We start from the raw sequence: 57,671 nt of genomic DNA on the forward strand, positions 1-57,671 counted from the left end.
AATTCATTTCAGAAGGGATAGTCTACCCGGACAGGGCAGACTTGATTACCTGTTCTATCATACATTCCCCCCTGACAATTAATCCACCCTGCCTAACCCCCCTTAATAAGGGGGGGACAAGATTCTGCTCAAAGTCCCCCTTCTTAAGGACAAGATTCTGGTCAAAGTCCCCCGACCTAAGGGGGATTTAGGGGGATCGAGATATCTGCAACGACCCATTAAATTGATAACGGATGTGATATTAAGGAGATACAGGCACTGCGGTAATTGTTACATTATAGCGCGATGTGATTTGTTGTGGCAGAAAATCAGTATCTTTTGCACCGCTAATTTCATCGAGATAGCAATCTTTTACTGCTAGCATAAAGCCTTTGATTCCTTCTGGTGAATTTTGGGAGTCTGCTATATTCAAAAAATCTTGCCATTTACTCTCATCAGTGCCGTTAATATCTAGCAAATGCAACGCGGCTAAATACTCGGCTACCGGATCTAAAGCAAAGTGAATTTGGTCGTGGGCGACACCTTTTGTTTGGATGATTCTGAGTTTCTCTTCTAAATACTTGATTCGCGATTCTGGATTCTCTGCACCCAGAGCAATTATCGCATTTTTAGGGTTTGCTGCTGCGGGGCGATAGGTTGACTTCAGGCATTCCCAGGCGATGATTTTAGCATCTTTTTGGACGGTGGAATCGCTGATCTTATCCTCTGTTACGCTGTGGTTGACTTGGTTTAAATAGTGCAGCATTAACTCGGCAATGTTATCTGGTAAATTGCCGTCAGTTGTGCCTTCTTTCTTGGCAATCAGTTGGTCGGCATAGAGTTTGGCTAGCAAAACGGTGATGTTTCTGTCGCCTGCGATTGTTGATAGTTGGATACAGGCATCGAAAAATTCAGTATCGCTGCTGAATAAGTCGCGCTTTTGCCGTTGGCTGAGATAGCTTTCCATGAACGATGACAATCGATTTCCGGCAATGCGGAGGGGTTTGATTGTGGTCTTGGTAACTTTATCTAAATCTTCTTGCAGCCGCGAAGTTACCAGCAAAGCATTAACAGAAAAATCTGGCATTCCCGGTTTAATTGCTGTTCGTGTTTGTTCGCTCATTTCTGAGAAATGATCGACGATAACTAGAATGCGCCGCTGTTTGAGCAATTGTTGTAATAATTCTTCAGAAATCGGCTCGGCAGTGTCGGTTAAATCTTGCAATTGACCGCGAATTGCTTCGATGAATGGCTGTTTGCCTTCTGTTACTTTTATGTTGAGTTCTTCTTCGATCAGAACTGGCAGCATTCGATGACTGCAAATACGTTCTTCAGGATTATCCGACATCGCCCATTTGCCAATCTGACAAGCTAAACTGGTTTTTCCGGCTCCCCCTTCTTCCCAAATCAACAAACAGCCGCGCTTTTGAGCAAATGTGGGCTGCAAATCTTTGCCTTTCAAAGTTGCAATTGTGTTGTTGTCGAGGATGACGGGAATGGGGACGAAAATTTTGCGATCGCGCACTGTTTCCCGCTTCTGAAATTCGTTTCGCGTGGCTTGGATGTGTGCTGTCACCCAAGCATCGAGGACTCTGGGATGATATTTGAAAAATATCAAGTTGCCGAGGGATACGTCTGTGCCGAGAACTGGTATTTTGAAGCCGATCGGTTTTAAGGTTTCATAGATTTTTAGCAGCCACAGTGGACGGATGGCAAAGGTTCCGAAGAGTAAAAATAAGTATATTCCGGTTCCCCAGATGTAGGGATTTTGGATAATTGATTTTACGAATAGGCGATCGTTTTGTTCGGCTTTGAGAACATTGATGTATACACGGAGATTTGCGATCGTTGATTGTGAGAAATCAGCTTTAGGTTCTGCCAAAATTTTCAAGGCTGATTCTAAGTTTGATACAGCCTGATTTAAATCCGGTGAAGTTAGCGTCTTTGCCTTTTCTTGAAGGCTAAGAGCAATACTCACCAAGGCATCGGCGGCACTGATACGCACATTTGCATCGGAGTTTTTAAGCAGGGGAATTAGCTGCGGTACAGCAGTCTTAGCTTCAAAACCGATACTCCCCAAAGCAGAGGCTGCACTGATACGCACATTTGCATCGGAGTCTTTAAGCAGGGGAACTAGCTGCGGCACAGCATTTTTAGCTTCTGCACCGATACTTCCCAAAGCAGAGGCTGCACTGCTACGCACATTTGCATCGGAGTCTTTAAGCAGGGGAACTAGCTGTGGCACAGCAGTTTGAGCTTCTGCACCGATTCTCCCCAAAACATCGGCGGCACTGATACGCACATTTGCATCGGAGTCTTTAAGCAGGGGAACTAGCTGCGGTACAGCAGCTTTAGCTTCTGCACCTATTCTGTCTAAAGCAAAAGCTGCACTGTCACGCACATTTGCCTCGGAGTCTTTAATCAAGGAAACTAGGTGTGGCACAGCATTTTTAGCTTCTGCACCGATACTCCCCAAAGCAAAGGCTGCACTGATACGCACATTTCCATCGGAGTCTTTAAGCAGGGGAACTAGCTGTGGCACAGCAGTCTTAGCTTCAAAACCGATACTCCCCAAAGCAGAGGCTACACTGCCACGCACATTTGCATTTGAGTCTTTAAGCAGGGGAACTAGCTGTGGCAAGGCGGTTTTGGCTTTTGCACCGATACTCCCCAAAGCAGAGGCTGCACTTCTACGCACATTTGCATTTGAGTCTTTAAGTAGGGGAACTAGCTGTGGCAAGGCAGCTTTAGCTTCTGCACCAATGTTCCTCAAGGCATAGGCCGCACTGATACGCACGTCTACATCCGAGTTTTTGAGCAGCACAATGAGCTGCGGTACAGCAGTTTTAGTTTCTGCACCGATGTTCCCCAAGGTATAGGCAGCACGTACCCGCACATCAGAGTTTTTTAATGCTTTAACAAGGGCAGGAATAGCAGGAGAACCAATTCTTACTAGAATTTGAGCAGCACTCCGGCGGACTAGCAAATTTTTATCCCGCAAAGCTTCAATCAAAGCGGGGATAGCTGGTTTACCTATTTTTGCTAACTTCTCAATAGCTCCATCAAGTTCCCTTTCATCATTAGTTTTTAACTTCTCAATGAGGGAGGCAATCTCTTTGGGACTAACCTTCGATGCGCTTATTTTTTCAGCCGCAGCATTCCGAGTCAACAGCAAAGGCGATGTGAAAGATAGAAACGAGAGGGCAATTACGGCAACTAATCTTTGTCGGTAGTGCTTCGTCATGGGCCAGAATCCTTGTATTTGATGAGCCGTCTCAGCCATTTGAATCATTGTATCTACATTCTCATCAAATTGGTTTCCAGAGTTCGGGCGATCTAAATTTGTACTTGTCTGTGGTGAAATCGATCGCCCTAAATCCTGCTTAAAAAGGGAGACTTGAAGAACATTCCGGTTCCCTGCTTCAAAAACAATTATTTACGTGTAACTCTTGCTGGGGATTTGAATATATGAATCCGGCATTTCATTCTGCTGGTGAATAGCAAAGAAACGGTGCTCAATTTCTTTAAGAACCGCTGCATCATAATAAATCATGCCACAATCCAGACAAATCTCAACAGGCGTGTTAGGAACTAGCAAGTATTTACCTTGATGGCTGTAAAGGTAATTGACTCTACGTTCTTCATAGCGGTTGTTACCGCAGGTATTGCATTGAATTTCTCGCATTAGTCTATTATACTTAAGTCTAACAATACTCCGGACAGTTTTTGGAACGATACTACAAGCTTTACAGGCTAAGGATCGCGATAAAGTCGAATTAAATGCAAGTCAGGGGTGGACATGACTTTGATTTAATTATCCACAGTGGCTCAAAGTCGTAGAGGATAAGTCATTCAGTCATAGAAAAAATGTCCGAAGTATTGTAAGTCTAAGGCATAATTAGATAATCACTATTTTATCATATTTGATGAGTTCCGAACCCCTTACCCTCTCAAAAACCAATCCGGTTTTAGCAGCCCAAGGATTGACTCGTCGCTTTGGCGGTTTAATTGCCGTCAACGACGTATCTTTTACAGTTGAAAAACACGAGATATTTGGACTGATCGGCCCTAACGGCGCAGGCAAGACTACCCTATTTAATGTAATGACTGGATTGATACCTGCTTCTAGTGGCAATCTGATTTATCAAGATGAAAATATTTCCCAATTGAAACCTCATCAAATTGCGAATAAAGGTATTGCCAGAACATTTCAAAATATCCGGTTGTTTGGGGAACTTTCGGTTAGTGAAAATGTCGCGATCGCCCGACACATCCACAGTCGATCGCAAAATCCGGTATTATCGCTACTATCGGGGATTTTCGGCTTACCAGAATCTAACGCTATGGAGCGCGAAACCCAGCGAAAAGCGTTGGAATTGTTGGATTTGGTCGGTTTGGGCGATCGCGCGGGCGAACAAGCCAAAAACCTGCCCTACGGCGACCAGAGGCGTTTGGAAATTGCCCGCGCCTTAGCCCTGGAACCGCAAATCTTGCTGTTAGATGAACCAGCAGCGGGGATGAATCCCAATGAAAAGCATAAATTAAGCGAATTTATCCGAGAAGTGCGCCAAAAGTTCAATTTAACTGTAATATTGATCGAGCATCACGTACCGCTGGTTATGGGATTGTGCGATCGCATTGCTGTATTGCATTTTGGTCAGCTTATTGCCTTGGGTGAACCTGCAATTGTGAGGAATAATCCGGCGGTAATTGAGGCTTATTTGGGAGACGAAAAATAACTAATAAAACCTGGCGATTGGAACCCGGCGATTGGAAATCGCGGCGATTGGAAATCGCGGCTATACAAACAATGTCCGCCTCCGCGGACTAAGAGTAATATTAAAAACTCACATATTGCATCATTTTTACGCATTCTGTAGGGGCGGGTTCACAAACAATAATTGCCTAAAATCGATAATCCCATAAACCCGCCCCCGCCCAACAGAAAATCCCAATCTGTAGGGGCGGGTTCACCAATAATAATCGCCTAAAATCGACAATCTCGTAAACCCGCCCCCCCAACGACAAATCTCAAACTCAAAGTCACATAAAATGCACGATATCCCCCCAAAAACCACCCAAAATATTCTCTTAGAACTCAAGAATCTGTGTGTAAACTACGGCGGAATTCAAGCCCTGCAAAATATCAATCTCACGATTAATGCAGGCGAAGTTGTCAGCCTCATCGGTGCGAATGGTGCCGGCAAAAGTACGACACTTCGGGCTATTTCCAAAATAGTTAATTTGCGCCAAGGACAAATTATTTATAACGGGCGCGATATTACCCGTCGCCAAGCCCACGAAGTTGTCAAACTCGGAATTGCCCACAGCCCAGAAGGGAGGCGGGTTTTGGCGCAGCAAACGGTGTTGACAAACTTAGAATTAGGGGCCTATGTACGATCGAACTCTGCCGAAATCAAAGCAGATTTAGACTACCAATTTAAACTATTTCCCAGGCTAGCAGAACGCCGCAGCCAGCTAGCAGGAACCCTCAGCGGTGGGGAACAGCAAATGCTGGCGATCGCCCGCGCCCTGATGTCGCGCCCCAAACTGCTATTATTAGACGAACCCAGTTTGGGTTTAGCGCCCGCCATAGTCAAAGAAATCTTTGCAATTATCCAACATTTGCGCTCCACAGGCGTTACAATCCTGTTGGTCGAACAAAACGCCAGTTTAGCATTGCAAATTGCCGATCGAGGTTATGTACTAGAAGCTGGTAACATTACTCTGACAGGCATTGCATCAGATTTGCTAAAGGACGATCGAGTTAAGAGGGCATACCTAGGTTGATTTGGTTAATTTTAGGAATCTTGACCGCTTTTTTTGAAGCAGTTAAAGACGTTTTTAGCAAGCAAAATCTCAAAAAAAGCGACGAATATGTCGTTGCTTGGTCGCTGTCATTCTTTTCGGTGCTCTTTTTAACTCCCTGGGTAATTTATACCGGAATTCCGGCATTAAACACTCAATTTTGGATTGCCTTATTAATCGGAGGTAGCATCAACGCTGTCACGGCCGTTCTCTACATCAAAGCCATCAAAGTATCGGATTTATCTCTCACAGTACCGCTGGTAGCTTTGACACCGTTATTCATGTTGCTAACTTCACCGTTAATTGTCGGCGAATATCCCAACTTTTTTGATTGTATTGGAATTTTGCTAATCGTCGCAGGTTCTTATTTATTAAACATCAAAGAAAAATCGCAAGGATATCTAGCCCCATTCAAAGCACTGCTGAAAGAACCGGGGCCGAAATTCATGTTAATCGTCGCCTTTCTGTGGAGTATCACCTCAAATTTTGACAAAATAGGCGTGCAAAACTCATCCCCTATTTTTTGGTTGTTCTCTTTATTCGGTACAATGAGTGTATTGCTACTCCCAGTTTTGCTGCACAAAACCCCAAATCCCAGCCGCAAAATCCTGAAACAATTACCGATGTTAGCGGCTATGGGATTTTTCAACGCTATTGGAGTGCTTTGTCAAATGCAAGCTTTGACATTAACTTTGGTAGTGCAAGTAATAGCTATCAAACGTACTAGCGTGTTAATGGGTGTATTGTTCGGCCATTTCATTTTCAAGGAAAAAGATATTCAACAAAGATTGTTAGGATCTGCTATCATGATTCTGGGAGTTTTCTTTATCACCTTATGACTTTCCCTGGTGCATTTAAAAAATCTAGCTGTAGGGTGCGTCGCCGGCGATAAATACCTAACTAAGTATCGACCATCTGAAAGCGACGCACCTCGGTTATTTAAAAGCGAGTCTAATATAATTCATCAAAATTTTTGCTATAAAAGAAGTGTTGGGTTTGTTTGATAGACTATTTTGTCAGGTGCGTCGCGATGAGATTGTCTGTATTTTTTAAGGATTTTCTGCAAGCGACACACCCTACGTCTAATTGTACCCGTTATATAAGTTTGATTGTAGTTTTTATAGAGGAAAAACTAATGCACAAAATAGCAGCAACACCAGGAGGCTGGAACCCCCAAGCCGAAGGAGTAATATTCATCCAACAAACCCCCGCACCAATAGTATTTATTAGCGCCGCGGATACAGATATTCAAACCCTCGCAGCCGCCGCATCAAAACTACCAGCAGGATTTCCGAAACTCCGGGCGGTGAATCTGCTGCAATTGCAACAACAATTAACGATTGACACCTATGCAGAAGAAATTTTAGAACGCGCCGAAGTAATAATTATCAGGCTGTTGGGAGGGCGTTCCTATTGGTCTTACGGCTTGGAAATTCTGCGGGAAACTGTAGAAAAAACCCAAGCCAAACTGATTGTAATGCCCGGTGATGACAGTCCCGATCCAGATTTAATTAGTCATTCAAATGTATCGCTGTCAGCAGTCAATCAACTGTGGCGCTATTTCACAGAAGGCGGAGTCCAAAATTTTGTTAATGCACTAGAATTTGCCGCCGATACTTGTCTCAAAACTGCTTACAATCCACCCCTACCGCAAACAGTTTCCCGCGTCGGAATTTATGAATGGGGAGGACGCGGGGAGGGCGTAAAAGAGGGCGGGCACGGGGGCACCGCCCCTACAAGTGACTCGTTCCTAGGTTCTGCCTGGGAACGCACATCCAGAGGCTCTGCCTCGGTTGTAACTGACAATTTATTAACCGCTCGACTATCTCCAGAATTTCCAGATAATTTATTAAATGTACCAACCCACGCGAAAGTCGGAATCTTATTTTATCGCGCTCATTATTTGTCTGGAAATTTAGCACCGATAGATGCACTTTGTCAAGCCTTATCAGAGCGAAATTTAGTACCCGTTCCCGTGTTTGTATCTTCCTTGCGAGAACCAGATTTGCAACTAGAATTGCTGGAATACTTTCAACCGAAAGACGCAGAACCAATTCAATTATTGCTGAACACGACAAGTTTTGCAATCTCCGGTTTCAACAGTCCCGACTCAGAACAAAATACTTTAAAATTATTAGATGTTCCAGTATTGCAAGCCATCTTCAGCGGTGGCGGTTTGGAACAGTGGGAAAGCGAATTGCAAGGACTTTCGCCGCGCGATGTGGCGATGAATGTAGCTTTGCCAGAAGTAGATGGCAAAATCATTACTCGGGCTGTTTCTTTTAAGGCTGTACAAACTTGGAACAGCGAATTAGAAACAGATGTGGTAGGATATGTCGCTGCGGACGATCGCATTTCATTTGTAGCAGACTTAACGGCGAAGTGGGTGAAGATGAAGCAAACCCCCGCCGCCAACAGACGCATCGCCATAATTCTCGCCAATTATCCCACCCGCAACGCCCGTTTAGCTAACGGCGTCGGCTTGGATACGCCCGCTAGCTGTGTGGAAATCCTGAAAGCATTGCAGGAAGCCGGTTATCGAGTAGATAACATTCCCAGCAGTGGCGGTGAGTTAATTGAAATGCTCATTTCCGGTGTGACAAATGACCCGGAAGGACGGGAATTGCGGCCTGTTAATCAATATTTGGATTTGGCAGAATATGAAGAGTATTTTGCAACTTTGCCTCAGCAAGTACAGGATGGAATTTGTAATAGATGGGGATTGGCGACTGGGGAAAGAAGGACTGAAGTCCTTACTACGAACCTGGATGCGTATCTGTTTCCGATTCCGGGGATTCAGTTTGGCAATGTATTTGTGGGAATTCAACCGTCGCGGGGATACGAAATTGACCCTAGTTTAAATTATCACGCGCCGGATTTGGAACCAACTCACAATTATCTCGCTTACTATTATTGGCTGCGGGAAAAGTTGGGAATTGATGCGATAATTCATGCGGGAAAACACGGGAATTTAGAATGGCTTCCCGGTAAAAGTGTGGCACTATCTAATAAATGTTATCCCGAAGTCGCATTGGGCGCGCTGCCGAATTTCTATCCGTTTATTGTCAACGATCCGGGGGAGGGTTCCCAGGCAAAAAGACGATCGCAAGCCGCGATCATCGACCACCTCACCCCGCCGATGACTCGCGCCGAACTTTACGGGCCTTTGCAGCAATTGGAAGCCTTAATCGACGAATATTGCGAAGCCCAAAGCTTAGATCCGTCCAGATTACCGATGATTCGCGATCGCATTGTAGCCCTCACCAACCAGGAAAATCTAGATAAAGACTTAGGCATCCAACTCAATAAATCCGAATTTACCGAGTTTATCACCCGCACCGACGGTTATCTTTGCGAACTCAAAGAATCCCAAATCCGCGACGGATTGCATATTTTTGGTCAATGTCCCCAAGGCAGACAGTTGCGAGATTTGATAATTGCGATCGCCCGCCATCCTAGCACAAATCGCATCGGCTTAACTCGCGCCCTCGCCAAAGACTTAGATTACGATTTCGATCCCTTAACCACCGCAGGCGATTTAACCGCAGAATTAGAAGCAAAAGCCGCAGAATTAGTAGATGATTTAATCAAAAATATCCGCGTTCATCCGCATCCACCTGCGGTTAAAATTGGAGAATCAACCCAACAAGAATTAGATTGGATTGCCAATTATCTTTTACCATCACTCCTCCAAACAAACCAAGAAATCACCAACCTGTTGCGCGGACTAGATGGGAAACACATCCCCAGCGGTGCATCCGGCGCACCCACCCGCGGCAGGCCCGATGTATTGCCCACGGGCCGGAATTTTTACTCGGTAGATATCCGCGCCATTCCCACAGAAACTGCTTGGAGAGTTGGCAGAGTTGCAGCCGAAACTTTAATCGAAAGATACACTCAAGAAAATGGCGAATATCCCAAAACTTTGGGTTTGTCAGTGTGGGGAACATCGACAATGCGGACAGGCGGAGACGACATCGCTGAAGCCCTAGCATTAATCGGAGTTCAACCAATTTGGGATGGGCCTTCGCGCCGGGTTGTAGATTTTGAAATCTTGCCTGTTTCTGTTTTGGGGCGGCCGCGCGTTGATGTTACTTTGCGGATTTCTGGCTTTTTCCGCGATGCTTTTTTTAATTTAATTGATTTGTTTGACTCGGCTGTCAAAGCTGTCGCGGATTTAGATGAACCTACGGAAGACAATCCTTTAGCAGCACAAGTTAAACAAGAGATTTTGGATTGGGAATTGGCTGGTTTGAGTCGGGAAGATGCCCAAGCGCGATCGCAATTTCGAGTCTTTGGTTCAAAGCCGGGTGCTTATGGTGCGGGACTTCAGGGCATAATTGAAGCTCAAAACTGGACAGACGACGGGGATTTAGCAACAGCTTACATTAATTGGAGCAGTTACGCCTATACAAGTACCCCCTCCACTTCTTCTGGTAAAGATGTGGCTAATGCCAACTCTTCTCTTTCTTGTCCCCCCCCTTTACAAGGGGGGGCTAATTCCAATTCTTGTCCCCCCCCTTTACAAGGGGGGGCTAGGGGGGGTGAATTTAGCACTTCACCACCAGTCAATACCGCCCCAACCCCCCCTTACCAAGGGGGGGCTAATTCCAATTCTTGTCCCCCCCCTTTACAAGGGGGGGCTAGGGGGGGTGAATTTAGCACTTTACCACCAGTCAATACCGCCCCAACCCCCCCTTTACAAGGGGGGGCTAATTCCAATTCTTGTCCCCCCCCTTTACAAGGGGGGGCTAGGGGGGGTGAATTTAGCGCTTCACCACCAGTCAATACCGCCCCAACCCCCCCTTACCAAGGGGGGGCTAATTCCACCAATACCCCCCCAACCCCCCCTTATCAAGGGGGGGCTAATTCCACCAATACCCCCCCTTATCAAGGGGGGGCTAATTCCAATGCTTCTCTTTCTTGTCCTCCCCCTTTACAAGGGGAGGCTAGGAGAGTTGAATTTACCGGGAGTGAATGGGGATGTTCGGCGCCCGAAGCATTTACCAAACGCCTCGGCCAAATGCAAATTGTGCTGCAAAATCAAGACAACCGCGAACACGATATTCTCGACTCCGACGATTACTATCAATTCCAAGGCGGAATGACTGCGGCAATTCGCAATTTGCAAGGGAAAAATCCTGAAACCTATTTCGGCGATAACTCGATTCCCGAAAATCCAAAAGTGCGACAACTGCGAGAAGAAATTGCGCGGGTTTATCGCAGCAGGGCGGTAAATCCGAAATGGATTGAAGGGGCGATGCGCCACGGTTATAAAGGTGCTTTTGAAATTGCCGCCACTGTCGATTTTTTGTTTGCTTACGATGCGACGGCGAATTGCGTTGAAGATTTTATGTATGAAGGAATTGCACAGGCTTACATTTTTGATGAAAAAGTTCAGGGATTTATTCAAAAAAACAATCCTTGGGCGCTGCGAGATATGGCGGAAAGATTGTTAGAAGCTCGCCAGCGGGGGTTGTGGGAGAGTGCCAGTCAGGATATCATTGATAAATTGCGATCGATCGCCCTGGAAGCCGAAGCAGTCATCGAATCGCAGTAATTTGTTAAGCGATTGTTACAAAGGTTGATCGATTTGAATCTATAAAATTTGGATGCAGAGCATGAGAATTCAAAAAGAATGGCAAATTTTTTCAGTGTTTTTAGGTCTATTTGCCCTACTGACAAGACCAGTAGCAACTAGCAACGATGCTTCCAGGTTAGCCACGATTGAATCTCTCGTAGATTTCCATACCTTCATTATTGACAATTCCCGATTTATTTGGACTATCGATAAATACTTATACCAAGGCCACTTCTACTCTGACAAGCCTCCTATTCTATCCATATATGGTTCATTCTTTTACGCTCTGCTGAAGGTGTTTGGTATCTCTTTCAAAAATCAATTCATGCTCACTAATACCCTACTGATAATTTTAGTTGTAGGGGTGGCTACAGCCACGGGCATAGTCTATTTGTACAGGATATTTAAGTTTTTGGCAGTAGAGGAAACATGGATAGATGTAGTTATAATAATTGCTGGTACAGGAACTCTGCTGCTACCTTACTCAACCGTATTTAGCAATCATGTAGTTAGTGCAAGTTTACTGATGGCAGGATTTTACTATTTGCTCAGGGTCAAAGAAAGTATTAGATATTCTTTGCTCTCAGGTCTGTTAATTACACTGGCTGGGAGCATTGATGTAGTAGCTTTTATTTTTGTCCCGTTTTTCGCTGTCAGCTTTTTCAATAAACCTCTGAAATCAAAGATAGTTTTTGCTTTGGCTGGCGCTTTAGTCATGGTGATTTACTTACAGTTAAATTTTTACACGTCTGGTAGCCTGCGGCCACCTTCCATGAATCAATCCCTGTGGGAATATCCAGGTTCTGCCTTCGATAGCACAACCCTTTCAGGCTTAGCATATCATTCAAATTTTCCAGCCCTTTTGAATTATGCTTTTCACATGATAATAGGTCATCGAGGCTTAATTTCTTATACTCCTATTCTGGTATTCTCGATTTTTGGTTTTGTGAAGATTTTACGAAACAAAGAATTCAAGTATCGCCAAGAATATCTATTAATTCTTTTGGCATCATCCGCCTACGTCCTGATGTACATTCTGCGTTCTAACAATTACAGTGGGTATTCTTATGGAGTCAGATGGTATGCCAATCTTATGTTTTTGCTCTGCTTACCGTTAGCTCAAATCAGCGAGGATATCAAAAGTTCCAAGAATTTGAGAAAAGCTTTTATATTTGTGAGTTGTCTGTCGATTATCATCTCTTTTGTCGGTGTAAATCATCCTTTTGTAGCGGTTAGCGAACAGCATCCGAGTTCATTTTTAAATGCTTTGATGTACATTTTTAAGCCAATAGATACTCAAATTTACGGCGACAACCAGGCTATGAAACTGTCATTTTCGCACTCTTTGCTATTTGCACTCAAGCAGTTAAGGGTAATTGTCATAGCAGCTCTTGCTGGTTTGTCGTGCTATTTATTAGTGAATCGTGTCAAGCAATTTGTAGCAAACAGACCTTTGGTTAAGAGTTCGATAGATTAGAAAGAATCTCACAATCTAAAATCCCAAATCTAAAATCTCAAATAGATCGTCCTTGCAGCCACAGCCGTCATGAAATCCGACACCGAAATACACAATTAAGTCAACAACGGCTAAACAAACAGGACACCCAGATCCCTGCATCACTCTCAGAAGTCGCGGAATTTAACATTTAAGGTAATATCTAGTAATGTTTCGCGATCGGTGAAAGTGTATGATTCGCCGCTACATTGCTAACCTCAGCACTAGCATCTTTCAACGTGCTGGCGCCGCTGTTGCTTTACTCGCCTTAACCGTCGGATGTTCATCAACAAAGCCGCCCAACACCACAGCGCCCTCTCGGACGATCGCATCTTCCTCCGTCCTAGCACAGCCTCCAACGTCTGTGTTAGCCAAAAACCCCAATAAACGCCAAAAATCCATCAGCGTTCCTTCCTGTGCCCAAAACGACCCCTTTGGAGATTCAGTTAACTTTGCCACCAAGGCCGCCAATTTGGCTCAATCAGCCAATTCAAAACAAGAGTGGGACGAAGTAGCAGCCCAATGGGTGCAAGCGGTAGCCTGGATGCAAGCGGTTCCCCCCGGTAGTCCCAGGCGGGCGTTTGCTGAAAAAAAAGTCACCGAGTACATGAAAAATCTGCTTTATGCACAACAGCAAGCGGGCGCAAGTCGATCGCAAGCCAGTACAGTGAGCTTCAGCAGCGATTTACTCGACGAACAGCTAGAACTATACCTATCCTACGTTGCAGCGGTCGGGCCGCCAGATGTTTTGATTGTCGGCAGTTCCCGGGCGTTGCAGGGCGTCGATCCCAAACAGCTAAAACAATCTTTGGCTGCTAACGGGAGTCCGGGTTTAAAGGTATTTAACTTTGCAGTCAACGGCGCAACTGCCCAAGTTGTTGACTTTCAACTGCGACGGCTGTTGAAACCCGAACATTTACCTCAAATGATTGTCTGGGCGGACGGCGTGCGCGCATTTAACAGCGGCCGGGACGATCGCACTTTTAATTCGATCGTCGATTCTGAAGGCAGCCAGCTTTTAGCAGCAGGCGTTCGCCCCAAACTCCCGTCTGGTGAACCTAACGTGACGCCCCAGTGTTACAGATTCCCGCAGTCTTGTAAAACCGATGGCGACGGCATTTTCCGCCGATCGCAGGCATCGGTCGATCGGGCTTTTAGGGGCGGGCAAAATGCCCAACCCCTACTCCCCACAGTCAAATTCCTCACAAGTGGAACAGGCATCTTGCCTGTTGCCCAGAATGCAGTATCACAAACAAAAGTAGCAATCAGACAAGTCAGCCAATTGGCAGATGCGATCGACTCTAACGGATTCATGCCTATGTCGGGAAGTTACAATCCCAACACATATTATCGACAACGCGCTTACGTTTCAGGCCAGTACGATCGCGACTACGAAGACTTCAACCTCGGCGGCAAACAAGCAACAGCCTTTAATTCAGTCGTAGCATTTACCAAAACTCGGAAAATCCCCCTAATTTTCGTCAATTTGCCCCTCACCGACGACTACTTAGATTCCACTCGTCGGTGGGCCGAACAGCAGTTTAGACAACGAATGCAGCAACTCTCGCGACAAAAAGGTTTCGCCTTCCGCGACTTGTCCCAGCGGTGGCCAAATCGCAACGACTATTTCCTCGATCCCAGCCACCTCAACCGTTTTGGGGCGATCGCAGTTTCTCGCATCCTCGCCTCCGACACCAGCATTATTTGGCCGCAGCCCAAATCCCGAAGTATTGATGGATGATACGATTTGCGATGAGGAACGACTGATTGTATCAGGGTTTGGAGCTTTCCTTCTTCGCAGTGCGAACGTCCCCGCTCGCGGCCAGAAACCATCCCCGCGAGCGGCCAGAAATGCAGTGCGAGCGTCCCCGCTCGCGGCCTTCTCCTCCCCGCTCGCGGAGATTCAGTCTAAAATCTCAATAATCTAAAATCCCAAACCCCAAATCCCAAATTCCAAGATTGTGCAACTAAAACAAGTAATTATCGCCCACAAAGCCCGAGACACCCTCAGCCAGCGGTGGGCAGAACAATGTGCCCGCCAGTTAGAAAATCGCGGCTGTCAAGTTTTAATGGGCCCCAGCGGCCCGAAAGATAACCCGTATCCGGTGTTTTTAGCTTCTAGCAGCAGCCCGATCGATCTAGCCGTAGTTCTCGGTGGCGACGGTACCGCCCTGGCGGCAGCCCGGAATTTGTCTGCTGACGGCATCCCGATTTTAGCTGCGAATGTCGGCGGACATCTGGGTTTTTTAACCGAGTCTTTTGAGGATTTCCAAAATACTGAGGAGATTTGGGATAGGCTGGCCGAAGATAGGTATGCCGTGCAGAAGCGGATGATGTTGCAGGCGGCGGTTTTTGAGGGAAACAGAACTAATCTCGAACCCCAAAGCGATCGATTTTTGGCACTGAATGAAATGTGTGTCAAACCTGCTTCTGCCGATCGAATGCCGAGCTGTATTCTAGAAATGGAAGTTGACGGCGAAGTAGTCGATCAATATCAAGGCGACGGTTTAATTGTGGCAACTCCTACCGGTTCGACTTGCTACACCGCATCTGCCAACGGGCCGATTATCCACTCGGGAATGGATGCGATCGCAGTTACTCCGATTTGCCCTTTAAGTTTATCCAGTCGGGCTGTAGTTTTGCCGCCCGGTTCCGTCGTCAGCATTTGGCCCTTAGCAGATTACGAACTCAGCACAAAACTCTGGATGGACGGCATTTTATCTACAGCAATTTGGCCGGGACAGCGCGTAGATGTGCGGATGGCCGACTGCGAAGCCAAATTTATCATTTTGCGGGAAAACTATTCTTATTACGGCACATTGAGGGAAAAACTTCAGTGGGCCGGAGCCCGAATTCGGTACACCAACAATCACCGCAATTAATCGAAGTTTGATTAGGTACGTTGTTGCGCTTCAGCGCTCTTTTCCACAATCTATAAAAGAGCGCTTTAATTAGGTACGTTGTTGCGCTTAAGCGCTCTTTTCCACAATCTCTAAAAGAGCGCTTCAATTAGGTACGTAGTTGCGCTTAAGCGCTCTTTTCCACAATCTCCGAAAGAGCGCTCAAGCGCAACTACGTACCTTAAGATTTGGACTGAAGTTTGATTAGTTCTCTTTTCTACAATGTCCGAAAGAGCGCTCAAGCGCAACTACGTACCTTAATTTTGGACTTAAGTCCGATTAGCGCTCTTTTCCACAATCTCCGGAAGAGCGCTCAAGCGCAACAACATACCTTAGGATCGAACTCTGTTAAGATCGCTGAATATCTTGACAAGCAGCCCGATCCATGCAGACTCTCAAACCATCAACCCGACCTTTCAACCATCAAGATACATATCCCTGCCCTGTCTGTCGCACCGGTCAAATTTCCACCATGCCGATGATGGAAGCCCTCGGTTGCAACTTCTGCCAGCACATTTTTACCGCCAGCGAAGAAAGACAATTACTGAAAATGGCCGATCGCCAACCGCCCGTAACATGGCACTGGGACGGCAAAAAATGGATAGGAGCACACCTCGAAGGCACCGAATTCGGATGGTCTTATTTTGCCGCCGCGATCGGTCTAATCTTCCTTCCCACTACCTTGCTCGGACTTTCAGCTTACTATTTTCCTCCGGTTCCCGGCAGCCGTTTGTCGTGGTTCCCGGCAGCTTGGACGGGCTTAGCCTTTTTGTCCCATTTAGGCATAGTGCTGTGGTTGGTAGCTGAATTTTATCAATTTCCGGTGGGCACTTACTTCAGAGCCTGGGCGCGCAGGATTCGTCGGCGCTAGCTGGATGTTGTCAGACGCGCGATCGACCTCAGCCGCCCACCAACATCAATTCAGCTAAAATTAGAGGCGATCGCAAAACTCAACTCCAAATCTGCACCACTAAAGCTATAATCGTTAGCTATTCTAAATACATCAGATACGAGCGCATAGCGATTTGTGAGGAGAGCGATGAACATACTTGGAATCTCGGCGTATTACCACGACAGCGCCGCCGCCTTAATTCGCGATGGAGAAATTATCGCCGCAGCGCAGGAAGAAAGATTTTCCCGCAAAAAGCACGACGCCAGATTTCCCAAGAATGCGATCGCCTATTGCCTAAAAGAAGCGAACATAGAATTGCGGGAACTCGATCGCATAGTCTTTTACGACAAACCATTAGTCAAATTTGAGCGCCTGCTAGAAACTTACCTAGCCTACGCACCCAAAGGTTTTCGCTCTTTCCTCACCGCCATGCCCATCTGGCTGAAAGAAAAGCTTTACCTCAAAACCATGCTCAAAAGAGAGCTCGCAGAAATGGCAAACTGCAAAAGCAACAAACTGCCATCTCTGCTATTTACCGAACACCACCAATCCCACGCAGCCTCAGCATTTTTCCCCAGCCCCTTCCAAAAAGCCGCCGTTTTGTGCCTCGACGGCGTAGGTGAATGGGCAACAACCTCAGTCTGGCTAGGAGACGGCAACCAACTCACACCTCAGTGGGAAATCGATTTTCCCCACTCCTTGGGCTTGCTTTATTCAGCTTTCACCTATTACACAGGCTTCAAAGTCAACTCTGGTGAATACAAACTCATGGGTTTAGCGCCCTACGGCGAACCCAAGTATGTAGACAAAATTCTCACCCATTTAATCGACCTCAAAGATGACGGAACTTTCCGTTTAGACATGGATTATTTCAACTACACTGTTGGCTTAACCATGACAAATCAGAAATTTGACGAACTGTTTGAAGGGCCGCCGCGCAAAGCTGAAGGAAAATTAACTCAGCGGGAAATGGACATTGCAGCATCCATTCAAGTTGTTACAGAAGAAGTTGTTTTGCGGCTGTGCAGAACAGTTAAAAAAGAATTGGATGTAGATTATCTTTGTCTTGCCGGCGGTGTTGCTCTTAACTGCGTTGCTAACGGCCGACTCTTGCGGGAAGGTATTTTCAAAGATATTTGGATTCAACCTGCCGCCGGAGATGCTGGCGGTGCTTTGGGCGCGGCTTTGGCGATTTGGTATCAGTATTGCGAACAAACTCGTACTGTTGCTGATGAGCTACTCGCAGTAAATAAGATTAAGGAGGAGAGGACTGAAGTCCTTACTACGAACGAGGAGAGGACTGAAGTCCTCACTACCAACCAAGCTGTAGCAACTGTGGCGAAGTCTGTCACTCATTTAACTTGTCACGACAAAATGCGCGGTTCCTATTTGGGGCCAAGGTTTAATGACACAGAAATTCAGGAATATTTGGATGCTGTCAAAGCTAGCTATCATCGATTGGACGATGCCGAATTGATGCCGCAGTTGGCGGAAATTTTGGAACAGGGAAACGTCGTCGGATGGTTCCAAGGGCGGATGGAATTTGGGCCGCGAGCTCTGGGCGGGCGATCGATTATTGGCGATCCTCGCAATGCTAAAATGCAGTCCGTGATGAACCTCAAAATTAAATATCGGGAATCATTTCGACCTTTTGCACCGTCAATCTTAGCCGAACGAGTTGCCGATTATTTCGAGATTGACCATTCCAGCCCTTATATGCTATTAGTAGCTCCAGTCAAAGGCAGTCTCCGCATTCCCATGACTGCGGAACAAGAGCAGTTGTTTGGCATTGAAAAACTCAACATTCCGCGATCGGAAATTCCGGCTGTCACCCACGTCGATTACTCCGCCCGCATCCAAACTGTTCACAAAGAAACCAATCCTCGGTACTATGACTTAATCAACCATTTTGAAGAGCGATCGGGCTGTTCGATTTTAGTAAATACTTCATTCAACGTCCGAGGCGAACCAATTGTTTGCACTCCTGAGGATGCTTACCGCTGTTTCATGCGTACCGAAATGGATTATCTGGTTTTAGAGAATTTCTTAATTCCTAAATCGGAACAAATTCCTTGGAAACAAGATGAAGCTTGGAAAAATGAATTTGAACTAGATTAGTTATTAGTTATTGGTTATTAGTTATTGGTTATTTGTGATTTGTTGGTGTGAATGACTGATAAATGACTAATACCTAATACCTAATACCTAATGCCCAATGCCCAATGCCCCATTCCCAATGCCCCATTCCCAATTTCTAATGAGCGACGAAATAAAAAAACTCGATAACAAAGGCCTGCGCGATTTCGGCCTGCTAATTGGCGGCTTAATTGCAGTGCTGTTCGGTTTAGCAGTACCTTTGCTGCGGCGCGATTCTATACCTTGGTGGCCCTGGGCGATCGGCGCAGTGCTAATTGTGTTAGCATTGGCTGCGCCGAAATCGCTCAATCCCATTTATCACGGGTGGATGTGGTTTGGACTTACCCTCAACAAGATTGAAACGCCGATCGTGCTGGGGATAGTTTTTTACCTGATAATTTGGCCGATGGGAGTTATCAAAGGCATATTTGGCGAAGATGCAATGCGACGCAAACTTAATCCAAAAATGGATACTTACCGCGTCCAAAGTAAAGAAAGAACAAAAGTTAGTATGGAGCGTCCTTTCTAAGTGTTTGAATCAACATTAGACTTTCTCAAAGATTTGTGGGCGTTTATGAAGGAACGCCAAAAATATTGGTTGCTACCATTAATTGTGACTTTAGTCTTTTTAGGAGCTTTGATTGTATTGAGTCAGGGTTCTGTAATTGCTCCGTTTATTTATACCCTGTTTTGAAAGAATGAGCAAGTTGAAGACTTTGGGTGTCAATTTAGGTTTGACACTCGGCGGTTTATTAATGGGGGTGGTAATTGGTGAAATTGGATTGCGAGTTGCTAGAGTTGAGGGCTACCCAAAAATAGGAGATGTTGTAGACTCCGCGCCAACTCGTTTCCATACTTCCGATCGCGATTTGGGTTGGAAGCTCAAACCCGGTGTGTCCGGCGAGTGGAATGGGGAAGGTGCGAGTTTTGTACGGGTGAATAAGGACGGTTTGCGCGATCGCGAACACACCAAAACCAAACCTCCCAATACCTTGCGCGTCGCAGTTTTAGGCGACTCTTTCACCGAAGCAATTCAGGTACCAGTCGAACAAACTTTCTGGTCAAAATTAGAACGAAAGCTAGGTAACTGCGACGCCGTTAAGGGACGCAAAAAAGTTGAGGTCATCAATTTCGGCGTTCAGGGTTACGGTACCGCTCAAGAATTGATGATGCTGCGGAAAAAAGTATGGGATTACAGTCCTGATATTGTAGTCCTGGCATTTTTTATTGGTAATGATGTAATTAACAATTCCCCGCAACTGGAATACGACCATTATCGACCATTTTTTGTGTACGATACTAGCGGCAAGTTAGTACCAGATATGTCTTTTCGCAATCTGCCGCCGATCGCCCGCAACGAAAGAGCAGTTTCCTTTGTAGACAGGATGCCCAGTTTTTTGGTCAACAATTCCCGAATCTTGCAGGTGATTAAAAAGGTAGATTTAGATAGGAAAAAGCGGCAGTTATCTGGAGATTTTACCGCCTTGAGCAGCAAAAACTTCAACCCACCTCAGGATGCTGTTTGGAAAGATGCCTGGAAGGTGACAGAGGGTTTGATTGTGACTATGCACAATGAAGTCGTGCAGAAAAAAGCTGATTTCTTGGTTGTGACGATCGGCGATCCGATCCAAGTTGGACGGGATGTCAAGATCCGAAAAGATTTTATAACACAAAACAACATTCAGGATTTGTTTTATCCCAATAGGCGGGTGGAAACATTGGGTACGCGCGAAGGTTTTCGGGTACTGAATTTAGCCGAACAGTTTCAAGGCTACACTGAAAAATATCAAGTTTGCGTCCACGGTTTTGACAATTCTGTACCCTGTGGCGGACACTGGAATGAGCTCGGGCATCGATTGGCAAGTATTAAAATCAACCAGAATTTGTGCGAAAATTTGAAGCAGTCTCAAGTCCCCAAAAAACAACCGTAATCAATCAAATTTCATGAAAGACTCAACGCTCCAAAAAAGCAAAAATATATTAACTTTAATCGCCGTCAATTTGGCGATCGCCTTTATTTGCCTGGAAGCTTTGTCCCTAGCTTTTTACTTTATCAACCAAAAGCAATTTTTTTATACCAGAACCAAAGCCAAAGAAAAAGTAGTCGAAGATATTGAACGTATCGGCATTCGACTAGATGAATCTATCGTAGAAAGACTGCACCCGTTTTTTGGCTACGTTCTCAAACAAGGTGCTTTTACCAATGAAAGATTAAAGTTAAAAGTCAACAAACACGGCTTTTTTTCCCAGTACGAATATCCCTTTATTAAGACCAATAAAAAACAATTTATTATCGGAGTTTTTGGCGGTTCAGTTGCCAACAACTTCGCAGTAGATGAGTATAAAAATCAAAGATTGTCTAAAAAATTGCAGAGTTATCCAGAATTTGCCGATCGCGAAATTGTGCTTTTGAATTTTGGCAACGGCGGATACAAACAGCCCCAGCAATTATTAATTTTAAATTACTTTCTGGCTTTGGGTCAAGAATTGGATTTAGTCATCAATATTGACGGTTTTAACGAAGTAGCGCTGTCCAATTTAAACAACAAAGCCCAGCTAGAAATAGGAATGCCCAGCGTCCAGCACCTACAGCCGTTAACAAGTTTAGCAAGCAATGTGTCGCCGGAAGCGATGACTTCCATCGTCAACATTAACGAAACCAAAAAACAATTGAAAGCAGGTATTGACAAATTGCAAAATTGTCAACTTGCTTTGTGTCACGCCGTTACCTCGCTGAGAGTGAAACAATTAGTCAACAATTACCAGCAAGCAGTTGTCAAGTACGACGCCCAAGTCAAACAATCCAACCCAGACAACGCAAATAGCAGTATAGTGTACATTCCAAAAGCTGAGTCTGTATTGCCAGAGGCTGCTGCTTTTGATAAAATGGCCTCGATTTGGTACGAATCGTCGATCGGCATGAACCAAATTTTATCGAGTAGAAACATCAAATATTTTCACTTTATCCAGCCCAACCAGTATTATCCAACTAAACGAGTGTTTACCGCCAAGGAAAAGGAAATTGCCATCAGCAAAGACAGCCCGTACATCGCAGGAGTAAACAAAGGTTATCCGGTGCTGTTATCCAAAGTCAATGATTTGCAGAAAGCTCAGGTTAATGTGTTTAGCGCCGTAAATATTTTGGACAATACAAAAGATACTGTTTACAAAGATGCTTGCTGTCACTATAATTCAGTGGGAGAGGAAGTATTGGCAAACTATATTTCCAGTTCCATCATTAAAGTAGTAAGAAAGTCTAAATAAATATTTATGAAAGATTTCAAGTTAATTAACAAAGGCCAAGAAATCCTCAAAATTACTTTGATAAACTTGGCGCTTTTACTTGTTTTCCTAGAACTCGGTTCCTTGGGATGGTATTTTGTCAAGCACAAGCAATTTTTCTACACGAGACAAAAGGCGCAAGATAAGTCGGCTTTAGGAATTAATTTAGAAGGAGTGCGTCTGAATCAGTCTATTGTCGAAAGGTTTCATCCTTTCTTTGGGTTTATTCAAAAACCCAGCGCTGATTTTCGACCTGGTTTTAAGGTGAACAACTACGGATTTATCTCTCCTTACGATTACCCTTTTAAAAAGTTTAAAAAAAATCAATTTGCGATCGGAATTTTTGGCGGTTCCGTGGCTTCAGATTTTTCTATATTTCAAATTCAAAACAAAATTTTACCTCAATATCTAAAACAGGTTCCCGGTTTACAGGACAAAGAATTTATAATTTTGTCTTTTGCTACAGGCGGTTACAAACAGCCGCAACAGTTATTAATTTTAAACTATTTTTTGGCTTTAGGTCAAGAATTAGATATGGTCATCAATATAGATGGCTTTAATGAAGTAGCGCTTTCTAATTTAAACAATAAAAATCAGATTAATCTGGCGATGCCGAGCATTCAGCACATTTCGCCGCTGACTAGCTTGGCGAATAATAGCCTTTCTACCAAGGCTTTGCAAGCAACTATTAGAATCAAAGAAAATAAAACTAAGATTACTGAGGGTTTGGAAAGTTTGCAACACTGCTCTTTAGCTGCGTGCGATGCTTTGACTTCTGTTTACGTTCAAAATTTAGTCAACAATTATCGCAGAGATGTGATTGCATTTGAAAAAGAACGCAGCAAAACTCGGGAAGATGACGAGGGTAGCGTGATGTATATTAATAAAAATAAGTCTATTTTAGAGGATGGTGCAGCTTTTGAACAAATGGCGTGGAATTGGGCAAAAAGTTCAATTTTTATGCACAAAGTGCTGTCGGCCAGTAATGTTCCTTATTTTCATGTCCTCCAGCCGAATCAATACTATCAGACGAAAAGAGTGTTTAGCGATGCCGAGAAGCTGATTGCTTTTAATAAAGATACTCCTTATGCTAAGGCTGTGGAAATCGGATATCCGGCTCTTTTGGGTAAGTTTCCTAATTTACAAAAAAATAAGATTAATATTTTGAATGGGGTGAAGGTGTTCGACAAGACTAAAGATGTTGTTTATGTAGATAGCTGCTGTCATTACAATAAAACTGGAGAGGTAATTTTTAGCAATTATGTGGGCAGTTCTATTCTAGAATCTATGCGGAACGATCAAAGAAAAAATAAGAAGTGATATTATGTCCAGTTGATTGTTATTGATGGTACGATTTGCGAACTCGTAGGGCGGGTTCACCAACAATATATAACGATAACCAACAATGTATAAAAACCCGCCCCCACCCCACCAATAATTTATGTCAACCTGATATTTATATTTAATTTCTAAATGTAGGTGATAATTGATATCATGTCCGGTCGGTTAACCGCAATAAAATGGGTTTGTAGTGCGGACTTCAGTCCGTATTATGCGGACTGAAGTCCGCTTTTGCGGACTTTCATTGTTATGGTAATTGACCGGACATAATATTATCGCTGGGTGGGGGCGGGTTTTTGAGATTGTTTGTTTCCGGCGATAATGGTTGGTGAACCCGCCCCTATGGGTATTATGTCGATCGATTAAAATTACATGGCTTTTAGGTTTTTGCTTGGGTTTTAGCCAGATCGCCCGTGGAGTCGATCGGCATTACCAAGATCTTATCAACTCGGTTTCCGTCCATATCGACGACTTCGACGCGCAAGCCGTTCCATTCAAAATGCTCTGCCGCCGCCGGAATTTTGCCCAAATTTGTAATCACAAAACCGCCCATTGTGTGGTAACTTCCCCTATTTTCTGAAGAGACTTCTTCAATTCCAAACAGTTCAAAGAAATCCTCGACCGGGAGCATTCCATCTAACAGCCAAGAACCATCTTCGCGCTGCACGGCTTGCGGTTCGTCGGCATCTTCAACCGAGGGAAATTCGCCAACTAATTCGACTAAAATGTCGTTGACTGTCACCAATCCTTGAATGACGCCGTATTCGTCTACTACCAAGGCAAGTTGATTGCTAGATTGCTTGAAAAGCTCTAAGACTTTTAAACCGCGCGTACTTTCGGGTACAAATAAAGGTCTCCGCAAAGAAGCACTTAAATCGAGGGGTTGACCTGTTAAAGTGCGAGACAACATATCGGTAACGTGTACCAAACCGACAACATTATCGAGTCCGCCCTGACAAACTGGAAATCGGGAATGACCGCTACCAAGCATTTTTTGGCGGTTTTCTTCTACTGAGTCGTCGAGGTCGAGCCAAGTCAGATCTGGTCGCGGTGTCATTAAAGCGCTGACTCGCCGATCGCCCAAACGGAACACTCTTTCTACCATGTCCTGTTCGGCTTCTTCAAAGGTTCCCGCCTCGGTTCCTTGCTCGATTAAAACTTTAATTTCTTCCTCTGTAACTTGGGGTTCTGTAGAAGGCGCAATCCCCATGATTCGCAGCACTAATTCCGTGGAATAACTTAAAAGATAAACGGCAGGAGCGCCAATTTTTGAGAGCATTCGCATGGGAAGAGCGACACTACAGGCGATCGGCTCGGGGTTGTTGAGGGCCAGCCGCTTCGGCACAAGTTCGCCGATAATTATGGTGAGATAAGTTATGGTTAAAATTGCGATGACTGAGGCGATCGGCTGAGCGTAGGGCGCTAAAGCCGGTATCAAGCGCAACAGAGGCTCTACTCTTTTAGAAATAGTGCTTTCTCCGAAAGCGCCTGACAGGATCGCCAGCAGCGTAATTCCGATTTGAACTGTCGGCAAGAACTGATTGGGGGCATTGGCCAGATCCAAAGCTACACGGGCATTCCTCGAACCCTGGTTAGCCATCTGTTGCAGTCTCACTTTCCGTACTGAGATGATGGCCATCTCTGACATCACAAACACGCCATTGAGGAAAACCAGCAGGAGAACAATCAGAAGGTCGGTACTTGGGGACATTTCTCAATTTATCGGTGTTGACATACTCCCCACCGATGAATCGGGGGGATTCTTATTCATGGTTCATCGAAATCCACTTACAGTATCAAATTGCTTATCAACGGCAGCGGTGGTCTTCTCCCCATGCTTTCCCGATTTCTCGGCGGATTCCTCTTGCCCAGAGGTACCGTTTTTATTCCACTCTACACCAAGAATATTCAATCCTTTGTGCAAAATATTTAGAGCCGCGTTTGTATCGCGACAAATTTCAATCTTGCAACTAGGACATGAATGAGTTCTAGTGCTGAGAGACTTTTTGACTCTATGGCCGCAATTAGAGCAGTCTTGAGATGTATAGCTTGGCGATACTGCCACAACTACTTTATCCCAAATCTTGCCGTAGTAGTCCAACCATTGAGTGTATTGATACCAACCAGCATCCGAAATAGACTTAGCCAAATGGTGATTTTTGACCATGTTCGCAATCTTTAAGTCTTCATAGACAACCACATCGTTAGAGTGGACTACGCACCGGGCTTGCTTTATTGCCCAGTCTTTACGCTGTCTTTGTACTTTAAGATGGATTCTACCCAGTCTTTTCCGAGCCTTATGATAGTTCTTTGATTGGGGCTTTGCACCCTTTACAAATTTCTTGCTTAATCGTCTTTGGGCTTTCTTGAGTTGTTTTTGGGCCTTTCTCAAAAACTGAGGATATATTACAGCATTATCGTTTTGGTCTTTGGTGAAAAACTTCAACCCCAGATCCAATCCTACGACATTGCCAGAATACTCGCCTTGCTCTTTGCGCTCTGCATCAAAACAGAATTGGGCATAATACCCATCTGAAGAGTGCACGATCCGCACGCGATTAATTTTCAATCTATGCAAATCTTCCTGAGTTTCATTGTTGCAAAATATTGATAATGTTCCAATCTCAAAGCCATCGGTGAATGCGATCGATTTGCAATCATCCGATAGTTTCCAGCCTGAAACTTTATACTCGACAGAGCGACAATGTTTTTTAAACTTTGGAAAACCTTTCTTGCCTACACCTTTTTTACATCGGCTATAAAAATTAGAGATAGCAGCCCAGGCACGTTCTGCACTAGCTTGACGAGCGGCGGAGTTAAGCCTTTTAGCAAAGTCAAACTCCTTGGCTAAATCTTTACATATGCTGTACAGATCGGCTTTACTCGTACCTTGATTATCCATCCAATAGCGAAGGGCTTTGTTCCGAATGAACTGGGCTGTTCGGATGGCTTCATCAATGGCAGAATATTGCTCTGCTGTACCGTGTTTTAGCTTGGCTTCTCTAACTATCATGGAGCTATGATAATATAGTTTTATCCAGAAAAACACAGATAAATATTTTTAACGATGAATTACTACTCAATAGCGCACTCTGCCGAAGACAGCCGTGGAATGGGTTGTCTTGCGACGGTCGTCGTAGCCGAGTTCATCCCCAGTCTTGAAAGGCGGGGCTTTCCTCTCGCCTTTCGGTAAAGGCGAAGCGCACTGCCCGCTTAAAGCATAAGCCTGGAAGCTGCCAATCTCGATCGCAAAAATCGAAATTGTTGTCAACCTGTCCCTAGATTAACGGAACGGGCTCATTTCGATCGCAAGTTCCAGATATTTACACAAGGCTTCTAGTAGAAATCTACCCGCAGTGCAGTTGAACTGCCAATAACCGATCGGCACAATGATAGATGTTTGTCGTACAATCTTCCTTAATCAGCAGCCGGGAAGAGCCTTCGCCCATCGGGGATAATAATTAACAGCGCATGACTTTCTCTTCGATAATTCGGACATTGGGGCGATCGCCCTTAGCAACAGAACTTCTCAACAAGCTCAAACGGTATCACTGTTTGCAACTGAACGGCATCGCCCGCTTACCCAAAGGTTTAGTAGCTTCCGCCCTCGCACAACAAGAGGGACGAAACCTATTAGCCGTGACAGCAACTCTGGAAGAAGCCGGCCGCTGGGTAGCTCAATTAGAGGCGATGGGCTGGCAAACTGTACATTTTTACCCTACTTCGGAAGCTTCGCCCTACGAGCTATCTTACTCGGACGAGAACGAAATGACCTGGGGGCAAATGCAGGTACTGGCGGATTTGGTGGACAAGGAAGAAACAAGCGCCACGAAGTCTAAGCCGATCGCAATTGTAGCTACAGAAAGAGCTCTCCAGCCTCATTTGCCACCTCAAAGTGCCTTTGAACCCTACTGTCTGACGCTGAAACGAGGCGAAGTTCAAGACTCAAAGATACTTGACCGCCAACTTGCCTCGATGGGGTACGATCGGGTGACTTTGGTGGAAACTGAGGGCCAGTGGAGTCGCCGGGGCGATATTGTCGATGTGTTTCCGGTGGCGGCGGAGTTGCCGGTGCGGCTGGAATGGTTCGGGGATACTTTGGATCAACTGCGCGAGTTCGATCCCTCCAACCAGCGATCGCTCGATAAGGTCGATCGATTAGTTTTAACTCCTACTAGCTTTAACGCAATTATCAAGGCAGTTTTAGCTGAAAATAATCTTGACAAAACCAACCAAATAGACTCTGTTGACACAGAAAATGAAGCAGAAAAATATGTCCGCAGGCTGTTAGGTTTAGCGTTCGAGAAACCAGCTTGTTTGTTGAATTATTTGCCAGAAAATACTTTAGTTGTAATTGACGAACCCCAAGGATGTGAAGGTCACAGCAACCGCTGGTTTGAAAATGCCCAGGAACAATGGGAAAGTTGCAATCGGGAATCAGAAGTTGTTGATGGTGAAACGCCAAGATTGCCAATTGCGAATCTGAAGGTTCCGAAAATTCACCGCACTTTTGCGGAATCGATCGCAGATGTCGCAGCTTTTGACAGGCTAGAACTTTCAGAATTAGCAGAAGATTCTACTACTCAAAAATCCCAAACGCCTGCGGTTAATTTGTCCAGCAGGCCTGTGCCGGTGATGCCTCACCAATTTGCGAAGCTGTCTCAAATGCTCCGGGAAGAGCGCGATCGCGGTTTTACGGTGTTTATGGTTTCGGCTCAACCGAGTCGATCGGTCTCTCTGCTGTCGGAACACGACTGTCCGGCTCAGTTTGTGGTGAATCCGCGCGACTTTTTGGCGATCGACAAGTTGCAGTTGCAGCATATTCCGGTAGCTTTGAAGTACAGCGGGCTGGCAGAGTTGGAAGGGTTTGTTCTGCCGACTTTTCGGATTGTTTTAATTACCGATCGGGAATTCTACGGTCAGCATTCTCTCGCTACATTTAGCTACGTTCGCAAGCGCCGCCGCGCCGCTTCTAAAAAGGTTGACCCGAACAAGCTGAGTCCGGGCGATTATGTGGTTCACCGCCAGCACGGAGTGGGCAAGTTTCTCAAATTGGAACGCTTGACGATCGATCGGGAAACTCGCGAATATTTGGTGTTGCAATACGCTGACGGTACTCTCAGAGTCGCGGCGGATCAATTGGGCGCCCTGTCGCGGTTTCGGACTGTCGGCGATAAAGTGCCAGAACTCAACAAGCTGACCGGTCAAACGTGGGAAAAAACTAAAGCAAAAGTTCGCAAAGCTGTTAAGAAAGTAGCGGTAGATTTGCTGAATCTTTACGCTAAAAGAGCTAAGCAACAGGGTTATGCTTTTCCTCCTGATATGCCTTGGCAGCAAGAGTTAGAGGATTCTTTCCCGTACCAACCAACGCCGGATCAGTTGAAGGCTACTCTTGATGTGAAACGTGACATGGAGGGCGATCGACCTATGGATCGCTTAGTCTGCGGCGATGTCGGTTTCGGCAAGACGGAAGTTGCTCTGAGAGCTATTTTTAAGGCAATTACAGCGGGCAAGCAGGTGGCTTTGCTGGCGCCGACGACAATTTTGACCCAACAGCACTATCACACGCTCTCAGAGCGTTTTTCCCCTTATCCGATCGAAGTTGGTTTGCTCAATCGCTTCCGCACGGAAACTGAACGCCGGGAAATTCACAAACGCTTAGCAACTGGGGAGTTAGACGTGATTGTCGGTACTCAGTCTGTTTTGAGTAAAGCGATTAAATTTCGGGATTTGGGTTTGTTGGTGGTGGATGAAGAACAACGGTTTGGGGTGAAGCAAAAGGAAGCGATTAAATCTCTCAAAACCGAGGTAGATGTTTTGACTCTGACGGCGACTCCGATTCCCCGAACTCTCTATATGTCTCTATCGGGGATTCGGGAGATGAGTTTGATTGCGACTCCGCCGCCCAGCCGCCGCCCGATTCAGACTCATTTGGCCCCCTACGATTTGGAGGTGGTGCGGACTGCAATTCGTCAAGAGTTGGACAGGGGCGGTCAGGTTTTTTATGTTGTACCTCGGATTGAGGGGATTGATGAGTTGGCGGATACGTTGCAGCTAATGGTTCCGGGGGCGAGAATTGCGATCGCCCACGGTCAAATGGATGCTGCGGAACTAGAATCGATCATGCTGACTTTCAGTGCGGCAGAGTTTGATATTTTGGTGTGCACTACGATTATTGAGTCGGGTTTGGATATTCCCCGTGTCAATACAATTTTGATTGAGGACGCCCAGAAGTTTGGTTTGGGTCAGTTGTACCAGTTGCGCGGGCGGGTGGGACGTGCGGGGATTCAAGCTCACGCTTGGCTGTTTTATCCGAAGCAAAACCAACTGTCGGATGCTGCAAGGCAGCGGCTGCGGGCTATTCAAGAGTTCGCGCAGTTGGGTTCTGGCTATCAGTTGGCTGTCCGGGATATGGAAATTCGGGGATCTGGTGATGTTTTGGGTACGGAACAGTCTGGTCAAATGGAGGCGATCGGTTTTGATTTGTATGCTGAAATGTTAGAGGAGGCTATTCGCGAAATTAAGGGTCAGGAAATTCCGAAGGTTGAGGATGCACAAATCGACCTCAGTTTGACGGCGTTTATTCCTGCCGATTATATTGGAGACCTGGATCAAAAGATGAGCGCTTATCGGTCTGTGGCTTCTGCGAATACTCTGGAAGAGTTGCAACAGATTCGGGCCGATTGGTGCGATCGTTACGGGCAGATTCCTCTACCAGCGCAGCAACTGATTCGTGTTGTCGAACTCAAACAAATCGCCAAGCAAATCGGTTTTTCTCGGATTAAACCGGAAAATAAGCAGCACATTGTCTTGGAAACGCCGATGGAGGAACCTGCTTGGAATTTGCTCAAGGCTAATTTGCCCGAACATCTACATTCTCGTTTTGTCTACAGCAAGGGGAAGGTTACTATTCGCGGAATGGCTGTTTTGAGCGCCGAAAAGCAGTTGGATAATTTGATTGATTGGCTGGGGAAAATGCAGGGCGCTTTGCCGGAAGCAGAGATTTGATTTTAATATGAAATCCCGCTATTTAGCCGGCGGTCGAAATCTCAGAATCATACCGATGGAACCGGAGAAAATATTGCTGCTGCTTGAATAATTGTTTGAGCAGCACAAAGGATTAAAATCGTGAAAAAGTTAGTCTGTGTTTTTTTTGCGATCGCGCTAGCGCAAGGAGTGCCAACGGTGGTTCAATCTCAACAAATAATTGACCCGATCGACCGGGTTGTCAATGCAGGATTGATGAATAAAGATTCTAGCGGCAATTTTAATGCTGAAAGCATTATCAGTCGCGCCGATTTGGCGGTAATTTTACTGAAAACTTTTGGTTTGGAACGGCGGAAAACAGCTCAGAAACCGGATATGGAATTGCCCGACGTACCTAAAAGCTACTGGGCTTACAGTGCGATTCAAACTGCTTTGAAAACGGGAACTATGAGTGGATATCGCGACGGAATGTTTTTCCCAAATCAAAGGGTGACTCGCGCTGAGTCTTTGGCGATTTTTGCTCAAGCTTATGGGGTTTTTCAGTTTCCAGACGCCACCGTTGCCGAGATTTTAGCTAGGTATCCAGATGCAGGGGAAATTCCTAGTTGGGCTAGAAAGTCTATGGCTACTGCACTGTATGAAGGGTTTGTGAATTTTGAAGTCGGAACTAATAAAATTAATCCTTTAAAGCCGATGACTCGCGGCGATATCGCTTACGCTTTGAGCAAGTATTTGGAGCGCCAGGTAAGACCAACTTCTTTGCCTGTACCGGATGAGCCACCAAATCGGGGTATGGGAAGGTAAGACGTTTCTCCTGGCCCGTCCCGACTAATTTCCTTATTCCTTATTTTTTATCAGAAAATTGGGTTAAAAACCCCGTCCTTTCAGGACGGCTTTTTTCCATAGTTAAGTAAAATGACAAATCCATCTTCACAAATGAATATGGTAAAATAACCACATCAGACAAGATGTAAAAACCTACCCCCTCCCGGTGGGAAAGTCTACGCCCAAAACATTTTTGAGGAGATATGACTACACACCAAGCGTGCTCTTTTGTGCAAATGTAGTCAGCCTGGGAACTAAGCGCAATACGGATATTTTGACAGAAATGTCTTAAGAATCCTCGTACCTTGATACTCGATGAGTGTCAATCTAGAAAAAGTCGATCGCCCGCCCTGCAAAATCCCGGAGCTTTGGTGACTGTAAAAGCAGCCATCAAACCCCCAGGATTTAATGTTTTCCTCTTAAACGAGGCTCAAATTATTGCCAATGGGTATTGACTAATCAGCAGTAGCCAATTCGGTACTGGCTGCGCCGCGCTTCCGCGTCAGGGTATTGAACAGCATCTGACCGACAGCTTTAATCAAATTGCCTTCTAACTCCATAAACATCTTCATGTTCATGCCAAAAGCTGCATTAGCTTCGTCAACAATGCGCTCTGCTGTAGCTTCGTCAATCGGCAATTCATTCATTGCCTGACGGTAGTTAGCTTTGAACTCTTTTTCATCAGGAATATCCTGGAATTCGTAGAAAGCAGTGCCTTCTCCCTCGGTAAGATTCATGCCGCGCTGAGCAATTCCCTTGAGGATTTGTCCGCCGGACAAGTCGCCTAGGTAGCGAGTGTAAGACTGAGCTACTAACAGTTCTGGTGCGGTAGCCGAGATTTCACGAATCCGCTGCACGTAAGCTTTAGCTGCTGGTGATGGGGATACTTGTTCCCGCCAATTGGCGCCGTAGTAGTAGAATAAATCTTGCTCTAAACTTTGTTTGCGATTTAACTCAGAAAAGTAAATTTTTGAAACAACCGGATGCTGCTTTTGGCGTTCCATTTCCTCTTCCATTGCCGAGTAGACAAAGTACAGGTTTCCTACTAACTTCCGGTAAGAAGTTTTTTCTACAACGCCTTTTAAAAAGCATTTGACAAAACCAACGTTTTCTGCCATTGTGTGAGATTTTTTTGTTCCCTCACGCAATTTTGTTGCTAAATTGATGCTCATGCTATATTGTCCAACCTTCTATTTTTGTGGTAGCTGATGGATGCGCCAAAAATCTAAAATTTACCTAAGCATTTACCTTAAAGCAATTTGATGAGAGATTGTATTAATTTTTATAACAAAAGTTGCAGTTGGCAGGAAAGCAGTAGTCAGTTGACAGGAAAGCAGTTGACAGGAAAGCAGTAGTCATCAGCCACTAACTAATGACTAATGACTCATCCTCGCCAGCAACTGTCAACTGTCAACTGTCAACTATCAACTAACTTAGATGTCCAAGTCGAGGAGGTTGAGTTTGGGGCCGTAGGTTTCGATGAATTCGCGGCGGGGGGCGACCCGATCGCCCATTAAGATGGTAAAGATGCGATCGGCTTCAGCAGCGTCTTCAATCTCCACCCGTTTTAGCGTCCGAGTTTCCGGGTTCATCGTGGTATCCCACAACTGCGTCGGCATCATTTCGCCCAAACCTTTGAACCGCTGGATGGTGTAGTTCGCATTGGCGGGGAATTCGTTGCGGACGAGATTGTTCATTTCGCGATCGCTGTAACAGTAGTAGTGATTGCGTCCCCGTTCCACTTTATACAGAGGAGGACAAGCAATATAGATGTAACCTTGTTCTACAAGTGCGCGCTGGTAGCGGTAGAAGAAAGTCAGCAACAGCGTGCGGATGTGGGCCCCATCTACGTCAGCGTCAGTCATGATCACTATGTGGTGATACCGTAATTGACCGGGGTCGAATTCTTCGCCTTTGATGCCCAAACCCAGGGCTGTAATTAACGACTGAATTTCGTTATTTTTGTAGATTTTGGCGTCGTCGGTTTTCTCGATGTTGAGAATTTTACCGCGCAAAGGCAGAATTGCTTGGAATTGTCGATCGCGCCCTTGCTTCGCGCTGTTGTGTACAAAAACTCCCGCACCTAAGGCAAAGTTGTGGCTGTTAGGCACTTCGATGTCGTAAACATCGTACCGTTCCTCTACAGCTTCAATCTTCACAACACGGTGGTTGTAATTACGAACCGCTTGGCGAGCATATAATTCTTCACCATTAAAGTAGCGCTTACAAAAAGTCTCGTACTTCAACAAAGACTTATCATTCTTCAGGCGGCGATAAGAATTGTAATAATCTACATCCATCCAGCCCATTTTGATATGAACAGTCTTCAATGCTTCCAGAGTTTTGCGGTAATAAGTTTCGTCCAAAGCAGCTTTGCGTTGGCGGCGAAACTCCGGTGTCCACTGTTCCTTAGTTTTCTCCCGTCGCCAGTCCAACAAATCCTGATTTTGCCACTGTTCTTTGGCCAATTGTGAATTAGCCTCCCGCGCTTCAGGATTGTTAGCAAAATGATTGCGAACCCGTTGAGACTGAGCTAAGCGGTTTTCTTCGGAGCTCCAATACTCTTGTTGGGCTTGGTTGAGCAATTCATTATTTTGCTCGCGATAAGCTTCATTAGTGTCGTAAAACTCACGCCACTTGCTAGTCATGTAAGCTTTATACTCTTCATCTTCCCACTGAGCCTTTGCCTGTTCTGAGAGAATTTGCCTGGTTTCAGGCTGCTGCATCCGCTCTTTCATCATCGCCCGAAATTCATCAGTCATGTGAGCTTGACGGCTCTTTTCAATGACATCCGGCCTGTGCAATGTTTTCTCAAGGTTGGCGCGGTGTAAAGCCAAGTGTTCATGGGCCGGCAGCCGCTGAATATTGGTCGGATTGTTGTTGAGTTTGTTGAAATCAACATGGTGGCGGTGGTTGCCGTCAGATGATTGATAAACACCGTGTTTTAGGTTGTAGAAATCCGATAACAGATGACTGTAAATCCACTTGTCACTGTTGGGATTCCAAACCATTTCGTAACCATTAAGCCCCTGACCATTTGGCTTCTTTTGAGACAACTGGCGGTTGAGAGGCATTAACGAATCGTCCGGTGTCAGCATTGCTGCTGCTTTGTAAGTGCCATCCCGCAACATGAACCGATGATCTGGAGTACAAGTAATTGTCTCCCCATTGTCTAATGTCAATTTGATAACTTCAGCATTTGCTTTAGTCATGCGAGCGTTAGTTATCCGCTCAAACCCGATGTTTCCACTCTCGCGAATGGTGTAGCAAAAGTGTTCTTTACCTTCTGCTTGTTCGTCAACTATCTGTTTGAAGGTTTTTGTTGTGCCATCAGCTAATAATATTTTCTCCGAAGAAAGAAAACAGCCGCCGGCTGAATCGCCCTCGACCAGGTATATCTCAGACAGGGCGGGGTCTCTGGAGCTACAGTCCGCTAATTTTCCGGGCAAAGGAGACGATTCTAGGACGGATTTTCGGCGGACTAAATCGCGGGCACGACGGGCGGCTTCTGCGGCTTTAAATGCCTGAATTGCTTTTTCCAAAATAGCGTCTGCTACTTGGGGCCGAAATTCCAAATATTCGGTTAATACTTCGCCTACCAAGGAATCAACTATTCCTCGGACTTCGGTATTTCCTAGCTTTGTTTTAGTTTGGCCTTCAAATTCGGGATCGGGAACTTTGACCGAAATCACGGCTGTTAAACCTTCGCGGACGTTTTCGCCAGCGAGGTTGGGTTCGTTTTCTTTGATTTTGTTGCGCTTGCGGGCGATCGAATTCATCGTCCGCGTCAAAACAGCCTTCAAACCTTCTAAGTGTGTACCGCCGTCGATCGTCCGAATGTTGTTGGCAAAACCGAGAACGTTGTCACTAAAAGCATCAACGCACCACTGCAAAGACACTTCCACGTGCACGTTGTTGCGTTCGCCTTGCACGTAGATCACCTCTTCGTGCAGCGGCTGCTTCTCGCGGTTCATGTAAGTGACATATTCCTTAATGCCACCTTCGTAACAATAGGTTTCGACGCGCGGTTCGGCACTTTTGAGCAATTCCAAACGCCGATCGCCAAAAGTAATTTTCGCGCCGGCATTCAAATAAGCCAACTCTCGCAAGCGTCCGGCAACCGTAGCATAATCGAACTCAATGCCAGTGCTAAATATCTGAGTGTCCGGAAGGAAACTAACTGAAGTACCGGTGCGATTTCCTTTGCAGGGCTTTGCCACAAGTTCGCTGACGGGAAAGCCTCTTTCGTAGCGCTGCAAATGTTCTTTTTGGTCGCGCCAAACCGTCACCTCTACCCACTCCGAAAGCGCGTTAACCACGGAAATACCTACACCGTGCAAACCTCCAGAAACTTTGTAACCGCCGCCGCCAAACTTACCGCCGGCGTGCAGTACAGTCATTACTGTTTCGATTCCCGATTTGCCAGTCTTGGCAACGATCCCGGTAGGAATACCGCGACCGTCATCTGTGACAGTGACTGAACCGTCGGCGTTGAAGTCAACCTCGATGTGAGTGCAGTGGCCAGCCAGCGCCTCATCGATGGAATTGTCCACAACCTCGTAAACTAGATGGTGGAGTCCTCGCGGGCCGGTGGTACCGATGTACATCCCCGGTCGTTTGCGGACTGCTTCGAGACCTTCGAGAACTTGAATCTGGTCGGCGCTGTAGCTGCTGGTCATACAAAAATAGCTCCAATAATGAGGCCTAAAGCCCCAAAAGCTTCTAAAATGGGAAAACTCCTAAAATTATAGCACAAAACCGTTAATGGCGATGCTAGGGCTATCTAAATGGAAATTTATCGGGGGGACGCACCCGGTATAGTAGTTTTACTTGGGGAGCTATTGACATTTGGTGGCTGGGCTGTTAGCCGGAAGGTTAAGAAGTGCGATCGCCCGGTTGCCGACGGTTGCGAATTAATGTCTTATAGCCATTCTGGCGTCGCAGCAATGCCCGTGCTTGGCGTGCAGCCATAACTGCATCGCGAGTCTCGATCGCCTGTTGTGCGATCGCCCCTGCAACTTCCGGGCGGGCTGTCAAATATGCGATCAACTCTTTTTCTACCAAAGATTTAACCATTTCTCGTACTTCGGGGTTAGCCAACCGACTTTTAATCGCGCCCTCAAACTCGGGATTCGGTAACTTAATGGCAATTATGCCCGTGAAGCCACACTCTAAAACATCCTTCCAACCTAAAACAGGGTCTGTATTTTTGAGTTTGCCCAGTTGGCGGCCGATCGCACTCACCACCTGCCTCAATGTCAATATGAAAGTGTCACAGTGAATGCCACCATCGATATTCCAGACGCAGTTAGTATAACCAAACAGTCGGCCAGAGGTCTTATGTTCCTTTGGAACGTGCCATTGAACAGCTATTTCTACTTGCACGCCATCTCGATCGCCCTGAAGGTAAATAATATCTGCGTGCAGCGGTTCCACTTCGGAGTTTAAGTAGGCGAGATATTCCCGGATGCCGTCGGGGTAACAATAAGTTTCGATCGAAGGAGAAGTGCTGCCGAGTATTCCCAAACGATTGTCAGTGAAAATAATTGTTAAACCGGGATTGAGATAAGCAAGCTGTCGCAGGTAAGAGGTGAGAGTCGGGCGATCGAACTCAATACCAGGCTGGAAAATCTCCACATCTGGCTTGAAACAAATCGACGTACCAGTGCGGTTTTTGGGATTTGGTTTAGCTGTTAGTTGCGTAACGGCGACGCCTTTGTCAAAACGCTGGCTGTAAATTTGCTCTTGGCGCCGAACAGTCACCTGCAACCATTCAGACAAAGCATTGACAACTGCTAGCCCAAGCCCGTGGATACCTCCAGAAACCTTGTAGCCGTCGCTGCTTCTGCCAACAAAGCAAAGAACAGTCAAAACTGCTTCCAGGAATGATTTACCAGTTTTGGGATGAATCTCGGTGGGAATTCCCCGGCCGTTGTCTGTAACAGTAACGGAACCGTCAGCGTTCAGGTCAACTTCGATGCGAGTGCAGTAACCTGCCAGCGCTTCGTCGATCGCATTATCCACAACCTCGTAAACTAGATGGTGGAGTCCTCGCAGACCAGTGTTACCGATGTACATCCCCGGTCGTTTGCGGACTGCTTCGTGATTTTCGAGAATTTGAATTTGGTCGGCGCTGTAGGTGTCAGTCATGCAACAATAGCTCCAAAAATGAGGCTGAAGACCCCAAAATTCATAAAATGCAAAAAATCCTAAAAATCATAGCACAAAACCGTTAAAGGCGATGCTAGCGCATTATGAATGGAAATTTATCGGGGGACAGATATCGAATAGTTTTGAGTTCGCTTCGGGATGAACGAGGTGTAGCGCCGTCAATCAGCGGGGGGAGAGAGGATTCGGGGATTTGAGAGTTTTTATTGGGAAATGCAATATGTTTTTTAAGTGTGCGACGGCTTATGTTTAGATTGATTACAATTTGCGGGGCGACGGCGACGGGGAAGTCTGGAGTGGCTGTGGAAGTGGCCGATCGACTGAAATCTTCGATCTTGAGCGCAGACTCCCGTCAAGTGTACCGCGAATTTGACATCGGAACGGCAAAACCTACAAAGATCGATCGCGCTTCTGTACCGCATCACTTAATTGACATTTGCGATCCGACGGAAACTCTAACACTCGCAGAATACCAGCAGCAAGCTCAAAAAATAATTGCTGATGTCGATTTTCCCGTTTCTCCTCCGCTGTTGTTGGTGGGAGGGACAGGCTTATATATCAAATCAATTGTCAAGGGTTTGAAAATGCCCAGGGTAGCGCCGATACCCGAATTGCGATCGCAACTTGCGGAGCTGGGCCAATCTCAATGTTATGCGATGTTGCAGCAAGTCGATCGCCCGGCCGCCCAGAAAATTCACATCAACGATTCATTCAGAACCTTAAGAGCACTCGAAGTATTTTATGTCACCGGGCGCTCTATTTCCGAACAGCAAGGCGAAAATCCTCCCAATTATCCTATTCTACAGATTGGGTTGGACTGTAAGATGGATGTTTTGGGCGATCGCATCCAACAGCGCACCGAGCAAATGTTAGAACGCGGTTGGCTGGCTGAAGTAGAATATTTGTGCAAAAAATACGGCTGCGACTTACCGTTGTTGAACACCCTGGGATATCAGGAAATCAAACGATATTTAGCTGGCGACATTACGCTTGAGGAAGCTAAAGAATTAACAATTTTGCACACGAGGCAATTTGCCAAGAGACAGCGGACATGGTTTAGAGCATATCCTGAAATTGAATGGTTTGATGTTAGCACGCCAGATTTGCTAGAACGAATTTGGCAAAGAATACAATATTTTCTTGTCAAAGGTTCGTAGTGAGGACTTTAGTCCGCAGAAAAGAAAGGACTAAAGTCCTCACTACAAACCTAATAATTTTCAATTAAAGAAACTATTTGATTGTAATCAAAATCATTGGCCAAGAAAGCTAAAGCCTCAGCCACAGATTCATCAAGCTTGCGGATTTGCTCTATGCAACTATCAACTTTAGCCATCTCACAGAGGCTGGAAGCTGCCAATAAATCAGCCAACAATTCAGCAGGCAAATCCGCCAAAGCTGACCGACTCAAAGCATCCTCGATCTCCAGTTTCGTCAAATCCTTGTTGCTAGCAGGTTCCTCATAGATAAAATTTACCCCAATATGTTTTTGCAGCGCATCAAATATATCTGCTTCCCGGAACGGCTTGCGGATAAAATCATCGCATCCTGCCGAAGAAACAACCGCTCTTTCTTCTTCTAAAACACTAGCAGTTACAGCAATAATTGCAGTAGCTTGACCTTTAACAGTGCCTTTGATTAGTTTTGTAGCTTCGTACCCATCCATCACTGGCATTCTCATATCCATTAAAATTAAATGCGGTTCCCAATCATTCCAAATCTCAACAGCTTCTTGGCCGTTACAAGCTTCTTTGAGTTCAAAACCGAGGGGAGAAAGCAGTTTGAGCAGCAGCAAATTATTGCTGGGTTTGTCATCAACAATCAAAATGCGATACTTAGGTTGATTCGGTGCGAGGCAAATCACTTGTAGCGCCGTCTTTTTGCCTTCTATTTCCCTGGGATCGATCGCACTAATTTTAGTATCGAATACAAAAGTTGTTCCGACTCCCAACTCTGAATAGACACTCATCTTGCCACCCATTAACTCTACAAAATTGCGGCTGATTGGCAGTCCCAAACCAGTGCCTTCTTGGGAGTTTTTACCAGTTTGGGTTTGCACAAAAGCTTCAAAAAGACTATCTAATTCATCGGCAGCGATACCTGGCCCAGTGTCGGAGATTGCAAAATTCAGGAAGCACGAAGATGCAGAATCTACATCGTTAGGATTTTGTAGTGGGCTAATTTTACTACATTTTTCAAGACTCTGATTTGCTGGAATATTTGAATTTTTGCTATTCTCCACAATATTAACAGTTTTAGCAGGCTTTAGACTGCTTGCTTCTGGTTTGAGATTAACTTTTATTGCAACTCCTCCTTCTTGAGTAAATTTGAGAGCGTTGCCGATCAAATTTATTAAAACCTGTCGCAATTTGACTTCATCTGTGCGGACGTATCTGGGAACATCAGGGCTGTATTCTACTACTAATTGCAATTGTTTGTCGTCAGATTTGATATGGAACATATCTTCGAGATCGTCCATAAATTGATAAAAATCAAAATTCTTATAGTTGAGAATAGTCCGACCAGCTTCAATCTTTGATAAATCTAAAACCTGGTTGATTAAAGTTAGTAAATGGTCGCCGCTGCGAGTAATAATTGCGACATTATCTTGATGCTCTTTGGGTAAATTTTGGCTGCGGAGCATGATTTGAGAAAAGCCGAGGATGGCGTTGAGGGGAGACCGCAATTCGTGGCTCATGTTGGCTAAAAAGCTGCTCTTCGCTTCGTTTGCTACTTCGGCTTTTTTCTTCGCAAGAGCGAGCTCCGATGTGCGTTCTTCTACTTTTGTTTCTAAGGTGCGGTTGGAATCTGCTAGATTAGTATAAAGTCTGGCATTTTCAATGGAGATGGCTGCCGAAGCCGATAAGACTTTCAGCAGTTCTAATCTGTCTGATGTAAATGCTCCAGCGATCAGGTTGTTTTCTAAGTAAATTATGCCGATAAGTTGACCTTGGTTCAGGAGTGGCGCGCACAATATAGATTTGTTTTGATGCTGTTTGATATAGGGGTCACTGTTAAAATTCTTGCTGGCAAATGCTTGGCTTAAAACTACTGTCTCTCCTGTACGGGCAACATAATTAACAATCGATACTGGTAGGTTATTATCTATAGGAATTGACTGCAATACCGCAATATTGTCGGAATCGATCGCACCGGCAGCTTCGATTAGCAATTCCCCGGAATGGTTGTTGGCACAATCTGAGGGAGAATGAAAAATCAAATAGCCTCGTTGTGCTCCGGCATTTTCAATCAGTATTTTCATCAAAGAAGCCAGCAACTTATCCAAGAGGATTTCGCCAGAAATGGCTTGGCTGGCTTTCACTACCGCAGCCAAATCTAAAGCTGAACTTCCTAAACCAGGGGTGTTTAATTGGCTGGCTATAGTTACTGTAGTGGCATCATGAAATTGAGTTTCTGATGTGGATTTTATTAATAATTTTGGGTGAGTTGCTTCTAACTTTTCTTGTTTGCGTTTGGCGCCCCAAATTAGATAATTGTAGTGCGCTTTTTTTAGGTAAATTTCGGCAAATTCTGCTTTACCTTTGCTCAGCCAGAAATTGGCTGCTAATTCTGCGGCTAATGCTTCGTTTTGGATAAAATAGCCGTCTCTGGCTGAAGTAATCGATCGATCGTACAAATCGATCGCCTCCATCTCCCTACCCCCAATCCGCGCCATCTCCCCAGCTACCAATAAGTATTTATGCTCAAAGGTCTCCGGACAGCTATCAGCCCAGATTTTCATCTGTTTTTGGTTGGCTTTGAGCTTTCTCAGGTATTTTTGGCGATCGCCCTTGGAAGCTTGCGGGTAAAGCGCAGTTAAAATTAGGGAATAATAAAAATTATGTTCGGCTACAATAATTGTGCCGATCGCCAAACTCAATTTTTTCTCAGCTTCCACAGCATAGCTGAAAGCTGCTGCATACTCTCCGTACAAATACAAAACCTGGCATTTCAAAATTTGATAGCCGCAGATTGCCAAAAAACTGCCGCGATCGGCACACCGCTCTAAATATTGTCCTTCGCTAATTTCGCCATTAGAAAATACCTCACAATTAGAAGTTTCTCCCAGTAAATTAAACAAAGCTATCTGACAGCCTAGTAAGTAATCAGTAGCAATTTGATTGTTAGTTTTAAAGTTAAATAGCAAAAAATTCCACACTTCTACACGCAGAGATTCGAGATTTTTGCCCTGGGGGATAGAATACATCAATTTGTAAAGCTGAATGTAACCTGCAAATTGCAATTCGCCCGATTCTAAGCCAGCTTGATAGCCATTATGGCTAATCGAATCCGACAGTTTCAGAGGCTGTATCCAGTGATTTAAATGAGCCACAAGCATTTCCGATGCCTTGCATTTTTGCGTCAAATCGTGAAAGCGATCGCTCAAATTGAGAGCTAACATCCCAAACTCGTATCCCGAGCGATAATCAGCCATCGCAGCCGACAACACCAAGCCGTAGCAAGCATAGCTGTAAGATGATTCCGGCACCGGGCCGTATTTTAGAGAAAGATTGACAGATTTTGTAACAACTAATTGGTAAAGTATCGGATTGGAAAATAAACTCGCGGGAATAATTTTATCCAGAAGTTTCATCGCGGTTCTTTTTTCCGAAATCTTCATTTCCGGTAGGTGCAGCAAAGTACCAATTTCCCGATCGCCCAATTGTGCTGTTGCTTGGGCAAATTCGGCTTTGCAAGCTTGCTGCAACCGCTTTTCGGGCAACTCAACCCCCAACAAACGCAAGCCCTGGCGCCCAAATTCAATTGCTTCCTCGTATTCCCCCAGCATGGTATGCAGCGTAATTAGGCGATCGAAAAATTCCGCTTTTTCCACCGCCAATTGCAACTGCGACAGTGCTAAATTAATCAAGAATTGCGATTGCTCGAAATTGCCAATCAGATAATTCAATTCCGCAGCTTCCAGATACAACTCTCGCGTCAAATTATATTCAGTTTCCCAGCTATCCGCAGCCAAAAGTTCGATCCCAAAACAGACATACTTGACAGCAGCCGCATAAGCTGTAGCAGCTTTGGCTTTTTTCCCAGCCAAAAGATTGAGTTTGGCAATTTTATCTCTTTCCGTGCGATCGATCCCCAAGGGAAACTCCCCTGCGATCGCCCCTATCGCCTTTCCTGCCGCCAGATTTAACTGATCGACAATTTCAAAAAGCTCCTCCGACAAATCTTCACCATCGCTATTATCCAATAACAAGCGACCGATTTGCAAATGAACCGCTTTTTTCTGCCCTTCGTCAATCAAAGCATAAGCTGCTTGTTGGACGCGATCGTGCAAAAACTTGTACTCTTCAAACAACAGTTCAATATCCAACTCAGACACCGGAAAAATCAAACCAGCTTCCAGTGCGGGCTTCAAATCTGAGAACACCAAATCCGGAGATTTTTCACAAATTTTTGCTAAAGTAGTTAAGTCAAAAGATGCCCCAGCACAAGCTGCAAAACGTAAAATGTTTTGAGTTGTCTCCGGCAACTTTTTTATTTTTTTTACCATCAAATCAACCACATTTTCAGTGATATCCATTGCTTTTATCTGAGCAATATCCCACTGCCAAAATCCTCCACAACCTTTATTTGTTAGAGTCTCTGGTTCGCGAATGGATAGCTCGGAAGATTCCAGAAAACTAAAATTAATCAATTTCTCAGAATGCAGCATTTTGAGAAATTGATTGACAAAAAATGGATTTCCGTTAGTTTTACATAACACCAAGTCAGCCAAAGATTGCACAGACATAGCATCGCCATGCACAGTGTCAGCTATTAAATTACTAATATCTTGGATGGTTAAATTAGCTAAATAAATAAAATCAATTGTAGCGCCTTCTTTTTGCATTTCATCCACAGTAATCATTAAGGGATGATGGGCGCTGACTTCATTGTCTCGATAGGCTCCAATCAGCAATAAATATTGTGTATCACTATCCACTACCATCAATTGAATTAAATTGAGAGTAGCTACATCTACCCACTGCAAATCATCGAGAAAAATCACCAGGGGATGTTCCGCCGAACAAAACACGCGAATAAATTTTTCAAAGACAAAATAGAAACGAATTTGCGCTTCATTTGGTCTCAACTCTGCTACCTGAGGCTGTTTGCCGATAATTAATTCTATTTCGGGAATTACCTCAATAATTACTTGACCGTTTGCACCCAATGCAATTAAAAGTTTAGTGCGCCACTCATCGAGTTTTGCGGAACTTTCGGTTAGCAGTTGTCGCACCAATCCCGAGAAAGCGCTAATAATCCCTGAGTAGGGAATATCACGCTGAAATTGGTCAAATTTGCCGGAAATAAAATAGCCGCGTTTTTCAGTAATTGGTTTGTAAATTTCTTGTACCAGCGATGATTTCCCCATGCCCGAATAACCTGCAACTAGCATCATTTCGCTTCCAGAAAAACTATGTTGTGGGTTCGCAACTCGCTCGAATGCTGCTAGTAAAGCCTGGACTGGCGCCGCCCGCCCGTATAGTTTTTGAGGGATTTGAAATCGATCGGAAATATCTTGTTTAGCTAAAGGAAACTCTGAAATAGTTCCTGTTGTCTGTAATTGACGCAGACATTCTTCTAAGTCTGCTTGAATTCCCCAAACACTTTGGTAACGGTTTTCAGCAGTTTTTTCTAAAAGTTTCATGACTATTGCTGACACAGCCGGAGGAATTTGTGGATTGATTTTGTCGATGGGTAATGGCTGTTTGGCAATGTGAGAGTGTACCAATTCCATTGCATCTTTGGTCTCAAAAGGCAATTGGTTGGTTAGGAGTTCGTAAAAAGTAATGCCGAGGGAATAAAAATCTGTACGGTAATCTAGGGAACGGTTCATTCTCCCGGTTTGTTCTGGCGAAATGTAGGCTAAAGTTCCTTCTAAAAAATTGGGATTTTTTATGGTGGGAGTTTCTCGGGTTAACAGGGTGGAAATTCCGAAGTCAATAATTTGGATTTTTCCTGTGGCTGGGTTGAGAATAATGTTGCCGGGGTTGATGTCTTTGTGGATGATGTTTGCTGCGTGAATTTGTCCTAATATTGCGGCGGCTTGAATGCCGATATTGAGAAATTCAGACAGGCTAAAGCTTTGCTGTTCCTGCATTTGTTTCAATGAGAAACCGCCAAAATCTTCTAAGATTAGAAGGAGAGTGTTGCGATATTTTTGTAAGTCGTAGGCTTTGATGACTCCTGGAAGGTTGAGGATTTGAAGAATTTTGTATTCCTGTCGGTAGCGGACTATTTCGCCGGGAGTTGGATAGTCTTCGTTGAGCAGTTTGAGAATAATTGGCTGTTGATTTTGTTCTCTAATACCTCGATAAACTGTTGAAATAGAATTTTCATGTATTTTATTTAATGTTTGAATGCCGGGAATTTCAAGCATTGCATACTTTCCTTTTTATTTAGAACAAATTAATGTCAGTCGAGACTGACGTAGTCTAGAGTTAGATCCGATTTTATTGAATTCTGACAATTCACAGAAAACGGCTGTTGCACCCGCGTCTATAAAGACAAAACCCACTCCAAGCGATTTGCAAAGTGGGCGGTTGAAATTACATTTTATTTTTGAGTCCACTTGTAGTGGACTTCCTTGGATAAGAAGCCGTTGCAACTGCCGCCTTAGGTGTAAAGACTCGCCACATATTCGCCGTAACCGTTATAGGGCAAAGTTGGGCGAGTTTCCCACGACCAACTGTTACCGGGCCCGACTACCCGTTCGCTGGCTTGTGACCATCTGGGATGCGGTTTGTCGGGTTCGACATTGGCTTCAAAAGCGTATTCGTTGGGGCCGATGGTATTCCAAAAAGTAGCGGGCTGTTTTTCGACAAATTCAATTTTAACGATCGACTTTGCGCCCTTAAAACCGTATTTCCACGGAATCACCTGCCGCAGCGGCGCCCCATTTTGCTTGGGCAGCCGCCGCCCGTACAATCCTGTGGCAAAAAATGCTAAATCGTTCGCCATTTCCTCAATCCGCATACCTTCGGTGTAAGGCCAAGGATAAAATTGGGACATCAAACCGGGGCCGGGAGTGATTTTGGAGTCGTAAAATGAGGTGAAGCGCACAAATTTAGCATTCGATTGCGGTTCGACATCAGCCATGAGTAATTTCATGGGAAATCCGACCCAAGGAACTACCATCGCCCAGGCTTCTACGCAGCGAAATCGATAAACTCGTTCTTCGATGGGAAATTTTTTGTGGAGGTCGTCTATATCGTAGGTGCGGGGATTTTTGACTAAACCAGTTACTTCTACTTTCCAGTTTTCGGTTGGTAAAGCTTGGGCGGCTTGCCAAATAGATTTTGTGCCTCCGTACTCATAAAAATTGTTATATTTGGTAGCTAAGGCTTCGTCGGTAATTGCCCGATCGACTTTTGCAAAGGCTGGATTCCGGTTCAAGCCCGAATATGCTGGGGTTGAGCTTTTTTCTAGGGCAGTTTTTGAGCTGTCATTGCCTCGACATCCTGCAAGCGGTAGCAGCGAAGCCGTCACCCCGGCGCCAATTAAATTGGTCATGAAACGGCGGCGGTTGAGAAAGGCTGTTTCTGAGGTAATTTGTGAGTCGAGAATTTCCCAAGGTTTGGGAACGCGAATTAACGGCATAGTTCAGTTGATAGTTGACAGTTGACAGTTGACAGTTGACATTTGTAGGGGCAGTGTCCCCGTGCCTGCCCTCTTAGTTGACAGTTGACCAATTGAGGGCTACCTCTCCATAAAAGCAAGAGGATTGAAAGAGTGAATAATTTTGTTTTATTTCCCCCTCGAAAGAGGAGGCTTTAAACCCATTATTCTTGGTAATAGTTAAAAGTTAGTAGTTAGTTTGGCGAAAGTTACCAAAAGTTCAAATTTTTAGTTGATTTGAACTTTGAAATTGACTTTTTTGCCACAATTACTGTATCCACAAAAATAGTATAGCGTAATTCTTGGACAGCGAGTCTAGCCGAGCAATCAAGTTTGGTGCGATCGACTTATTCAGCCTCGATCGCACAAAAGTCCTATTAATTTGAGATTTTAGACTGCGACGGCTGCGCTGGCTCACAAAACGCTGACTGACAAGTCGCCAGCGCGATCGCGCTTGTTTGCCGAAGTGTCGGACGATTTTAGATTGGGGATGACTGACTCGATAGTGGTGGGAATTTTTTCTACAGTTGTATTATTTGGGTAAATAGGTGTCAGCAATAATTTACGCGCGATCGCTCCAAGCAATTGTGGCTAAAATCTAGGAAACAATTATGATAAAGCAAAGATTCAAATTATTTAATTTGTCCACAGGAAGCGGCACGCACCGCCCCGCTTTCCTCCCCCACTCCTCCCTTTAAATCGGACGGGGGTCTCCAGCGGCAAGACAAATGAGTTACTGTATCAATCCCAATTGCCAGAATCCCAAAAATCTCGATCGCGCGACAACCTGCACAAATTGCGAGTCGAACTTGCTGCTCAAAGGGCGCTACCGAGTATTTCACACCCTCGGCCAAAATATCGCTTGCGGCACCTTCCTAGCAGCCGATGAAGACCAACCAGCGCAACCCCGCTGCGTCATTCAACAGTTCTGCGGCCCCATGCCGTCAATCGCCGACGGTCAACACCAGTTCAACCGAACATTTTTGGGTTCTGCCTCAGTTATCGACAAGTTGGGCAAACACCGGCAAGTACCGAAACTGCTGGCATCTTTTGAAGTCGAAGGCTGCCAGTATTTAGTGCAAGAATACATCGAAGGGCGCAATTTAGCCGATCGACTTTCGGAAAAAGGCGTTTTTAAAGAAATTCACATTTGGTATCTGCTGAGCGAGTTGTTACCAGTGCTGGAATTTGTCCACGAAAATCAACTGATTCACCGAGATATCAAACCGTCCAATATCATTCACCGCAAATCTTCCCAAACGTCCGCAGCAATAGTCGGGAAAGAGTATCTGGATTCTTGGGACGAGGAATCCGGTCTAGTTTTAGTCGATTTCGGCTCCGCAATTCCTGCCAACAGCGGGCCGCTGAAAACAGAAACAGTGACGGGTTCTGCCGAATACGCGGCGCCGGAACAAATTAAAGGTGAAGCAATTAAGAGCAGCGACATCTACAGTTTGGGCGTCACGTGCATTCACTTGTTAACGGGAATGTCGCCCTTTGATTTGTTTGACATCAAAGCCGACGCTTGGGCGTGGAGGGATTATTTGAAAGTACCAGTTTCGGCCAGACTCGGCCGCATTTTGGATAAAATGGTGGAGCGAGAACCATCAAAACGCTATCGATCGATCGAAGCAATTCTCACAGACATGAAATACGGCCCGACACCGATAGAGGCGATTGTCAGCAAACCCAAGTGGACTTTAGCTATGTGGGGGGGAGCCGCAGTTGCTCTGATTTCATTGGTGCTCGGTTCTCGCTTGCCATCTCCGGTATCGGAAGCTTTCACTTCCAATGAGCCTGTTTCTAGCATTCCCGACATTCGGTTCGACCCGCCCCCCATGCAGAATTTCAGCACTGAGCCATCGCTGTCACGGCCCGCAGTGCGGACTCTGACAGAGCAAGACAAAAATCCGGTGTGGGCCGTAGCAGTCACTCCCAACGGCCGCGTGATAGTCAGCGGCAACAACGACGGGACAATTCACCTGCTGCACAAGCGTCACGGTAAAGTGCTCAAGGTTTTGGCGGCACATTTGGGGCCCGTGTGGTCGGTGGCAGTGAGTCCCGATGGCAGGACGATCGCCAGCGGTGGCGCCGACGGTACGATTAAAGTGTGGAATTTCTATTCTGGCCAGTTAATTCGGACATTGGACGGACACACAGACGGCGTGTTCTCGGTGGTGTTCAGTCCCGACGGCAAAGCCCTCGCCAGTGTCGGCAAAGATAATGCTTTGAAGCTGTGGCAAGTCGAAGGCGGCGCCGAGTTGCAAACACTCAACGGGATAACAAACGAAGTGCATTCGGTAGCTTTCAGTTCCTATAAAGACACTTTGTTTGCTGGCAAAGGCGACGGTACGATCGAGATGTGGAATTGGAAAACAGGGGCATTCCAAGCCACTCTCACGGGTCATGTTGATGCTGTTTCGGCGCTTACAATCAGCCCCGACGGTACAATTTTGGGCAGCGGTGGCTGGGACAATACCGTGAGGATTTGGGATATCACCACGGATCACGGGCCCGAACCGTCCGGTGAGGTGACTTTTGCCGGTCATACCGATCGAATTCAGTCTGTAGCTTTCAGTCCCGACGGGGCGACGCTAGCCAGCAGCGATTTGAGTGGCACTATCAAGCTGTGGGCGATGGATGGCGGGGAGCAAGGCACGCTGAAAGGTCATTCTACTTGGGTGGAATTGGCTTTTAATCCTGAGGACAAAACTCTGATCAGCGGCAGTTATGACGACACGATCAAGGTGTGGCAACTGTCTCCTTGATTTTGGCGATCGATTGTCCGGGCGATCGACTTAAATTAAGGTATGTTGTTGCGCTTCAGCGCTCTTTCTTAGATCCAAGAGCGAAGACAGCGCAACAACGTACCTAAAAATCTACCTCAATAAAACCAAATTGCCGATCGCACTACCGCTTTCCTGCAATTCATGGGCGGCCGCAATCTCGTCTAAACCAAACCGCCCAGCAATAACGTGGCGCAAAACTCCAGCTTTCAGTTGTAGGGTGTGTCGCCTGCAATCCCTAAACCAAGCTCAAAATTCTCATAGCAACGCACCTTTACTTAGAGGTTGAGTGAAAAAAAGTGTTGTTTTTTTCAAAATTATATGATGTCCGCTAAACTCACCCTAATAATATAGGTTCGTAGTGAGGACTTTAGTCCGCAGCATTTTGCGGACTAAAGTCCTCACTACGAACCGTTTTACCACAAAAAAACATGGATTTACTAGAAAAAAATCAAGACCAACAGCACCCGCAATACAAGCGCGATCGAGCCACAGTCGATAGTTTATTAGGAAAAGAACCAACCGACCAAAATTTATCAGAATTAGCAAGATTAATCATTCGCTACAAAGGATTTCCCGGCGCTAGAGATATCCAAGCAGACTTAAAAAAAGCCCTGCAACAATGGAATCATACCGAAGAAACACTTTACGAACAAACCCGCAAAATTCACGCCACAGGTGAAGTTTACAGGAAACAAAAAAGTGACCAAGAAGATTGGGCTTAATACAGTAAAATTGGTTTGTAGTGAGGACTTTAGTCCGCATCCATCTAAGGACTAAAGTCCTCACTACGAACCAGTAAAATTGGTTTGTAGTGAGGACTTTAGTCCGCATCAATCTAAGGACTAAAGTCCTCACTACGAACCGACATCGCATTCCGCCACAATCAATCAAAACACAACAATCTTGTGTCCCTACCAAATCCCTCTAAACCATCTCAGCCGAAACAGGCATTGCAGGCTGCGGCTGGAACTGGAACAGCGAATAAACCACGTTGCGGCGGATATCCGTCATCATGTCCAAAAACAGCTCGTAACCTTCAGTTTTGTACTCGATTAACGGATCTTTTTGTCCGTAACCGCGCAGCCCAACAGACTCGCGCAAAGCATCCATTTGCTGCAAGTGTTCCCGCCACAAAGTATCAATTTGCTGCAAGATAAAGAACCGCTCAGCATCGCGCATCAAATCGGCACGGATGGCATTAACTTCCGCTTCCTTCATGTCGTAAGCATTGCGGACTTGTTCGTGGAGGAAAGTTTTGATTTCCTCAACAGACAAATCTTCAAGCTGATCCGATGTCATGTCAGCTAACAGATAAACAAATTCCTTCACCTTGCTGACAAGTTTTTCGAGTTCCCATTCTTCCGAAGGCAAATCGGGGTTGATGTATGCTCCCACAATGTCGTCCATTGTCTGTTCGCCGTACTTAACCACCTGTTCCTTCGAGTCCAAACCTTCCAAAACTCGGCGGCGTTCCGCATAGATGGCTCGACGCTGATTGTTCATCACTTCGTCGTATTCAAATACCTGCTTGCGGATGTCGTAATAGTAGGTTTCGACTTTTTTCTGAGCGCCTTCTAGCGATCGAGTCAGCATTCCAGATTCGATCGGCATATCTTCCTCAACACCAAAAGCCTTCATCAAACCAGCCACCCGTTCGCCGCCGAAAATCCGCAGCAAATTGTCTTCCAAACTCAAGAAAAACCGAGTAGAACCGGGGTCTCCTTGGCGTCCCGCGCGGCCGCGCAACTGATTGTCAATCCGGCGCGATTCGTGGCGTTCCGTACCGATAACGTGCAAGCCACCCAACTGCACAACTTCGTCGTGTTCGGTGCTGGTAAAAGCATCGTATTCGCTGCGAGTGCGATTGTAAGCTTCCCGCAATTTTTGAATGACAATGTCTTTGGTCGGCGCTTTTTCCGAGGCTACAGCCACGATATCATCGGCTTGCAATTCCGAGAGCGATCGCTCGCCGTACTCCTTCACCGCCAATTCAACCGCCACTTTCAGCAGTTGCTCGGCCTCTTTCGATAGCTGTGTCGGGAAAATCTCGGCCGAAGCCTTCCAAGACTTGACTTTTTTGGCAGTTTGACCAAAACCTTGAGCTGCGGGGCGGCCGCCAATTCCTGGCGCTTGTACCAGCGAAAACCCGTCTTCATCATCGGGCCGCACGATTCGGGGCATCAGATACTCGCGCAACTTCAGGCGTCCCATGTACTCAGAATTACCGCCCAGAATGATGTCAGTACCCCGTCCCGCCATGTTTGTGGCGATCGTCACAGCGCCTTTGCGTCCGGCTTGAGCGATAATTTCCGACTCCCGTTCCACATTTTCCGGTTTCGCATTCAGCAAATTGTGAGGAATCTTGAGTTCTCGAAGCAGCCGCGACAGCAACTCGGATTTTTCCACACTCGTAGTACCCACCAGCACCGGCCTACCGATTTCGTGCATTTCGGCGCATTCTTGGGCGATCGCCTTCCACTTGCCGGCCTCTGCCTTGTAAACCATATCCGAAAGGTCGCCACGGCTGGGAATCCGGTTAGTCGGAATCAGAGTCACTTCCAGACTGTAAATCTTCTCAAACTCCGTTTCCTCAGTCTTCGCCGTCCCAGTCATCCCCGACAGCTTCGGATATAGCAAAAAGAAATTTTGATAAGTAATAGTCGCCAGCGTCTGAGTTTCTGGCTGAATTTCCGCGTGTTCTTTCGCTTCGATCGCCTGGTGCAAACCGTCACTCCATCGCCTACCAGGCATCACCCGCCCGGTAAACTCATCAACAATCACCACTTCGCGATCGAGATTGACGATGTAGTTAATATCCTTAATAAACAATTCCTTCGCCTTAATCGCATTAAAAATGTAATGCGCCCAAGGGTCAGCCGGATCGTACAAATCCGTAACGCCCAACAAATTCTCAGCTTCGCCAAAGCCTTCATCGGTCAATAGCACATTCCGAGCCTTTTCGTCAACCTCGTAATGTTCTTCATTTTCCTTTCTCAGGGAAGCAGCCACCTCAGCCGCGCGGATGTACTTCTCGCTGGGGCGTTCCACTTGGCCGGAAATAATCAGAGGCGTGCGGGCTTCATCGATGAGTACCGAGTCAACTTCGTCAATCACGCAGAAATTGAAAGGACGCTGCACCACATCTTCCATGACAGTAGCCATGTTGTCGCGCAAATAGTCGAAGCCGACTTCGCTGTTGGTGGCGTAGGTTATGTCGCAGTTATAATTTTTCTTCCGTTCCACCTGATCCATGCCCTGCTGGATCAGTCCCACAGTCAATCCCAAGAAACGGTGCACCTGCCCCATCCATTCCGCGTCCCGTCTGGCGAGATAATCGTTGACGGTGATGATGTGAACGCCTTTACCGTTGAGGGCGTTGAGGTAAGCCGGCAGCGTCGCTACGAGAGTTTTGCCCTCACCCGTTTTCATTTCGGCAATTTGGCCTTTGTGCAGGATGATGCCGCCCAGGAGTTGGACATCAAAGTGGCGCATTCCCAAAACCCGCTGTCCGGCTTCCCGCACCACTGCAAAAGCTTCTGGCAAGATTTCGTCTAGAATCTCTTTCTCCTCGTTGAGAGATTTAGCTTTTCCCAGACGTTGTTTAAATTCCGCCGTTTTGCCTCTGAGGCCGTCGTCTGAGAGGGCGCGGATTTCTTCTTCTAAGATTGCGATATCAGTTACCCAAGGCTGAAATTTCTTAAGCTTGCGTGCGTTGGGGTCGCCGAGTAGATTTTTAAACATGGCAGGAGAGGCAGATTTTTAATAATTTAGCTAGTAGCTTGCAGCATTAGGGGCTGTAGTGTTAGCCACAACGTTTACCTTCCCAGATTGTAGCAACCATTGCGTCTGCTAAGCAGTCGAAGGCGTCTTTGGGGGCGATCGGGCGATTTGGGATTTTGGATCAATTTCCCTAACTCCCGACCAAATCCCACAACACATCAATACCTGAACCGACATATGGTGTATGTGTTGTATCTTGAGGGCGATCGATCCATTGCACGACAGCAGGCAAAACCTCGCTAGATTTCAGACCCAATTTACCCAAGGCAAGTGCTGCAAAGGTACGCGCCGAGTTATCCCCCGAGTTATCCCCATCTTCGAGACATAGCAGCAGGTCACTGATTACGACTCCTGAAGCATTTCCCAAGTTACCCAAGGCAAATGCTGCCAAGGCACGCACCGACGACTGATTCCCATCTTCGAGACATAGCAGCAGGGCACTGATTACGACTCCTGAAGCATTTTCCAAGTTACCCAAGGCAAATGCTGCCAAGGCACGCACCGACGGCTTATTCCCATCTTCGAGACGTAGCAGCAGGGCACTGATCACAGCTTCTGAAGCATTTCCCAACTTGCCCAAGGCAAGTGCTGCCAAGGCACGCGCCGAGTTATCCCCATCTTCGAGACATAGCAGCAGGGCACTGATTACGACTCCTGAAGCATTTCCCAACTTGCCCAAGGCTTGCGCTGCCGATGCACGCACCGAGTTATCCCCATCTTCGAGACGTAGTAGCAGGGCGCTGATCACGGCTTCTGAAGCATTTCTCAAATCGCCCAAGGCTTCTGCTGCCGAGGCACGCACCGAGTTATCGTCATCTTCGAGACGTAGCAGCAGAGCGCTGAGCACGGATTCCGAAGCATTTCCCAACTTACCCAAGGCTTCTGTTGTCGCACGACGCACCGAGTTATCGTCATCTTCGAGACGTAGCAGCAGAGCGCTGAGCACGGATTCCGAAGCATTTCCCAACTTACCCAAGGCTTCTGTTGTCGCACGACGCACCCTAGAATCCTCATCTTGGAGGCGTAACAACAGGGCATTAATGAGGGCTTCTGAAGCATTTCCCAAGTGAGCCAAGGCTTCTGCTGCCTCACGACGCACCCTAGAATCCTCATCTTGGAGGCGTAACAACAGGGCATTAATGAGGGCTTCTGAAGCATTTCCCAAGTGAGCCAAGGCTTCTGCTGCCTCACGACGCACATCGTCATTCTCATCTTCGAGACGTAGCAACAGAAAACTGATAGCTGCTTCTTTTTCTCCTAATGCTGCTTGATATCTCCACAAGCGATTTGCATCAACCCCTTTTGCTTTCAAAAGTTGCAAAGTTTGCGCCTCAAATTCAGTCTCATTCATACTGCAAAGAATTTGAAAAACCTGAGAGCGAACTTTGTTACCAACCTTTTCCTCACCCCTTACCTCCAACTCAACCAACTTCTCCAAAATCTCCACAGTCAGACTGCAATCTACCACCTTTAACTCTTTAATATTTTCAGCAAGGCAATTGCCAGCAAAAAACAAATCGCGGTGCAACCATTCCTCATACTCGCTATTCGCCGCCAAAATTGCCCGCATCGCTTTCGCCGCTTTCTTCGGTTTTTGTTGAGCAATCAACAACAGCAATACTTCCCGCCAGTGAGCATCGTGCAAATTGTCTCGAATATGATCCAAAATAATCTCAAAATCACCGTCATCATCTGCCTGATAGGCAATTTCTTGAGCGCACAAATATTCTTGAAAAGTCTTGTGCACAAAAGCATACAAATCTTGTCCTTGTTCGTTGAGCAATCCCGTCCGCTGTTGAATAAAATCCACAAAGCGTCTAGCTTCTTGTCTTGCTTTGGACAATTCAACCTGTTTTTTGGTTTTAATATTCTGAGTTAACTGCTCCAACAAATCATCCTTGGCAATCAGCGTTCCGCCTTCAGGATTATCCGTACTACCCTGAGTATGAATCCAATAGGCAAGAATTTCCATCAGCCGCCGTAAATCATCCGCATCTAAACATTTGAATGACGACTGATCGGTTATTTTTTTGTTGGCATCCCAACACTTTAACAGCGTCTCCACAGCTTTTTCGTAAAGTTTGTGACGCGCCCTCGGCAGTACCGCTTGATAGCGGTGAATCAAAGCAATAATTGTCAGCAACAGCGGATTTCTCGCCAACAATTTAATCCGGTCATTCTCATTCAAAGCTTTTTTAATACTTTCTTTCCGGCGCTGAGCTTCCGCCGAATCTCGAACGCGGCTGTCATACCAATGATCGATAAACTCATCAACCTTAGCATCATCAAGCAGTTGTAACTGATAATGTTCAAACTCCGAACTATTAAAAAAATCGCGTTTATAACCCGCAGGGCGAGAAGTAATAATTGCCAGATTTTGATTATACTTCCCTAAAAAATTCTCAATCTGCTGCACTACGTCGTAGCGCTTGGATTCTTCCACAACTTCATCCAATCCATCCAACAAAATCATCGCCCTACCGTCAGCCAGCCAATACTCAAAAAAGCCTTCGGGTAGCGGTTTCACCGACATAGTTTTCTCAGCAAACTGGCGGGCGTAGTCGAGGAGACTGATATCTGAAAGCCTCGCAAAATCGCGAATTTTAATCAAAATCGGCAAGCAATCTCTCTCAGCATCCCAGCCGAGTTTTTCGGGATAATTCTGAGCCAACATCACCGCAAAAAAACTAAGTAAAGTAGTTTTCCCAGAACCGGGCGCGCCCAGGAGTACAAATTTATTTGAGCGATTTTGACTCAATAGTTGCGAGGCTAACAACTTTCTGCCGGAGCGACTTTCTCGCTGCAATAATTGCAGATTTTTGCCTGCCTCTAATTCTTCAATATCCAAGCTTATATGAGTATTTACGTCTTCCAAGACATCCGGCATCACAAAAATCTGAGCCAATTTTTCTGATTTTTCGATTTCCTGCCCTTCGACAGCAATGCCAGCAAATTTGACATCATCAAACCAGTTCGCCACTTGCTTAAAGTAGTCGGATTTGGCAACCTGAAAACTTAAATAACAGTTTGTTTCCTGGAAATAGGTTTTTGCAAAAACATCCAGCCAACCCCCCAGTTTTTCTGGTATGAATCTGCCTTGAATTTTTTTGTTGTCTGCGACAGTCGCATTAAAAGCTGCAACTAATAACTCAACTTGGGGCGTTCCTTGATTGTGGAAAGGTTTCAGGAGTTCTGGAAGTGCGGCGCCAGCCAAGAAACTTTTCAGAAAATCTTCGACTACGCCCAATTCGGAAGGATAGAATAATTCATGGGTTTTATCGGCGGTTTTAATGCCAGAAATGCAAGCTTTTTCAAAATCGCTAGGATTGAATTTTTTTAGAGCTTCTTTGAATCCTATTTCTGCAAGTTTAGGCCCGATTGCTTGTGCTAGTTTTAAGCCTAATGTGCCAAATTCAATTATCATGGTAATTTTAAATATTTGGGGTTAAGTTGGTGGAGATAATTGCATTTATGTCAACCTACATTGATCATCTCAACTATCTCTAAATTTAGGACACACTTCAAACGCTAATTGCGACCCATAAAAACAAACATCAAACTCAGTAAAAAAATTAGTTCGTCCTAAAAGAATCGGAATATTATTCAGCCTAGTCCATGCGAAAACTAACCGAACTGGATCAAAGTCTCCTACTTTTGCCAAGACTAATAACCCTTTAGTTTCAGCAATCGCTAAATTTCCTGCTAAAGTAACAGACAATCTTTGGTCTTCCCAAATTGCCCCTAATTGCACCCCAACATTATAGGGCAAAACATTTACGCTAGCTCCTGTATCCAGTAAACCCATAACCTCAACAGAACGATTTTGATAAGTTAGTGTTAAAGGCAAATACGGAACATCAGCTAAAACACCTGACTCATCTCGTTTAGGTTGAAAAGAATATCGCCTACCATTAAACATTTTGAGTTTGTTTCTTTTCTGCTTCTAGTAACTGCATTAATTGTTCTGCTGCACTATTAGAAGTATGCACGGAATACACGATCTCAGCAGATTCGTTGCCCATGATAATTCCTTCTTCCTTCGCCAATTCTGCTATTAAAAACAGCATCATTTGAAATTTATCAGTACGGGACAATTGCTGAAGTTGGGTTAATAATTCAAGATTTGACATAAAACGCCATTGAATTCGTTTTTCCATTTTACCACGACCTTGAGATTTAAACCACTCCAAAACAGTAGTGTCAATCCCTAATTCCTTAACAGGCAAGATGCCTGTTCCACAAAGAATGAATTTGATTGTGGAACAGGCATCTTGCCTGTTCGATTCTTTGTAGGGGCAATCCCCCCGTGGTTTCCCTCCTAGGGCTTTTCAACAAGTCTGGGTATTTCGTAAGTCAAAAAGTCATAGGCCATTTTTGTATTCGGAAAAATAGCCTGGGCTTCTTTGAGCAAATCATCCAGGACGATCGCATTTCCCGGAGCATAACGCGGGCTAAAATGCGTCATTATCAACTGTTTCGCCCCAGCGAGCAAGGCAACTTGAGCCGCCATTGTCGAAGTTGAATGCAATCTATCGAAGGCCATTTGAGCATCTTGATGGGCAAAAGTCGCTTCGTGCACCAACAAATCGGCATCCTTTGCCAAGTCCACCGCGCTGTCACAAAAAACCGTGTCTGTACAGTAAACAAACTTCCGCCCGACTTGATCCGGGCCGCAAAAATCACTGCCTTTAAACTGTCGCCCGTCCGATAACTTGACTGTCTTTCCTTGTTTTAACTCGCCGTAAACTGGCCCGGAAGGAATACCCACAGCCTTGGCTTTTTCGACATCAAAATGTCCCGGACGGTCTTTCTCGGTAACACGATAACCAAAAGCAGTAACTCGGTGTTTCAAAGGAGCACAACTCACAATATATTCGTCATCTTCATAGACAACTCCCTCGTGACTTTTGTGCACCTTGACTGGGTAAGAAAAATGAGTTTGAGAATAGCGAACGCCAGCTTGCAAATATTCTTCAAGTCCCGGAGGCCCGTAAAGATCGATACGCTTGACATTCCCCGCCAAACCGCAGCTAGCCAGCAAACCCATTAAGCCGAAAATGTGGTCGCCGTGCAGGTGAGTGATGAAAATCCG

Annotated in this window: 38 protein-coding genes (1 of these 38 running past the window's edge); 20 read left to right on the forward strand and 18 right to left on the reverse strand. The window is 45.6% G+C overall.

The genetic code is table 11. The annotated features are described in order from the left end of the window. Positions 1-241 precede the first annotated feature (241 nt). Complete coding sequence (locus QZ938_RS16850; RefSeq protein WP_293351950.1) at positions 242-3,223, reverse strand: HEAT repeat domain-containing protein; 2,982 nt, start codon at positions 3,221-3,223, stop codon at positions 242-244. A 192-nt stretch (positions 3,224-3,415) separates the two neighbouring features. Further along, the gene (locus tag QZ938_RS16855) at positions 3,416-3,664 is read right to left on the reverse strand and encodes a type II toxin-antitoxin system MqsA family antitoxin (RefSeq protein WP_293351952.1); all 249 of its coding nucleotides are present in this window, start codon (positions 3,662-3,664) and stop codon (positions 3,416-3,418) included. 241 nt (positions 3,665-3,905) lie between these two features. Between QZ938_RS16855 and QZ938_RS16860 the strand changes: the two genes are divergently transcribed. The 8 genes from QZ938_RS16860 (at position 3,906) to QZ938_RS16895 (ending at position 16,634) form a co-directional block, all read left to right on the forward strand. Beyond that, a complete protein-coding gene (locus QZ938_RS16860; RefSeq protein ID WP_293351954.1) occupies positions 3,906-4,718 on the forward strand; it encodes an ABC transporter ATP-binding protein in 813 nt (270 codons plus the stop codon). A 313-nt stretch (positions 4,719-5,031) separates the two neighbouring features. Continuing rightward, positions 5,032-5,769: an ABC transporter ATP-binding protein gene (locus QZ938_RS16865; protein ID WP_293351956.1), complete on the forward strand. Its 738-nt coding sequence runs from the start codon at positions 5,032-5,034 to the stop codon at positions 5,767-5,769. Next, on the forward strand, positions 5,766-6,626 hold the full coding sequence (locus QZ938_RS16870) for a DMT family transporter (protein WP_293351958.1): 861 nt from the start codon (positions 5,766-5,768) through the stop codon (positions 6,624-6,626). Before QZ938_RS16865 ends, QZ938_RS16870 begins: the two co-directional genes overlap by 4 nt. A 296-nt stretch (positions 6,627-6,922) precedes the next feature. Continuing rightward, the gene (cobN, locus tag QZ938_RS16875; RefSeq protein ID WP_293351960.1) at positions 6,923-11,347 is read left to right on the forward strand and encodes a cobaltochelatase subunit CobN; all 4,425 of its coding nucleotides are present in this window, start codon (positions 6,923-6,925) and stop codon (positions 11,345-11,347) included. A 61-nt stretch (positions 11,348-11,408) separates the two neighbouring features. Continuing rightward, complete coding sequence (locus tag QZ938_RS16880; protein WP_293351962.1) at positions 11,409-12,845, forward strand: hypothetical protein; 1,437 nt, start codon at positions 11,409-11,411, stop codon at positions 12,843-12,845. Positions 12,846-13,056: 211 nt separating this feature from the next. Beyond that, positions 13,057-14,604: a hypothetical protein gene (locus tag QZ938_RS16885; protein WP_293351964.1), complete on the forward strand. Its 1,548-nt coding sequence runs from the start codon at positions 13,057-13,059 to the stop codon at positions 14,602-14,604. Positions 14,605-14,824: 220 nt separating this feature from the next. Beyond that, on the forward strand, positions 14,825-15,745 hold the full coding sequence (locus QZ938_RS16890) for an NAD(+) kinase (protein WP_293351966.1): 921 nt from the start codon (positions 14,825-14,827) through the stop codon (positions 15,743-15,745). Positions 15,746-16,148: 403 nt separating this feature from the next. Next, complete coding sequence (locus QZ938_RS16895) at positions 16,149-16,634, forward strand: hypothetical protein (RefSeq protein WP_293150231.1); 486 nt, start codon at positions 16,149-16,151, stop codon at positions 16,632-16,634. Positions 16,635-16,684: 50 nt separating this feature from the next. Here the strand turns inward: QZ938_RS16895 and QZ938_RS16900 are convergent, their stop codons facing one another. Then, entirely contained in the window at positions 16,685-16,810 is a 126-nt protein-coding gene (locus QZ938_RS16900; RefSeq protein WP_293150229.1) for a hypothetical protein, read from the reverse strand. Between QZ938_RS16900 and QZ938_RS16905 the strand changes: the two genes are divergently transcribed. From QZ938_RS16905 to QZ938_RS16930, 6 genes are all read left to right on the forward strand, one after another. After that, complete coding sequence (locus QZ938_RS16905) at positions 16,803-18,773, forward strand: carbamoyltransferase (protein ID WP_293150227.1); 1,971 nt, start codon at positions 16,803-16,805, stop codon at positions 18,771-18,773. The genes QZ938_RS16900 and QZ938_RS16905 overlap by 8 nt on opposite strands. A 139-nt stretch (positions 18,774-18,912) precedes the next feature. Further along, a complete protein-coding gene (locus QZ938_RS16910; protein WP_293150225.1) occupies positions 18,913-19,320 on the forward strand; it encodes an SxtJ family membrane protein in 408 nt (135 codons plus the stop codon). Continuing rightward, positions 19,321-19,485, forward strand: coding sequence for a DUF5989 family protein (locus QZ938_RS16915; RefSeq protein WP_190734603.1), 165 nt, complete (start codon positions 19,321-19,323; stop codon positions 19,483-19,485). 4 nt (positions 19,486-19,489) lie between these two features. Continuing rightward, on the forward strand, positions 19,490-20,722 hold the full coding sequence (locus tag QZ938_RS16920; protein ID WP_293150221.1) for an SGNH/GDSL hydrolase family protein: 1,233 nt from the start codon (positions 19,490-19,492) through the stop codon (positions 20,720-20,722). A gap of 13 nt (positions 20,723-20,735) precedes the next feature. Beyond that, positions 20,736-22,055: a hypothetical protein gene (locus tag QZ938_RS16925; protein ID WP_293150219.1), complete on the forward strand. Its 1,320-nt coding sequence runs from the start codon at positions 20,736-20,738 to the stop codon at positions 22,053-22,055. Positions 22,056-22,061: 6 nt separating this feature from the next. Continuing rightward, on the forward strand, positions 22,062-23,393 hold the full coding sequence (locus QZ938_RS16930; RefSeq protein ID WP_293150217.1) for a hypothetical protein: 1,332 nt from the start codon (positions 22,062-22,064) through the stop codon (positions 23,391-23,393). Positions 23,394-23,793: 400 nt separating this feature from the next. Here the strand turns inward: QZ938_RS16930 and QZ938_RS16935 are convergent, their stop codons facing one another. From QZ938_RS16935 to QZ938_RS16945, 3 genes are all read right to left on the reverse strand, one after another. After that, positions 23,794-25,125, reverse strand: coding sequence for a hemolysin family protein (locus QZ938_RS16935; protein ID WP_293150215.1), 1,332 nt, complete (start codon positions 25,123-25,125; stop codon positions 23,794-23,796). A 63-nt stretch (positions 25,126-25,188) separates the two neighbouring features. Beyond that, entirely contained in the window at positions 25,189-26,427 is a 1,239-nt protein-coding gene (locus QZ938_RS16940) for a transposase (RefSeq protein ID WP_293150376.1), read from the reverse strand. 66 nt (positions 26,428-26,493) lie between these two features. Further along, entirely contained in the window at positions 26,494-26,685 is a 192-nt protein-coding gene (locus tag QZ938_RS16945; protein WP_293150213.1) for a hypothetical protein, read from the reverse strand. A gap of 200 nt (positions 26,686-26,885) precedes the next feature. Here QZ938_RS16945 and mfd point away from each other — a divergent pair, with 200 nt between their 5' ends. The 3 genes from mfd (at position 26,886) to QZ938_RS16960 (ending at position 31,681) form a co-directional block, all read left to right on the forward strand. After that, positions 26,886-30,422 carry a transcription-repair coupling factor gene (mfd, locus tag QZ938_RS16950; RefSeq protein WP_293351968.1) on the forward strand — a complete coding sequence of 1,179 codons (3,537 nt, stop codon included), beginning with the start codon at positions 26,886-26,888 and terminating at the stop codon, positions 30,420-30,422. Between the two features lie 120 nt (positions 30,423-30,542). Next, on the forward strand, positions 30,543-31,205 hold the full coding sequence (locus tag QZ938_RS16955; RefSeq protein ID WP_293150209.1) for an S-layer homology domain-containing protein: 663 nt from the start codon (positions 30,543-30,545) through the stop codon (positions 31,203-31,205). A gap of 326 nt (positions 31,206-31,531) precedes the next feature. Next, positions 31,532-31,681, forward strand: coding sequence for a hypothetical protein (locus tag QZ938_RS16960; RefSeq protein ID WP_293150207.1), 150 nt, complete (start codon positions 31,532-31,534; stop codon positions 31,679-31,681). Here QZ938_RS16960 and QZ938_RS16965 read toward each other — a convergent pair whose 3' ends face one another. From QZ938_RS16965 to QZ938_RS16975, 3 genes are all read right to left on the reverse strand, one after another. After that, positions 31,682-32,398 carry a heme oxygenase (biliverdin-producing) gene (locus QZ938_RS16965; protein ID WP_293150205.1) on the reverse strand — a complete coding sequence of 239 codons (717 nt, stop codon included), beginning with the start codon at positions 32,396-32,398 and terminating at the stop codon, positions 31,682-31,684. 261 nt (positions 32,399-32,659) lie between these two features. After that, complete coding sequence (gyrB, locus tag QZ938_RS16970) at positions 32,660-35,905, reverse strand: DNA topoisomerase (ATP-hydrolyzing) subunit B (RefSeq protein WP_293351970.1); 3,246 nt, start codon at positions 35,903-35,905, stop codon at positions 32,660-32,662. A 196-nt stretch (positions 35,906-36,101) separates the two neighbouring features. Next, entirely contained in the window at positions 36,102-37,376 is a 1,275-nt protein-coding gene (locus QZ938_RS16975; protein WP_293351972.1) for an ATP-binding protein, read from the reverse strand. Between the two features lie 263 nt (positions 37,377-37,639). On the opposite strand from QZ938_RS16975, the gene miaA reads away from it, so the two are divergent. After that, positions 37,640-38,551, forward strand: coding sequence for a tRNA (adenosine(37)-N6)-dimethylallyltransferase MiaA (miaA, locus tag QZ938_RS16980; protein WP_293152562.1), 912 nt, complete (start codon positions 37,640-37,642; stop codon positions 38,549-38,551). Between the two features lie 50 nt (positions 38,552-38,601). On the opposite strand, the gene QZ938_RS16985 is transcribed toward miaA, so the two are convergent. The 3 genes from QZ938_RS16985 to QZ938_RS16995 all read right to left on the reverse strand — a co-directional run bounded on the left by QZ938_RS16985 (position 38,602) and on the right by QZ938_RS16995 (position 46,568). Then, on the reverse strand, positions 38,602-44,772 hold the full coding sequence (locus QZ938_RS16985; RefSeq protein WP_293351974.1) for an AAA family ATPase: 6,171 nt from the start codon (positions 44,770-44,772) through the stop codon (positions 38,602-38,604). A 236-nt stretch (positions 44,773-45,008) separates the two neighbouring features. Continuing rightward, positions 45,009-45,992: a protein-methionine-sulfoxide reductase catalytic subunit MsrP gene (msrP, locus tag QZ938_RS16990; RefSeq protein WP_293152556.1), complete on the reverse strand. Its 984-nt coding sequence runs from the start codon at positions 45,990-45,992 to the stop codon at positions 45,009-45,011. A gap of 432 nt (positions 45,993-46,424) precedes the next feature. Beyond that, a complete protein-coding gene (locus tag QZ938_RS16995) occupies positions 46,425-46,568 on the reverse strand; it encodes a hypothetical protein (RefSeq protein WP_293351976.1) in 144 nt (47 codons plus the stop codon). Positions 46,569-46,738: 170 nt separating this feature from the next. Between QZ938_RS16995 and QZ938_RS17000 the strand changes: the two genes are divergently transcribed. Next, positions 46,739-48,778, forward strand: coding sequence for a serine/threonine-protein kinase (locus tag QZ938_RS17000; protein ID WP_293351978.1), 2,040 nt, complete (start codon positions 46,739-46,741; stop codon positions 48,776-48,778). A gap of 111 nt (positions 48,779-48,889) precedes the next feature. On the opposite strand, the gene QZ938_RS17005 is transcribed toward QZ938_RS17000, so the two are convergent. Beyond that, a complete protein-coding gene (locus QZ938_RS17005; protein ID WP_293152574.1) occupies positions 48,890-49,009 on the reverse strand; it encodes a zinc-binding dehydrogenase in 120 nt (39 codons plus the stop codon). A gap of 218 nt (positions 49,010-49,227) precedes the next feature. Between QZ938_RS17005 and QZ938_RS17010 the strand changes: the two genes are divergently transcribed. Then, positions 49,228-49,521, forward strand: coding sequence for a DUF3288 family protein (locus QZ938_RS17010; protein WP_293152548.1), 294 nt, complete (start codon positions 49,228-49,230; stop codon positions 49,519-49,521). A gap of 202 nt (positions 49,522-49,723) precedes the next feature. Here QZ938_RS17010 and secA read toward each other — a convergent pair whose 3' ends face one another. The 5 genes from secA to QZ938_RS17035 form a co-directional block, all read right to left on the reverse strand. Continuing rightward, on the reverse strand, positions 49,724-52,540 hold the full coding sequence (gene secA / locus QZ938_RS17015) for a preprotein translocase subunit SecA (RefSeq protein WP_293351980.1): 2,817 nt from the start codon (positions 52,538-52,540) through the stop codon (positions 49,724-49,726). 169 nt (positions 52,541-52,709) lie between these two features. Beyond that, on the reverse strand, positions 52,710-56,003 hold the full coding sequence (locus tag QZ938_RS17020) for a HEAT repeat domain-containing protein (protein WP_293351982.1): 3,294 nt from the start codon (positions 56,001-56,003) through the stop codon (positions 52,710-52,712). 69 nt (positions 56,004-56,072) lie between these two features. Beyond that, positions 56,073-56,498, reverse strand: coding sequence for a retroviral-like aspartic protease (locus QZ938_RS17025; RefSeq protein WP_293351984.1), 426 nt, complete (start codon positions 56,496-56,498; stop codon positions 56,073-56,075). Further along, the gene (locus tag QZ938_RS17030) at positions 56,491-56,805 is read right to left on the reverse strand and encodes a hypothetical protein (protein WP_293351986.1); all 315 of its coding nucleotides are present in this window, start codon (positions 56,803-56,805) and stop codon (positions 56,491-56,493) included. Before QZ938_RS17030 ends, QZ938_RS17025 begins: the two co-directional genes overlap by 8 nt. Positions 56,806-56,897: 92 nt before the next feature. Then, positions 56,898-57,671: the 3' portion of a ribonuclease Z gene (locus QZ938_RS17035; protein ID WP_293351988.1), read on the reverse strand. It continues 168 nt past the right edge of the window; the window shows 774 of its 942 coding nt (coding positions 169-942); its start codon lies beyond the right edge, outside the window; it ends in the stop codon at positions 56,898-56,900.

The organism is Microcoleus sp. CAWBG27 (genome assembly GCF_020883145.1).
Classification (GTDB): domain Bacteria; phylum Cyanobacteriota; class Cyanobacteriia; order Cyanobacteriales; family Microcoleaceae; genus Microcoleus.

What these genes read in the sequence shown, in the direction of transcription:
- QZ938_RS16850 (WP_293351950.1), bottom strand. Translation starts at nt 3,223, where the DNA reads ATGACGAAGCACTACCGACAAAGATTAGTTGCCGTAATTGCCCTCTCG.
- QZ938_RS16855 (WP_293351952.1), bottom strand. Translation starts at nt 3,664, where the DNA reads ATGCGAGAAATTCAATGCAATACCTGCGGTAACAACCGCTATGAAGAA.
- QZ938_RS16860 (WP_293351954.1), top strand. Translation starts at nt 3,906, where the DNA reads ATGAGTTCCGAACCCCTTACCCTCTCAAAAACCAATCCGGTTTTAGCA.
- QZ938_RS16865 (WP_293351956.1), top strand. Translation starts at nt 5,032, where the DNA reads ATGCACGATATCCCCCCAAAAACCACCCAAAATATTCTCTTAGAACTC.
- cobN (WP_293351960.1), top strand. Translation starts at nt 6,923, where the DNA reads ATGCACAAAATAGCAGCAACACCAGGAGGCTGGAACCCCCAAGCCGAA.
- QZ938_RS16880 (WP_293351962.1), top strand. Translation starts at nt 11,409, where the DNA reads ATGAGAATTCAAAAAGAATGGCAAATTTTTTCAGTGTTTTTAGGTCTA.
- QZ938_RS16885 (WP_293351964.1), top strand. Translation starts at nt 13,057, where the DNA reads ATGATTCGCCGCTACATTGCTAACCTCAGCACTAGCATCTTTCAACGT.
- QZ938_RS16895 (WP_293150231.1), top strand. Translation starts at nt 16,149, where the DNA reads ATGCAGACTCTCAAACCATCAACCCGACCTTTCAACCATCAAGATACA.
- QZ938_RS16905 (WP_293150227.1), top strand. Translation starts at nt 16,803, where the DNA reads ATGAACATACTTGGAATCTCGGCGTATTACCACGACAGCGCCGCCGCC.
- QZ938_RS16900 (WP_293150229.1), bottom strand. Translation starts at nt 16,810, where the DNA reads ATGTTCATCGCTCTCCTCACAAATCGCTATGCGCTCGTATCTGATGTA.
- QZ938_RS16910 (WP_293150225.1), top strand. Translation starts at nt 18,913, where the DNA reads ATGAGCGACGAAATAAAAAAACTCGATAACAAAGGCCTGCGCGATTTC.
- QZ938_RS16920 (WP_293150221.1), top strand. Translation starts at nt 19,490, where the DNA reads ATGAGCAAGTTGAAGACTTTGGGTGTCAATTTAGGTTTGACACTCGGC.
- QZ938_RS16925 (WP_293150219.1), top strand. Translation starts at nt 20,736, where the DNA reads ATGAAAGACTCAACGCTCCAAAAAAGCAAAAATATATTAACTTTAATC.
- QZ938_RS16930 (WP_293150217.1), top strand. Translation starts at nt 22,062, where the DNA reads ATGAAAGATTTCAAGTTAATTAACAAAGGCCAAGAAATCCTCAAAATT.
- QZ938_RS16935 (WP_293150215.1), bottom strand. Translation starts at nt 25,125, where the DNA reads ATGTCCCCAAGTACCGACCTTCTGATTGTTCTCCTGCTGGTTTTCCTC.
- QZ938_RS16940 (WP_293150376.1), bottom strand. Translation starts at nt 26,427, where the DNA reads ATGATAGTTAGAGAAGCCAAGCTAAAACACGGTACAGCAGAGCAATAT.
- mfd (WP_293351968.1), top strand. Translation starts at nt 26,886, where the DNA reads ATGACTTTCTCTTCGATAATTCGGACATTGGGGCGATCGCCCTTAGCA.
- QZ938_RS16965 (WP_293150205.1), bottom strand. Translation starts at nt 32,398, where the DNA reads ATGAGCATCAATTTAGCAACAAAATTGCGTGAGGGAACAAAAAAATCT.
- gyrB (WP_293351970.1), bottom strand. Translation starts at nt 35,905, where the DNA reads ATGACCAGCAGCTACAGCGCCGACCAGATTCAAGTTCTCGAAGGTCTC.
- QZ938_RS16975 (WP_293351972.1), bottom strand. Translation starts at nt 37,376, where the DNA reads ATGACTGACACCTACAGCGCCGACCAAATTCAAATTCTCGAAAATCAC.
- miaA (WP_293152562.1), top strand. Translation starts at nt 37,640, where the DNA reads ATGTTTAGATTGATTACAATTTGCGGGGCGACGGCGACGGGGAAGTCT.
- QZ938_RS16985 (WP_293351974.1), bottom strand. Translation starts at nt 44,772, where the DNA reads ATGCTTGAAATTCCCGGCATTCAAACATTAAATAAAATACATGAAAAT.
- msrP (WP_293152556.1), bottom strand. Translation starts at nt 45,992, where the DNA reads ATGCCGTTAATTCGCGTTCCCAAACCTTGGGAAATTCTCGACTCACAA.
- QZ938_RS17000 (WP_293351978.1), top strand. Translation starts at nt 46,739, where the DNA reads ATGAGTTACTGTATCAATCCCAATTGCCAGAATCCCAAAAATCTCGAT.
- QZ938_RS17010 (WP_293152548.1), top strand. Translation starts at nt 49,228, where the DNA reads ATGGATTTACTAGAAAAAAATCAAGACCAACAGCACCCGCAATACAAG.
- secA (WP_293351980.1), bottom strand. Translation starts at nt 52,540, where the DNA reads ATGTTTAAAAATCTACTCGGCGACCCCAACGCACGCAAGCTTAAGAAA.
- QZ938_RS17020 (WP_293351982.1), bottom strand. Translation starts at nt 56,003, where the DNA reads ATGATAATTGAATTTGGCACATTAGGCTTAAAACTAGCACAAGCAATC.
- QZ938_RS17025 (WP_293351984.1), bottom strand. Translation starts at nt 56,498, where the DNA reads ATGTTTAATGGTAGGCGATATTCTTTTCAACCTAAACGAGATGAGTCA.